General features: G+C 66.1%; 55 protein-coding genes and 1 pseudogene (1 of these 56 running past the window's edge). 30 read left to right on the top strand and 26 right to left on the bottom strand.

Annotated elements, in window-relative coordinates:
• Positions 1–228, bottom strand: partial view of a tripartite tricarboxylate transporter substrate binding protein gene (locus Q0105_RS15305; protein ID WP_298212995.1) — the beginning only. It extends 708 nt beyond the left edge of the window; 228 of the gene's 936 nt are visible here — the first part of the coding sequence; it begins with the start codon at positions 226–228; the stop codon falls past the left edge of the window.
• Between the two features lie 229 nt (positions 229–457).
• Between Q0105_RS15305 and Q0105_RS15300 the strand changes: the two genes are divergently transcribed.
• Complete coding sequence (locus Q0105_RS15300; protein ID WP_298212993.1) at positions 458–1,366, top strand: LysR family transcriptional regulator; 909 nt, start codon at positions 458–460, stop codon at positions 1,364–1,366.
• Between the two features lie 6 nt (positions 1,367–1,372).
• Here the strand turns inward: Q0105_RS15300 and Q0105_RS15295 are convergent, their stop codons facing one another.
• The 7 genes from Q0105_RS15295 to trpE form a co-directional block, all read right to left on the bottom strand.
• Positions 1,373–2,095: a uracil-DNA glycosylase gene (locus Q0105_RS15295; protein ID WP_298212992.1), complete on the bottom strand. Its 723-nt coding sequence runs from the start codon at positions 2,093–2,095 to the stop codon at positions 1,373–1,375.
• Between the two features lie 69 nt (positions 2,096–2,164).
• Entirely contained in the window at positions 2,165–2,965 is an 801-nt protein-coding gene (gene trpC, locus Q0105_RS15290) for an indole-3-glycerol phosphate synthase TrpC (RefSeq protein WP_298212991.1), read from the bottom strand.
• A gap of 697 nt (positions 2,966–3,662) precedes the next feature.
• A complete protein-coding gene (gene trpD, locus Q0105_RS15285; protein ID WP_298212990.1) occupies positions 3,663–4,694 on the bottom strand; it encodes an anthranilate phosphoribosyltransferase in 1,032 nt (343 codons plus the stop codon).
• Positions 4,695–4,713: 19 nt separating this feature from the next.
• The gene (locus Q0105_RS15280) at positions 4,714–5,385 is read right to left on the bottom strand and encodes a LysE family translocator (protein ID WP_298212989.1); all 672 of its coding nucleotides are present in this window, start codon (positions 5,383–5,385) and stop codon (positions 4,714–4,716) included.
• A complete protein-coding gene (locus tag Q0105_RS15275) occupies positions 5,382–5,969 on the bottom strand; it encodes an aminodeoxychorismate/anthranilate synthase component II (protein WP_298212988.1) in 588 nt (195 codons plus the stop codon). Before Q0105_RS15275 ends, Q0105_RS15280 begins: the two co-directional genes overlap by 4 nt.
• Positions 5,966–6,352 carry a chorismate mutase gene (locus tag Q0105_RS15270; RefSeq protein WP_298212987.1) on the bottom strand — a complete coding sequence of 129 codons (387 nt, stop codon included), beginning with the start codon at positions 6,350–6,352 and terminating at the stop codon, positions 5,966–5,968. Before Q0105_RS15270 ends, Q0105_RS15275 begins: the two co-directional genes overlap by 4 nt.
• Entirely contained in the window at positions 6,349–7,848 is a 1,500-nt protein-coding gene (gene trpE / locus Q0105_RS15265; RefSeq protein WP_298212986.1) for an anthranilate synthase component I, read from the bottom strand. Before trpE ends, Q0105_RS15270 begins: the two co-directional genes overlap by 4 nt.
• Positions 7,849–8,215: 367 nt before the next feature.
• Here trpE and Q0105_RS15260 point away from each other — a divergent pair, with 367 nt between their 5' ends.
• The 3 genes from Q0105_RS15260 (at position 8,216) to Q0105_RS15250 (ending at position 11,708) form a co-directional block, all read left to right on the top strand.
• Complete coding sequence (locus tag Q0105_RS15260; protein ID WP_298212985.1) at positions 8,216–8,803, top strand: chalcone isomerase family protein; 588 nt, start codon at positions 8,216–8,218, stop codon at positions 8,801–8,803.
• Positions 8,804–9,091: 288 nt separating this feature from the next.
• Positions 9,092–10,720 carry a methyl-accepting chemotaxis protein gene (locus Q0105_RS15255; protein WP_298212984.1) on the top strand — a complete coding sequence of 543 codons (1,629 nt, stop codon included), beginning with the start codon at positions 9,092–9,094 and terminating at the stop codon, positions 10,718–10,720.
• 424 nt (positions 10,721–11,144) lie between these two features.
• The gene (locus Q0105_RS15250; protein ID WP_298212983.1) at positions 11,145–11,708 is read left to right on the top strand and encodes a chalcone isomerase family protein; all 564 of its coding nucleotides are present in this window, start codon (positions 11,145–11,147) and stop codon (positions 11,706–11,708) included.
• On the opposite strand, the gene gph is transcribed toward Q0105_RS15250, so the two are convergent.
• The 3 genes from gph to Q0105_RS15235 form a co-directional block, all read right to left on the bottom strand.
• Positions 11,650–12,429 carry a phosphoglycolate phosphatase gene (gene gph, locus Q0105_RS15245; RefSeq protein ID WP_298212982.1) on the bottom strand — a complete coding sequence of 260 codons (780 nt, stop codon included), beginning with the start codon at positions 12,427–12,429 and terminating at the stop codon, positions 11,650–11,652. The genes Q0105_RS15250 and gph overlap by 59 nt on opposite strands.
• A gap of 82 nt (positions 12,430–12,511) precedes the next feature.
• Positions 12,512–14,032, bottom strand: coding sequence for a hypothetical protein (locus tag Q0105_RS15240; RefSeq protein ID WP_298212981.1), 1,521 nt, complete (start codon positions 14,030–14,032; stop codon positions 12,512–12,514).
• Between the two features lie 2 nt (positions 14,033–14,034).
• Positions 14,035–15,369, bottom strand: a complete 1,335-nt coding sequence (locus Q0105_RS15235; protein WP_298212980.1) for an SPFH domain-containing protein — start codon at positions 15,367–15,369, stop codon at positions 14,035–14,037.
• A 231-nt stretch (positions 15,370–15,600) separates the two neighbouring features.
• Here Q0105_RS15235 and Q0105_RS15230 point away from each other — a divergent pair, with 231 nt between their 5' ends.
• Positions 15,601–16,299 carry a response regulator gene (locus tag Q0105_RS15230; RefSeq protein WP_298212979.1) on the top strand — a complete coding sequence of 233 codons (699 nt, stop codon included), beginning with the start codon at positions 15,601–15,603 and terminating at the stop codon, positions 16,297–16,299.
• Positions 16,296–18,473: a HAMP domain-containing sensor histidine kinase gene (locus Q0105_RS15225; RefSeq protein ID WP_298212978.1), complete on the top strand. Its 2,178-nt coding sequence runs from the start codon at positions 16,296–16,298 to the stop codon at positions 18,471–18,473. Before Q0105_RS15230 ends, Q0105_RS15225 begins: the two co-directional genes overlap by 4 nt.
• A gap of 30 nt (positions 18,474–18,503) precedes the next feature.
• On the opposite strand, the gene rpe is transcribed toward Q0105_RS15225, so the two are convergent.
• Positions 18,504–19,187, bottom strand: coding sequence for a ribulose-phosphate 3-epimerase (gene rpe / locus Q0105_RS15220; protein WP_298212977.1), 684 nt, complete (start codon positions 19,185–19,187; stop codon positions 18,504–18,506).
• Between the two features lie 88 nt (positions 19,188–19,275).
• On the opposite strand from rpe, the gene apaG reads away from it, so the two are divergent.
• The 4 genes from apaG (at position 19,276) to Q0105_RS15200 (ending at position 24,392) form a co-directional block, all read left to right on the top strand.
• Positions 19,276–19,683, top strand: coding sequence for a Co2+/Mg2+ efflux protein ApaG (apaG, locus tag Q0105_RS15215; RefSeq protein WP_298212976.1), 408 nt, complete (start codon positions 19,276–19,278; stop codon positions 19,681–19,683).
• Positions 19,684–19,824: 141 nt separating this feature from the next.
• Complete coding sequence (locus Q0105_RS15210; RefSeq protein WP_298212975.1) at positions 19,825–21,831, top strand: site-specific recombinase; 2,007 nt, start codon at positions 19,825–19,827, stop codon at positions 21,829–21,831.
• A 187-nt stretch (positions 21,832–22,018) separates the two neighbouring features.
• The gene (locus tag Q0105_RS15205; RefSeq protein ID WP_298212974.1) at positions 22,019–23,278 is read left to right on the top strand and encodes a cation:proton antiporter; all 1,260 of its coding nucleotides are present in this window, start codon (positions 22,019–22,021) and stop codon (positions 23,276–23,278) included.
• Positions 23,268–24,392 carry a YbdK family carboxylate-amine ligase gene (locus Q0105_RS15200; RefSeq protein ID WP_298212973.1) on the top strand — a complete coding sequence of 375 codons (1,125 nt, stop codon included), beginning with the start codon at positions 23,268–23,270 and terminating at the stop codon, positions 24,390–24,392. The genes Q0105_RS15205 and Q0105_RS15200 overlap by 11 nt, the downstream gene beginning before the upstream one ends.
• Positions 24,393–24,401: 9 nt before the next feature.
• Here the strand turns inward: Q0105_RS15200 and Q0105_RS15195 are convergent, their stop codons facing one another.
• Both Q0105_RS15195 and Q0105_RS15190 read right to left on the bottom strand, forming a co-directional pair.
• On the bottom strand, positions 24,402–24,815 hold the full coding sequence (locus Q0105_RS15195; RefSeq protein ID WP_298212972.1) for a tautomerase family protein: 414 nt from the start codon (positions 24,813–24,815) through the stop codon (positions 24,402–24,404).
• Positions 24,816–24,821: 6 nt separating this feature from the next.
• Positions 24,822–25,043, bottom strand: a complete 222-nt coding sequence (locus Q0105_RS15190) for a hypothetical protein (protein WP_298212971.1) — start codon at positions 25,041–25,043, stop codon at positions 24,822–24,824.
• A gap of 161 nt (positions 25,044–25,204) precedes the next feature.
• Here Q0105_RS15190 and Q0105_RS15185 point away from each other — a divergent pair, with 161 nt between their 5' ends.
• On the top strand, positions 25,205–26,101 hold the full coding sequence (locus Q0105_RS15185; protein ID WP_298212970.1) for a LysR family transcriptional regulator: 897 nt from the start codon (positions 25,205–25,207) through the stop codon (positions 26,099–26,101).
• 93 nt (positions 26,102–26,194) lie between these two features.
• Positions 26,195–27,169 carry a thiamine-phosphate kinase gene (gene thiL / locus Q0105_RS15180; RefSeq protein WP_298212969.1) on the top strand — a complete coding sequence of 325 codons (975 nt, stop codon included), beginning with the start codon at positions 26,195–26,197 and terminating at the stop codon, positions 27,167–27,169.
• Positions 27,170–27,351: 182 nt separating this feature from the next.
• On the opposite strand, the gene Q0105_RS15175 is transcribed toward thiL, so the two are convergent.
• Positions 27,352–28,392 (bottom strand): NAD-dependent epimerase/dehydratase family protein, encoded by a 1,041-nt coding sequence (locus Q0105_RS15175; protein ID WP_298212968.1) that lies wholly within the window; start codon positions 28,390–28,392, stop codon positions 27,352–27,354.
• 142 nt (positions 28,393–28,534) lie between these two features.
• Between Q0105_RS15175 and Q0105_RS15170 the strand changes: the two genes are divergently transcribed.
• The 4 genes from Q0105_RS15170 (at position 28,535) to Q0105_RS15155 (ending at position 32,336) form a co-directional block, all read left to right on the top strand.
• Positions 28,535–29,419: a LysR family transcriptional regulator gene (locus Q0105_RS15170; RefSeq protein WP_298212967.1), complete on the top strand. Its 885-nt coding sequence runs from the start codon at positions 28,535–28,537 to the stop codon at positions 29,417–29,419.
• 78 nt (positions 29,420–29,497) lie between these two features.
• Positions 29,498–31,198 carry a DUF4139 domain-containing protein gene (locus Q0105_RS15165; protein WP_298212966.1) on the top strand — a complete coding sequence of 567 codons (1,701 nt, stop codon included), beginning with the start codon at positions 29,498–29,500 and terminating at the stop codon, positions 31,196–31,198.
• Positions 31,199–31,293: 95 nt separating this feature from the next.
• Complete coding sequence (locus Q0105_RS15160; protein ID WP_298212965.1) at positions 31,294–31,812, top strand: phosphatidylglycerophosphatase A; 519 nt, start codon at positions 31,294–31,296, stop codon at positions 31,810–31,812.
• The gene (locus Q0105_RS15155; protein ID WP_298212964.1) at positions 31,809–32,336 is read left to right on the top strand and encodes a CinA family protein; all 528 of its coding nucleotides are present in this window, start codon (positions 31,809–31,811) and stop codon (positions 32,334–32,336) included. Before Q0105_RS15160 ends, Q0105_RS15155 begins: the two co-directional genes overlap by 4 nt.
• A 25-nt stretch (positions 32,337–32,361) precedes the next feature.
• On the opposite strand, the gene Q0105_RS15150 is transcribed toward Q0105_RS15155, so the two are convergent.
• The 3 genes from Q0105_RS15150 to Q0105_RS15140 form a co-directional block, all read right to left on the bottom strand.
• The gene (locus Q0105_RS15150) at positions 32,362–33,324 is read right to left on the bottom strand and encodes a D-2-hydroxyacid dehydrogenase (protein WP_298212963.1); all 963 of its coding nucleotides are present in this window, start codon (positions 33,322–33,324) and stop codon (positions 32,362–32,364) included.
• Between the two features lie 17 nt (positions 33,325–33,341).
• On the bottom strand, positions 33,342–35,330 hold the full coding sequence (gene tkt / locus Q0105_RS15145) for a transketolase (RefSeq protein ID WP_298212962.1): 1,989 nt from the start codon (positions 35,328–35,330) through the stop codon (positions 33,342–33,344).
• A 169-nt stretch (positions 35,331–35,499) separates the two neighbouring features.
• On the bottom strand, positions 35,500–36,387 hold the full coding sequence (locus Q0105_RS15140; protein WP_298212961.1) for a LysR substrate-binding domain-containing protein: 888 nt from the start codon (positions 36,385–36,387) through the stop codon (positions 35,500–35,502).
• A gap of 144 nt (positions 36,388–36,531) precedes the next feature.
• On the opposite strand from Q0105_RS15140, the gene Q0105_RS15135 reads away from it, so the two are divergent.
• From Q0105_RS15135 to Q0105_RS15095, 9 genes are all read left to right on the top strand, one after another.
• Positions 36,532–37,281: a glucose 1-dehydrogenase gene (locus tag Q0105_RS15135; RefSeq protein ID WP_298212960.1), complete on the top strand. Its 750-nt coding sequence runs from the start codon at positions 36,532–36,534 to the stop codon at positions 37,279–37,281.
• Positions 37,282–37,349: 68 nt separating this feature from the next.
• Positions 37,350–38,345, top strand: a complete 996-nt coding sequence (locus Q0105_RS15130; RefSeq protein ID WP_298212959.1) for a TRAP transporter substrate-binding protein — start codon at positions 37,350–37,352, stop codon at positions 38,343–38,345.
• A gap of 111 nt (positions 38,346–38,456) precedes the next feature.
• On the top strand, positions 38,457–38,996 hold the full coding sequence (locus Q0105_RS15125) for a TRAP transporter small permease subunit (RefSeq protein WP_298212958.1): 540 nt from the start codon (positions 38,457–38,459) through the stop codon (positions 38,994–38,996).
• Entirely contained in the window at positions 38,993–40,255 is a 1,263-nt protein-coding gene (locus tag Q0105_RS15120) for a TRAP transporter large permease (RefSeq protein WP_298212957.1), read from the top strand. Before Q0105_RS15125 ends, Q0105_RS15120 begins: the two co-directional genes overlap by 4 nt.
• A gap of 40 nt (positions 40,256–40,295) precedes the next feature.
• On the top strand, positions 40,296–41,189 hold the full coding sequence (locus tag Q0105_RS15115; protein ID WP_298212956.1) for an NAD(P)-dependent oxidoreductase: 894 nt from the start codon (positions 40,296–40,298) through the stop codon (positions 41,187–41,189).
• 177 nt (positions 41,190–41,366) lie between these two features.
• Positions 41,367–42,194, top strand: coding sequence for a transketolase (locus Q0105_RS15110; protein ID WP_298212955.1), 828 nt, complete (start codon positions 41,367–41,369; stop codon positions 42,192–42,194).
• 16 nt (positions 42,195–42,210) lie between these two features.
• Positions 42,211–43,218 carry a transketolase family protein gene (locus tag Q0105_RS15105; protein WP_298212954.1) on the top strand — a complete coding sequence of 336 codons (1,008 nt, stop codon included), beginning with the start codon at positions 42,211–42,213 and terminating at the stop codon, positions 43,216–43,218.
• 94 nt (positions 43,219–43,312) lie between these two features.
• The gene (locus Q0105_RS15100) at positions 43,313–43,801 is read left to right on the top strand and encodes a nuclear transport factor 2 family protein (protein ID WP_298212953.1); all 489 of its coding nucleotides are present in this window, start codon (positions 43,313–43,315) and stop codon (positions 43,799–43,801) included.
• A gap of 76 nt (positions 43,802–43,877) precedes the next feature.
• Complete coding sequence (locus Q0105_RS15095; protein ID WP_298212952.1) at positions 43,878–44,498, top strand: HAD-IA family hydrolase; 621 nt, start codon at positions 43,878–43,880, stop codon at positions 44,496–44,498.
• Between the two features lie 203 nt (positions 44,499–44,701).
• On the opposite strand, the gene Q0105_RS15090 is transcribed toward Q0105_RS15095, so the two are convergent.
• Complete coding sequence (locus tag Q0105_RS15090) at positions 44,702–45,565, bottom strand: UPF0149 family protein (RefSeq protein WP_298212951.1); 864 nt, start codon at positions 45,563–45,565, stop codon at positions 44,702–44,704.
• Positions 45,566–45,780: 215 nt separating this feature from the next.
• Between Q0105_RS15090 and Q0105_RS15085 the strand changes: the two genes are divergently transcribed.
• Genes Q0105_RS15085 through Q0105_RS15075 form a run of 3 tightly spaced genes read left to right on the top strand, consistent with a single transcriptional unit; the run spans position 45,781 to position 48,771 of the window.
• Positions 45,781–47,523 (top strand): FMN-binding glutamate synthase family protein, encoded by a 1,743-nt coding sequence (locus Q0105_RS15085; RefSeq protein WP_298212950.1) that lies wholly within the window; start codon positions 45,781–45,783, stop codon positions 47,521–47,523.
• The gene (locus tag Q0105_RS15080; protein ID WP_298212949.1) at positions 47,520–48,329 is read left to right on the top strand and encodes a hypothetical protein; all 810 of its coding nucleotides are present in this window, start codon (positions 47,520–47,522) and stop codon (positions 48,327–48,329) included. The genes Q0105_RS15085 and Q0105_RS15080 overlap by 4 nt, the downstream gene beginning before the upstream one ends.
• 13 nt (positions 48,330–48,342) lie before the next feature.
• On the top strand, positions 48,343–48,771 hold the full coding sequence (locus Q0105_RS15075; RefSeq protein WP_298212948.1) for a GNAT family N-acetyltransferase: 429 nt from the start codon (positions 48,343–48,345) through the stop codon (positions 48,769–48,771).
• Between the two features lie 33 nt (positions 48,772–48,804).
• On the opposite strand, the gene Q0105_RS15070 is transcribed toward Q0105_RS15075, so the two are convergent.
• From Q0105_RS15070 to Q0105_RS15050, 5 genes are read right to left on the bottom strand one after another with little or no spacing between them, the layout of a single operon-like run.
• Entirely contained in the window at positions 48,805–49,119 is a 315-nt protein-coding gene (locus Q0105_RS15070) for a CcdB family protein (RefSeq protein ID WP_298212947.1), read from the bottom strand.
• Between the two features lie 3 nt (positions 49,120–49,122).
• Positions 49,123–49,362 (bottom strand): type II toxin-antitoxin system CcdA family antitoxin, encoded by a 240-nt coding sequence (locus Q0105_RS15065; protein WP_298212946.1) that lies wholly within the window; start codon positions 49,360–49,362, stop codon positions 49,123–49,125.
• A gap of 33 nt (positions 49,363–49,395) precedes the next feature.
• Complete coding sequence (locus Q0105_RS15060; protein WP_298212945.1) at positions 49,396–49,875, bottom strand: putative toxin-antitoxin system toxin component, PIN family; 480 nt, start codon at positions 49,873–49,875, stop codon at positions 49,396–49,398.
• On the bottom strand, positions 49,865–51,157 hold the full coding sequence (locus Q0105_RS15055) for a THUMP domain-containing protein (protein WP_298212944.1): 1,293 nt from the start codon (positions 51,155–51,157) through the stop codon (positions 49,865–49,867). Before Q0105_RS15055 ends, Q0105_RS15060 begins: the two co-directional genes overlap by 11 nt.
• 27 nt (positions 51,158–51,184) lie before the next feature.
• Entirely contained in the window at positions 51,185–51,634 is a 450-nt protein-coding gene (locus tag Q0105_RS15050; RefSeq protein ID WP_298212943.1) for a thioesterase family protein, read from the bottom strand.
• A 187-nt stretch (positions 51,635–51,821) separates the two neighbouring features.
• On the opposite strand from Q0105_RS15050, the gene Q0105_RS15045 reads away from it, so the two are divergent.
• Positions 51,822–52,307 (top strand): glutaredoxin family protein, encoded by a 486-nt coding sequence (locus tag Q0105_RS15045; RefSeq protein ID WP_298212942.1) that lies wholly within the window; start codon positions 51,822–51,824, stop codon positions 52,305–52,307.
• A 17-nt stretch (positions 52,308–52,324) separates the two neighbouring features.
• Positions 52,325–52,870 (top strand): hypothetical protein, encoded by a 546-nt coding sequence (locus Q0105_RS15040; protein WP_298212941.1) that lies wholly within the window; start codon positions 52,325–52,327, stop codon positions 52,868–52,870.
• Positions 52,871–53,241: 371 nt separating this feature from the next.
• Here Q0105_RS15040 and Q0105_RS15035 read toward each other — a convergent pair whose 3' ends face one another.
• Together Q0105_RS15035 and Q0105_RS15030 are read right to left on the bottom strand one after the other, a co-directional pair.
• Positions 53,242–54,825, bottom strand: coding sequence for an RNA polymerase factor sigma-54 (locus tag Q0105_RS15035; protein WP_298212940.1), 1,584 nt, complete (start codon positions 54,823–54,825; stop codon positions 53,242–53,244).
• Positions 54,825–54,995: pseudogene (locus tag Q0105_RS15030) on the bottom strand (LPS export ABC transporter ATP-binding protein); the annotation flags it as partial. The gene Q0105_RS15035 and the pseudogene Q0105_RS15030, both read right to left, overlap by 1 nt.

Genomic DNA, 54,995 nt, shown 5'->3' with positions numbered 1-54,995 from the left:
CAGTGTGTAGCCGTCGGCAGGCGCCTTGGCGGCCTCGGCCGTGCCGATGGTGCCGCCCGCGCCGGGCTTGTTGTCCACGACCATCTGCTGGCCCAGATCAGCCGCCACGCGCTGCGTGACCACGCGGGCCACCAGATCGGTCGCGCCACTGGCCGGAAAGGGCACGATCACCCGCACGGGGCGGTCGGGCCAGGCGGCTTGCGCATGGGCGCCCGCCACCCCGGCCATCAGCAACACCAGGCCACACAGGCCACGACCCCAAGATGAACGACGCATAAAGGCACTCCCCAAAAGCGGTAGGACACAGGTGGCAGGAAGGCAGTGGCCCCGGCCGTGGCGAGCAACCATCTTAGGAACGCAGGCCGCGAATGACCAACACCGATTCGGCAAACAGCTTTGCCATTACAGCAAAGCACTTCATACTCATCACTTCAAACAGGCAAACCAGCCCCCCGCCATGCGCCCCCACCTGCTGCAAGACACCTCCCTGCGCTATTTTCTGGAAGTGGCCCAGAGCGGCTCGCTCACCGAAGCCTCGGCACGGCTGCATGTGGCCGCCTCGGCGCTGAGCCGCCAGATCGCGGGGCTGGAGGCGCAATTGGGCACGCCGCTGTTCGAGCGGCACCCGCGTGGCATGGTGCTGACGGCGGCGGGCGAAATTTTGGCCGTGCACGCCCGGCGCGCGGTGCTGGACGCCGAGCGCGCACTGGGCGAGATCGGCGCGCTACAAGGCCTGCGCGCGGGCCAGGTGCGGCTGGCCACGTCCGATGCCTTTGCCAACGAGCTGGTGCCGCGCCTGTGTGTGGAGTTCCAGCGCACGCACACCGGCATCCAGTTCAGCGTGATCTCGCTGCCCACGGCCCAGGTGCCCGAGGCGGTGCGTAGCGGCACAGCCGACATCGGCCTGTGCTTCAGCCGCTCACCGCACAAAGACATTGCGGTGGCCTACCGCCAAAGCGCACCAGTGCTGGCCCTGCTGCCGCCCGGCCACCCGTTGGCGGACGCGGGCAGCCTGACGCTGGCGCAGATGGCCGCGTACCCCCTGGCCCTACCGCCCGCCGAAACTGCGGTGCGCCAGATGATCGACATCGTGTGCAGCCGCCAGGGGCTGCAACTGGCACCGGTGCTCATCAGCAACCATGCCAGGACGGTGATTCACTTCGTGCAGCAGGGCGGCGGGCTGTCGGTGGCCAGCGAGATCGCGGTGCGCCACCTGGTGGCCCAGCGCGCCATCGTGGCCCTGCCCATCAGCGACCCCGGCATGGACTTGCGCGACATCGAGATCCAGACCCTGGCCGGGCGCAGCCTGCCGGTGGCCGTGCAGGCATTTATGGAGCTGCTCAGGGAGCGCTTGCCAGCGGCGTGACGAAACTCAGCCCTGGCTTTCTTGCTGCTGGCGAAAAGCCCGCGCCTTGCCAAAATGCCCGTTGCCGATGAACGGCACGGGCGGGCGCAGTGCCGACAGCGGCGAGGGGTGGTTGGAGGTGAGCACCAGATGCCCCCGGTTGGCCGGAATCCAGGCGCGCTTGGATTGGGCGTGCGAGCCCCAGAGCATGAACACCACGGGGCGCGGGCCCTCGGCCACATGGCGGATGACGGCGTCGGTCAGCTCCTCCCAGCCCTTGCCTGCGTGGCTGGCGGCCTGGCCCTCTTCCACCGTGAGGCCGGTGTTGAGCAACAGCACGCCGTTTTTTGCCCACTTCACCAGGCTGCCGCCGGGCTCGGGCATCGCCGGGAAAGGCGTACCCAAATCGCGCTGCATCTCCTTGAAGATGTTGCGCAGCGAGGGGGGCAACGGCACGCCCGGTGCCACCGAAAACGCCAGCCCCTCGGCCTGGCCCCGGCCGTGGTACGGGTCCTGCCCCAAAATGACCACGCGCACCTCTTCGGGCGGCGTGAGGTCCAGCGCCCGCAGCGGCGCTGGCGGAAAAATCGCCGCGCCCGCCTGCAGCCGTGTCTGCAAAAAGGTGAGCAGCGCCTGTCCACGTGCACCGGCAAAAAAGGCATCCACCAGGGGTTGCCAGCCAGGGGCAACCGGCCAGTCGGCTGGGTTGGCGCTCTGGAGCTGGGTGGGGTGCTGGGTGGATGGATTCATGGTCAAAATGGCCTCTAGCGCTTTATAAATAAGCGCAAACAGCTATTAAAATAATAGCATTCGCAGCACTCAGGCAAAAAGCTGGGCCAGGGCCAGGCCTGGGTCGTCCGCCCGCATGAAGGCCTCGCCCACCAGGAAGGCATGCACGCCCGCGTCGCGCATCGTCTTCACATCGGCGGGTTTGAGGATGCCGGACTCGGTGACCAGCAAGCGGTCAGCAGGCACATCCTTGAGCATGCCCAGGGTGGTGTCGAGCGTGACGTCAAAGGTGCGCAGGTTGCGGTTGTTGATGCCCACCAGCGGGGTCTTGAGCTTGAGCGCCCGCTCCAGCTCGGGCCGGTCATGCACCTCCACCAACACGGCCATGTCCAGGCTGCGGGCGATGGCCTCGAAGTCGGCCATCTGCGTGTCATCCAGGCAGGCGGCGATCAGCAAAATGGCGTCGGCACCCATGGCGCGCGACTCGTAGATCTGATACGCATCCACCATGAAATCCTTGCGCAGCACGGGAAGCAAGGTGCTGGCACGGGCTTGTTTCAGGTAGTCGGGTTGGCCCTGAAAGAACTGCCGATCGGTCAGCACAGACAGGCAGGCAGCGCTGACCTTGCCATCACCTTCCATATAGCTTTGCGCAATGTCGGCTGGCTCGAAGTCGGCACGCAGCACGCCCTTGCTGGGGCTGGCCTTCTTGACCTCGGCAATCACCGCCGCCTGGCCCTTGGCGATCTTGGCGCGCAGCGCGCCTTCAAAGTCGCGCGTGAGCACGCGGCTCTCGGCGTCGGCGCGGATCACGTCGAAGGGCAGGCGCTTTTTGGCGGCGGCCACTTCTTCGTGCTTGACGGCCACGATTTTGTTGAGGATGTCGGACATGATGCAATCAGTGAAAAATTGAGGGTTGAGTGTCAGGGCGCCGACCGGCGACGGCTCGCATCCACCAAGGGTTCGCCTGAGCGTCGAATTCGAAGCCTCTGGGCCAACAAGTCAACGCAAAGGTCGAGCTGCTGGCGCTCGTTCTCTAAGCGTTGCCCGAACCCTGTTAAAGGTACGGAGGACAACTGGGCCACCGGGCCACGCCGCACATGGCGCAACTCCAGCGCATAGGACGGCGGACCGCTGGAGCCACCAGCCAAATAGCACCCCAGGCTGTGTTCGTTGGGATCAATCACTATGGGTTCCCTATCGCTTCGGCCTACAGGCAATATACGGCCCTGCGCAAAATCGACGAGCCAGTACTCCCTGCTGAAACTCTGGCGATCCTTCCACCAGATGGCGACGCCAGCCAACAAGCCAGTTATCCCGATCACAGCCCATTTGGCGGGTGGGGCCTGAAATCCAGGGACCTGCAGCAGTTGCCACCCAGCGATCAGAGCTACCAGACCCGTCGTGCCAGCGGTCACCCATGGGCCCGCTGGCTTGCTGAGTTCGTCCGGAAGAAGCACGCGCTGCACTCGCGGCAAAGTCAGGGCCAGATCCGCAACGCTGTGCAAAGGCCGATGGTCAACCTTAGGCGATCTCGACGGCTGGTAAGGCATGGGCAATGGCAGAGAAAAGACCGTGCGCTGACCAACTAAGCCGCCAGCGCATGCGTGCGCATGGCCAGTTGCTCCAGCTTGGCCAGCGCCGCACCCGAAGCGACCGCGGCGCGCGCCTTGGCCAGCCCGGCGGGCACCGAATCCACCACGTTGGCGGCGTACAGCGCCACTCCAGCATTCAGGCACACGATGTCCAGCGCGGCGCCGGGTTCGCCCTTGAGCACGCCGAGCAGCATCTCGCGCGACTGCTCGGGCGTTTCGACCTTGAGCGCGCGGTTGCTGGACATGCTGAGGCCGAAGTCTTCGGGGTGGATTTCATATTCGGTGATCTGGCCGTTCTTGAGCTCGCCCACCAGCGTGGCGGCGCCCAGGCTCACTTCATCCATGCCATCACGGCCATAGACCACCATTGCATGCTCGGTGCCCAGGCGCTGCAGGGCGCGCACCTGGATGCCGACGAGGTCGGGGTGGAACACGCCCATCAGAATGTTGGGCGCCCCCGCCGGGTTGGTCAGCGGGCCCAGGATGTTGAAGATGGTGCGCACGCCCAACTCCTTGCGCACGGGGGCCACGTTCTTCATGGCCGGGTGGTGGTTGGGCGCGAACATGAAGCCGATGCCCACATCGGCGATGCATTGGGCGATCTGCTCGGGCTTGAGGTTGATGTGGACGCCCAGGGCCTCCATCACATCGGCGCTGCCGCTTTTGCTCGACACGCTGCGCCCGCCGTGTTTGCTGACCTTGGCGCCCGCCGCCGCCGCCACGAACATGGAGCAGGTGGAGATGTTGAAGGTGTGCGCGCCGTCGCCGCCCGTGCCCACGATGTCCACCATGTGGGTCGGGTCCTTGACGTGGACCTTGGTGCTGAACTCGCGCATTACCTGCGCGGCGGCGGTGATCTCGCCGATGGTTTCCTTTTTCACGCGCAGGCCGGTCAGGATGGCGGACGTCATGACGGGCGAGAGCTCGCCGTTCATGATGAGGCGCATCAGGTGCAGCATCTCATCGTGGAAAATTTCGCGGTGTTCGATGGTGCGCTGCAGCGCTTCCTGGGGGGAAATAGGCATGGTGTGTGTCTCCTGATTTTTACGCTGCAGGTTGATCGGTGAAGGCCAGCTTGAGTCCAAAGCCAATAAACATGGCGCCCGCCACACGGTCCAGCCAGTGCATGCCGCGCTGGATAGCCCCGGCACGCCGCGCCATCCACGATGCCGCCAGCGCCCAGCCCGTGTTGACAGGGATGGCGTTGACGTTGAACAGCACACCCAGCAGCACAAAGGCCAGCGCCTTGTTGTCGGTGCCCGGTGCAATGAACTGCGGCACAAAGGCCAGGAAAAAGATGGCGACCTTGGGGTTGAGCACATTGGTCCAGAAGCCACCCAGGAACACCTTGCGAAGCGGTGTGCTTTGTGCGGGGGCCGCCTGCGCAGCCGCCAGGGCCGCGCTGCTGCCGCCATCGGCCGCCTTTTTTGCAAACAGCATGCGCACGCCCATCCACATCAGGTAGGCCGCGCCCACCCACTTGAGCACGGTGAACGCCGTGGCCGAGGTGGCCAGCAATGCGCCCACACCCACGGCCGCCGCGAAGATGTGCACAAAACACCCGGCCGTGATGCCCAGCCCCGCCACGATGCCCGCGCGCGTGCCAGACTTGAGCGCATTGGTGACGATGTAGAGCACATCGGGCCCCGGCGTGAGGTTAAGCAGCCAGCCCGCAGCGATGAACATCACGAGTTGGTGGGTGTCGATGATCGTCATGCCCGCTGCTCCAGAAGAAAGTTCTTGAGCATGGCGTGGCCGTGTTCGGTGAGGATGCTCTCTGGGTGGAACTGCACGCCTTCAATCGCCAGCTCTTTGTGGCGCACGCCCATGATCTCGCCGTCATCGGTCCAAGCCGTCACCTCCAGCACGTCGGGGCAGGTGGCGCGCTCGATGGACAGCGAGTGGTAGCGGTTGACGGTGAACTTTTCGGGCAGCCCGGCGAACACGCCTTTTTGTGTGGTGGTGATGACGCTGGTCTTGCCGTGCATCAATTCCTGGGCACGAATGATGCGGCCGCCAAAGGCCGCGCCAATGGCCTGGTGGCCCAGGCACACGCCCAAAATGGGCAGCTTGCCCGCAAAGTGCGTGATGGCGGCCACCGAGATACCCGCCTCGGCCGGTGAGCAAGGCCCAGGCGAGATCACCAGGCGGTCAAGCTGCCCGGCATTCAGGCGCGCCTCGATCTCGGCCACGGTGATCTCGTCGTTGCGGAACACCTCCACGTCGGCGCCCAGCTCGCCAAAGTACTGGACGATGTTGTAGGTAAAACTGTCGTAGTTATCGACCATCAAAAGTTTCATGCTGCGCTCCCTGCGGCCTGGGCCGCTGGCGTGTTCTGGGCGGCGGCTTCTGCACTCTGCCCTGCGCGCTGGCGCGCGAACTCGCGGTGTTCATAAGCGATGGAATGCTCCATCAGGCTGCGGTAGATGGCTTCGAGCACATCGGGCGGGCCGCCGTGGAGGGCGGCGCTGGCGCGCACCCGGCCCACGATGGCCTCGATACGATCCTCGTCGCGCACCAAGGTCGCGCTGGGCTTGATGCGCGCGGCCTGTGTCATGTAGCCGGTGCGCTGCACCAGCAGTGGCACCAGGATGTCGTCCAGGGCGTCGATGTGGCGGCGCACATCGGCCATGGTGGTGCAGGGCTGCACCAGGTCGATGGCTTGGGGTGTGGCTTTCATCATTCCAGCCCCTCCTCGACCAGCTCGGCGGCGCGCAGCAAGGCGCGGGCCTTGTGTTCGGTTTCTTTCCATTCCAGTTCGGGCACCGAGTCGGCCACTACGCCGGCTGCGGCCTGCACATACAGCGTGCCATTCTTGATGATGCCGGTGCGGATGGCGATGGCCACGTCCATGTCGCCCGCGTAGCTCAGGTAGCCGCAGGCGCCGCCATACAGGCCGCGTTTGGTGGGTTCGAGCTGGTCGATGATTTCCATGGCGTGCACCTTGGGTGCGCCGGTCAGCGTGCCCGCGGGGAAGGTGGCCTTGAGCACGTCCATGCTGGTCATGCCGTCGTTCAAGATGCCTTCCACATTGCTCACGATGTGCATCACATGGCTGTAGCGCTCCACGGCAAAGGCCTCGGTCACCTTCACGGTGCCCGTTTTGACGATGCGGCCGATGTCGTTGCGTGCCAAGTCGATCAGCATCACATGCTCGGCGCGCTCCTTGGGGTCGTTGATGAGTTCGACCTCGGTGGCCTTGTCCTTCTCGGGCGTGGCGCCGCGCGGACGGGTTCCCGCCAGAGGACGGATGGTGACCTTGGTGCCTTCTTCGGTCTTTTCCTGGCGCACCAGGATCTCGGGGCTGGCGCCCACCACGTGGAAGTCGCCAAAGTCGTAGAAATACATGTACGGCGACGGGTTGAGCGAGCGCAGCGCGCGGTACAGCGACAGCGGCGATTCGGTGTAGCGCTTGTGGATGCGCTGGCCCACCTGCACCTGCATGAAATCGCCCGCGGCGATCAGCTCCTTGGCACGGTTCACGGCGGCCAGGTAGTCAGCCTTGGCGAAGTCGCGCTGGGCGGGGTGGCTTTCGGTGGCCTTGACCACGGGCGCGCTCACCGAATACTTGAGTTGCTCTTTAAGGTCGCGCAGGCGCTTCTTGGCGCGGGTGTAGGCCTCGGGCTGGGCCGGGTCGGCATAAACGATGAGGTAGAGTTTGCCCGAGAGGTTGTCAATGACGGCCAGCTCTTCGCACTGCAGCAGCAGGATGTCGGGGCAGTCCAGGGTGTCGGGCGGGCAGGTGTTTTCGAGCTTCTTCTCGATATAGCGCACCGCGTCGTAGCCAAAGTAGCCCGCCAGGCCGCCACAAAAGCGCGGCAAGCCGGGGCGCAGGGCCACCTTGAAGCGGTTTTGGTAGTCGGCAATGAAGTCGAGCGGGTTGCCGGTGGCAGTCTCGACCACCTGGCCGTCGGTCACCACCTCGGTGCGCGCTGCGGCGCCAAAGCCGCTGGCCCGCAGCAGCGTGCGCGCGGGCAGGCCGATGAAGCTGTAGCGCCCGAAGCGCTCGCCGCCCACCACGGATTCGAGCAGAAAGCTGTGCTTGCCGCCGTCCTTGGTGTGCGCCAGCTTCAGGTAAAGCGAGAGCGGGGTTTCCAGGTCCGCAAAGGCCTCGACCATGAGCGGAATGCGGTTGTAGCCTTCGCTGGCCAGGCTTTTGAATTCAAGTTCTGTGATCACGGGGAGGGCTCCCAGCTATCGCAGCGCGTGTCCCTGTGCAATGAATAAAAAGGGGCGCTGCGGTCCATTCGATCGGCCCCACCGCATCACAGGGGGAGGCCACGGGTGCACGCTGGGGCGCAGGCCCTGCGTGCCATCAGGCGTTCAAAGAGGCAGGCTGACGCCAGGGCCAGGCTCCCCGGTCGCTGCAACCTGTGATGAACACGTGGTGAATGAACATGGACCAAAGTGTAGCAAAGCTTTTTTGGCGTCCGGATCTGACCCGCATCAAGACGAGATCACACAACCCATCGAAAACCCTGTTGCGGGCCACCCAGAGCGCTGCAACAATTAGAAACGAACGATCGTTCTTTTTTAGGAGTTGTGCATGAACTTCCTCCAGCGAGGCGCCCTGGTGTTGGGAGCTTGTCTGTTGGCCGCGACCGCTGTCGCCCAGCCCATGACCGTGGCCGGTGTCAAATACGAAGAGACGGCAGATCTGCATGGCAGCACGCTGCAGCTCAACGGTGCAGGGGTCCGCTACAAGGCCGTGTTCAAGGTCTACACGGCGGGCCTGTACCTTGAAAAGAAGGCCGGGACGACCCCGGACATCAACGCCCTCAAGGGCCCCAAGCGCATGAGCATCACCATGCTGCGCGAGATCGATTCCACCGAGCTGGGCAAGCTGTTCTCGCGCGGCATGGAGGACAACATGGACCGCGCGGCGTTCTCCAAGCTGATTCCAGGCGTGCTGCGCATGAGCCAGATCTTCTCGGACCACAAAAAGCTGGCAGCGGGCGACCAGTTCATGATCGACTGGATTCCGGGCACCGGCACGGTCATTACCGTCAAAGGCAAGCCCCAGGGCGAACCGTTCAAGGAACCCGAGTTCTTCAACGCATTGCTGGGCATCTGGCTGGGCAACACGCCTGCCGACTGGAAGCTCAAGGACGCCTTGCTGGGCAAACCAGCCTAAACACCAGCTGACGTTCTCAGTTGCAAAAATGCCCCATACCGCCCCTCGGCTGTCGCAAGCTGGACAGCTCTGGATCACGCCAGGGGCCTAACCTGTGATTCCGGACACCCCGTGCCCACCGGCACCCCCCAGCATCAGGCTGCACGCCACCCGCGCACCCGCAGCCCCGATGCCCCGGCGTCTTGCACGCCACCCGCGCCAGCCCACCCAACCAGGCGGCCGTATGCAGTTTCCGTCGTTCGCACAGCCTCCTTTTTCGGCCCGGCCTCTTTCGCGCCTGACACCATCATGAAACTCAGCAACCTCACCGTCGGCCTGCGCCTGGGCGCATCCTTTGGCGCCATCCTGCTCATCACTGCCCTCATCGCGGCAGTGGGCATGTGGCGTATCGGCAACCTCCAAAGCGCCAGCGAGCGGGTGGCCACCCAGGAGATCGAGCAGCGAATCCTGGTGGAAGACTGGACCTCGGACATCCGCCTCAACTGGACGCGCACCGAAGCCTTTCTCAAGGCCATCGACCGTGACTACATGGAGAAACTGACGGCCGATACGCAGGCCACGACCAAAGGCATTGAGGCCAAGGTGCAGCGCATCGAGGCTTTGGTGGACAGTGCGCAAGGCCGCAGCCTGCTGGTCGCCATTGCGGCGGCGCGCAAGGCCTACAACGAGAAGCTGGGCGAAATCCGCGAGCTGCACCGGGGTGGCGAGCCCAACGTGCCCTCCATGGTGGACAAAGACCTGCGTCCGCTGGCAGACAAGTACCTGAAGTCGCTCGACGACCTGCGCCAGGCCATGGCCACCCAGTTGGCCGAGAGCCAGGCCGACGCGTCAACCCTCGCCAAGGCCAGCCAGGTGCTGCTGGGCGCGGGCACGTTGGTGGCCGTGGTGCTGGGCGCACTGCTGGCACTGGTGGTGACGCGCTCCATCGTGCACCCCGTCCAGCTCGGCAAGCGGGCTGCCGAAAGCATTGCCGATGGCGACCTGACCCACCCCATCGAGGCCCATGGCAGCGACGAAACCGGGCAATTGCTGCAGGCGCTGTCCACCATGCAGTCCCGCCTGGCCACCATCGTGGGCAACGTGCGCCACAACGCAGAGGGCGTGGCCACCGCCAGCACCGAAATCGCATCGGGCAACAACGACCTGTCAGCCCGCACCGAGCAGCAAGCGAGCGCACTGCAAGAGACCGCCGCATCGATGGAAGAACTGGGCTCCACCGTGCGCCAAAACGCCGACAACGCCCGCCAAGCCAACCAACTGGCGATGAGTGCATCCACCGTGGCGCAGCAGGGTGGCGACGTGGTGGCCGAGGTGGTGGACACCATGCGGGGCATCAACGACAGCAGCAAGAAGATTGCCGACATCATCAGCGTGATCGATGGCATCGCCTTCCAAACCAACATCCTGGCGCTGAACGCAGCGGTGGAAGCAGCGCGCGCCGGTGAACAAGGCCGGGGCTTTGCCGTGGTGGCCAGCGAGGTGCGCAACCTGGCACAGCGCTCGGCATCGGCCGCCAAGGAGATCAAGGGCCTGATCGGCACGAGTGTGGAGCGCGTGGAACGCGGCACCGCCCTGGTCGACAAGGCCGGCGCCACGATGAGCGAGGTGGTTGCCTCGATCCGCCGCGTGACCGACATCATGGGAGAGATCAGCGCTGCCAGCGGCGAACAAAGCTCGGGCGTTTCGCAGGTCGGCGAGGCCATCACGCAGATGGACCACGCCACGCAGCAGAACGCAGCCCTGGTGGAACAAAGCGCCGCAGCGGCCGACAGCCTCAAGACCCAGGCCGGACAGCTCGTGGATGCGGTGGCGGTCTTTCGCCTATCGGCCAACGCCACCCAAATCAGCCATGCCGCTCCCGCCAATGCAGCCCGGCTGGACTACCACGGCAGCGCGCCACGCCAGTTGCCCGCCTGAGAACAGCCCGCCATCCACGCGGGCGGGCCTTGGCCCCCGGACGGCGGTGTGGGCCTCAGGCCCAGGTATGGGCGGCAGGCCAAATGCTCCTATTTTGATAGCCTATTGCGCAATACCATAGCGCGCCACAGCATGTTTCTTCACAAAAAGAAGATGCCTGCATTCCCACTCATTGGATGATGGACGCCGATGGCCGACGAGGCCATCGGCGGGCCCGCCGCAAAAATCAACAATTGCAAACGCCCTTCCCGCACAGGTCAAACCCTGATCCACTCCGTCCCCACGTGTTCTTAATTGCTAACCAATTGCCTGGGGATGATTCATGGATATCGGATGTCTTGGTCTTGGCGCATGCCAGGTGGTCAGCCGCGACAAGGTGCGACGGGTTTCTAGAGCCTGGTTGTGCGCAGCGGCGGCCTGGGGGTTGAGCGTGCCCGCTCAGGCCTTGACGGTAGCCGATGTGAAGTACGACGATGCCACACAATTGGCAGGTCGGGCGCTGCAGCTCAATGGTGCGGGCATACGCTACAAGGCGATGTTCAAGGTCTATACGGCGGGCCTGTATCTGGAGAAAAAGGTCCACACCGCACAAGAAGTATTGACGCTGGCGGGCCCCAAGCGCATGAGCATCACCATGCTGCGTGAGATCGATTCAGCCGAACTGGGCAAATTGTTCACGCGCGGCGTGGAAGCCAACATGGAAAGGGCCATGTACATCAAGCTGCTGACCAGCGTGCTGCGCATGAGCCAGGTCTTCTCCGACCACAAGCGGCTGTTGCCGGGTGAGAAGTTCACCATCGACTGGATCCCCGGCACGGGCACCATCATTAGCGTCAAAGGCAAGCCTCAAGGCGAGCCGTTCAAGGAGCCCGAGTTCTTCCACGCCATGATGAACATCTGGCTCGGCCCTACGCCCGCCGACTGGAAGCTCAAGGATGTACTGCTCGACCAGCCGCAGCAGTCGCAGCCTCAGCAGCAACAGCAGTAGTAGAGGCAAGCCCCGCCACATCGGCCAGCGAATCCACGAAACCATCTGCGTCCACAGCCCGCACCGGCTGGCCGTGGTTGTAGCCGTAGGTGACCAGCACCACGGGGCAACCCGCCGCCCGCGCCGCCTGTGCGTCGTTGCTGGAGTCGCCCACCATCAGCGTGCGCGCCGGGACAGTGCCCAAGGCTTCGCAGGTTTTGAGGAGGGGCAGCGGGTCGGGCTTCTTGCGTTCGAACGCGTCGCCGCCAAACACCTTGTCGAAGTAGCCATCGAGCCCCTTCGATTGCAAGAGCGGCAACGCAAAGTCCGTGGGCTTATTCGTCAGGCAGGCCAGGCGCAACCCCACCGCGCGCAAAGCCGCCAGCCCCTCTGGCACCCCCGCATAAACCGTGGCGTACTGGCCGTTGATGGCCAGGTAGTGCCGCTGGTAGCTGGCCCATACCTCGGGGTACAGAGATTCAATTTTGATAGCGCGTTGCGCTTGATCCATGGGCTCCAGAACGTGATTGAGCACGGAATGGAGCAAATGTTCGGAGCCTTTGCCCACCATGTGCTCGATGTGCCCGGCGCAAATAGCCGGCAGGGCCAGCTCGGCGAGCATGCGCTTGATCGCCTCGTTAAAGTCGCCCATGGTGTCCACCATGGTGCCGTCCAGGTCCACGATGACGGCATCCACGCGGGAAAGGAGGGGAGACGGGGCAGCGGTGGCGTGGTCGGACATGGGACGGGCTCAAAAAGTAGGAAAAAGAAAGAACGCCAAGTTTAAGGAGGCAGGGGCCGCCACCCACGCCGCCCCGCATTCCTCAACGCAAACTCAGGGTCTGCCGCTTCCAGGCCGGGTCCTGCCAGCGCTGGAACAGGGGCAGGGCCGTGATGTCACCCGTGACGCGCTCGGTGCTCAGGCCTTCCAGCCGCACCACCTCAAAGCTCTTGCGGTAGCGGCCCTGGCCTCGGGCTTCGCGCGACACCAGCATCTGCTGGCCGCCGGGCACCCAGCCCGCCCATTCGGCCACACCAGTCTCGGGTGTGGTGGCGGCAGGCGGCAGCACATCGGCCAGCCAGCCGCCCTCGGTCTTGCGCAGCACCCACAACTCGCGCCAGCCTTCCATCGGCTGCACGGCCAGTGCCACGGCCGTGCCCTCGCGGTTGGTGCTGGCCGATGCCGCCCACACCACGCCGTAGGTGCAGCGGCGCAGCAGCGGGGCCTTGGCGCTGTGCTGGGCATCCACCAGCAGCACGCAGGTTTCGCCGAGGGCACCGGGTTCGGTCAGCAGTGTGGGGCGGGTGCTGGCAACAGCCGCGGGCACAGCAGCGGGCACTAGCGCCCAACGCACGGCACTCACGCGCATGGCGGCGTCGTTGTAGGCGCTCTGGTCCTCGTCGGGCAGGTCGGCCTTGCTCACTCCGGCGAATTCCGTCAGGGCACGTGCAGCCGCAGCGGCCACGGCCGGGTCGGCCACGTTTTTGCGTGCCTGCTGGAAGGCCGTGGCGCCCCACACGCTGGCGCGGCGCATTTGCACACGGTTGCGCAAGTAGCCCGGCAGGCCCGCCACGTCCACGCGCTCCAGCACATCGGCCTGCCAGGTGGTGAGCTTGGCGCGCTCGTGCGCGGGCAGGTCGGGGTTCATGCATTCGGGGCGGGTCAACGCCAGGGCGGCGCGGGCGCGCTGCTCGGCATCGGCCACGGGCATGGCCAGCAGACGGCGAAAGGCTTCGCCCTCATAACAAACCTGCATGCGCCCTTCAACCTCGTAGGTAGCAAAACGCACGCCGTAGCCGTTGGCCACATCCAGGTGCGCCGACAGCGTGGCGCCCGAGGCCTTGCCCGGCACGGCGGCCGACGCGCGGCGCGCCAGCCGGTCGGCAAAGGTGCCCAGTGCATCGAAGGCCTGCGCACCCTCTACACCCGCCAGGGCCTTGGCGGACGCGGCTTGCAGGTAGGCGGCAGTGAGGCCGATGCCCAGCGCCTCGGCGCCCGGCGTGTCCTGCACAAAACGCATCACGGCCAGCAGCGCGGGGCCTTCGGACTCGGTCAGCGCCACGCGGCGCACATCGCTGGCGCGGATGAAACCACCGCGTTCGCGCTTGTGGTCCCACACCTGCAGGTAATCGAGGCGCTCGCCGCGCACCTCCAGCACCTCGCCCTGCCACAGGCTGGCCTGCTGCTGGGCACCGTCGCGCGGGGCGGCGCGCAGGCTGGCCTGGTCTTGCACCACGATGGCGCTGCCCTGGGCGCCAGGTGACGGCTGGGGGGCGGCCTCGGCCGCCACGGTGACCGCAGCGCTGACCACGGCCGCCAACAGGGTTGCGAGGGTGGCGTTCATGCTTATTGCTCCGTGGCTTGGGTCATGGCGGCGTCATCCGCCACAGCAGCGGCGTGGGCGTTGCGGTTGCCGCCCAGCAGCGCGGCGCCGATGAAGTCGCCATTGGTGGGCGGGGGCGCGATGATGACCTGGATCTTGTCCGAGAGCTTGTCGGCCAGCGTCTTCTGGATGAGCAGCGGGTGTTTGGTCACCAGCGCGCCTTCGCGCGCCATTTGCTCGGCGTTCACCTTGCCAATGCGGTCCATCCGGTAGGCCTCGGCTTCGGCCAGTTTCTGGCGGGCATCTGCCTCGCCATTGGCTTCGATGCGGCGGGCCTGGGCGCTGCCCTCGGCGGCTTTGATGCGCGAGACCTTCTCGGCCTCTGCTTCGAGCTGGCGCTGCTCGATTTGGCGCTGCTTGAAGGGCAACACATGCTTCATGGCCTCTTCTTGCGCCTTGGCCGCGATGATCTGCTCACGCGCGGCGGCCTCGGCGGCCACTTCGCGGCGTACCTTGTCGGCGCTGGCATCCAGCTCGGTCTCCTTCACGCGCTTGTCTTTCAACTCCAGCGTGTAGCGCATTTTTTCGGACGCCAGTTCTTCGGCCAGCAAGCTGTCCATGCCCCGGCGGTACTCGGCGGGCAGGTCCACCTTGCCGATCTGGAGGCTGCGCAGCGTGACGCCATCGGCGGCCAGGCGGGCACGCAGCTCGGTTTCGATGATTTGCGCAATCTCGGCGCGCTTGGACGAGAAGATTTCACGCACTGTGTAGCGGGCAAACACCTTGTAGACCAGGCCCTGTACGGCGGGCTCGACGATGTCGGCGCCGACGTCGTCGGGCAGGTTGCCGGCCTTGACAGCGGGTGAGGCCGGGTCCAGCGCATAGCGCACGCTCAGGTCCAGCCCCAGCGAGAGCCCTTCCACCGACTGCAGCGGCGCGCTGCCCGTGGCCTGGCGCATGGCTTCAGGGCGGTAGCTCTGGTCACGCAAGGAAAAAACACGCACCGTGTGCAGGCCGGGTACCACCCATACGCTGCCATCGCGCCACAGGCTCACGGCGCCGTTGAACTGGTTCAGGCGCACGCCCAAGTCACCTTGCGCCAGGTGTTGCACCGGCGGGTTGCGGTACACCATCAGGCCCGCTGCGGCCACCACAGCGCCAGCGGTCAGCCAGCGCACGGTGCGGGCCGTGGGCAGCAGGTAGGCCCAGTTCAGGCGTGGGGCATCTTCACCTCCTACATCGGCTGCCACAGGGCTTTGCGATTCAGCGTCCAGCGCAGGTTCCGTGCCCGTTTCGGGCAACGAGGTGGAGGGGCGTCCCTTCAGGGTCTGCACGATGCGGTTCCAGGTGGCTTTCATGGTGTTTCTCTCTCGGGTTGGGTCAGTGTTGTTGTCGGTGTCTGAGCCACCGCAGCGGGTTGCTCATTGAGGACCGATTGTTCGGATCCACCCCGGAAGCAACAATGCGGCGCAGCCCCCAATGCGCTCACACCGCCCGCACGAACCTTCCGGCCCCGGAAGAAAAACTCACACCGTCCTCGACGAGGGGCCGGGATAATCCGCACACCCCTCCACTGCCCCGCCCTGCCCATGACCCGCATTGCCGTGATCGAAGACGATCTGCCCACCAGCAACCAGTTGGCCGGATGGATACGCAGTGCGAAGAGCGGTATCGTGATCGACCAGTGGTTCACCCGCGACGAGGCCGAAGCCGCGCTGGCCCGCGAGCACTACGACGCCGTGGTGCTCGACATCGAATTGGGCCGTGAGCGCCATGCGGGCGTGGCCCTCATCAACGCCATCAACAAGCTGCGCCAGGGCACGCCGGTGCTGGTGGTGTCGGCCATGCCGGCGGCCATTTACCGCAGCATCATGAAGGCGCTGGATGCGTGGGACTACCTGCAGAAAACCACGTTTGAAGAGGCTGACTTCATCGACACCTTCCTCGACATCCTGCGCACCACGCAGGCACAGACCCCGGCCAGCGCCGCACCCGCCCCGGTGGGCGATGCACTGGTGCTGGACCCGCTATGGCAGCGCACCCCCACCTGGCGCGGCGAACGCATCAACCTGCCGCTCACGGCCCAGCGCATTCTGGCCACACTGCACCAACGCAGTGGCGAGGTGGTGTCTTACGACGAGCTTTTCGAGGTGGTGAAAAGCGGCCGCAACCGCGACAACGTGCGCAAGCATGTCAGCACCATCCGTGAAGCGCTGCGCGAGGTGGACCCGGGCTTTGAAGGCATTGAGAACGTGCCCATGCGCGGGTTTCGCTGGGTAGGCAAATGAAGCGCCTGCTGCGCCGCCCCGCACTCGAAATCCCCCGGCTCGGGCTGCCCGCGTTCCGCCTGCGCATCCTCGTGCGCGGGGTGTTCGTACTGCTGGCCATGGCCACGGTGGCGCTGAGCGTGGTCGTGCTCAAGGACGAAAAAGAGCGCGCCTGGCAGGCCTACCAACACGGTTTTGTGCGCAGCCAGGCCGAGGTCATGGCGCGGCTGCGCCACCCCTCGGGCCAGTTGGCGCTGCTCAATGCCAGCCACCTGGGCCAGGGCGTGACGCCGCTGGCGCCGCTGCTGCTGCCCTATGCCGCCATCGACTTTGACGATCCCCAAAAATCGCAGCAGGCCGTGGAGATGGCGGGCTGCTCCGTGCAATACCCCGACGGGGCCTCGGTGTGCGCGGCGATTGGCAACAACCCCTATGCAGGCGGCTTCATTTACCTGGTGGGCAGCTTTTACGCGGGCGAGCTGACGCCCCGGGAGCGCGGCGCGCTGGTGCCTGCCGAGGCCCACCGTGCGCGCATCAGCCTGGACATGCGCGGCACCACCTACCGCTGGGTGGCGCCCTACGAGGCCATGCCCCCACAGGGCAGCGCGGCCGTGCGCGGGCGCCTGACGGGGTTTGTGGACAACGGCGCGCCACAACTCGACGCCCGCGCGCGGCCCGTGCGCGACTTTCGGGGCTGGCTGTGGCAAAACGGCCAGTGCCGTGACCTGCCGCCGCCATCGGCCAATCAGCCTTCTGGCGAGGCCACCGCAGCCTCCAACTGCCTGCGCCGCACCCACTACTCGATCCGCCTGCCGGTCGAGCTGTTCCGCGAAGCGCTGTTTCGCAAGGACGAACGCCTCGTCTGGCCTCCCGAAGACTTGGGGCAGATACGCGTACGGGTGGAAATGCTGGCCCCTGGCGAAGGCAGCAAACCGCTGTTTGACAGCAACGCCTCTGGCGCCCAGCTGGCCGCATCGCTGAACGACCTCTCGCGCAGCCTGCTGCCGGGCGAGCGCGTGCAAATCCGCAAGCTGGGCAACAACGAGGCCAGTGCCCTCACCCTCAAGGGCTTGGACGTGCAGGCCGAGCCGTCAGCGCCCTGGTTACTGCGTCTGATCCGCTGGCTGCCGCTGGAGGCCGCAGGCGTGGGCCCGGCAGCCACACCACCAGCCGCCCCCACGGCGCAAGACATTCTGGACACGCCCACCGGCAACTACGTGGTGAGCTTCACCGGTCACCTGCGCGGCGTGGAGCAGGGCCTGGCCGCCGTGGCCACGCGCCTGTCGTGGTACCTGGGCGCCATGCTGGGCGCCATTGCGCTGGCCTGGCTGGTGATAGAGGTGGGTCTGATCCGCCGCGTGACGGCCCTCACCCGCCGCGCCGCCGCCGTGTCGTACAACGTGCAGCCCGGCCACACCGGGCCCCGGCTGGGCGACCTGGATGTGTCGGACCTGCGCGGCTCTGACGAGCTGGGCATTCTGGCTGGGGGCCTGGCCGACCTGCTGCAGCGTGTGAAGGACGACCTGCAGCGCGAGCAACTGCGCGCCCAGCAAGAGCGCGACATGTGGCACGCCGTGGGGCACGAGATCATGTCGCCCCTGCAATCGCTGATGGCACTGAACGGCCCGCAAGACCCCGGCCACCGCTATGTGCTACGCATGCAGCAGGCCATCCATGTGCTGTATGGCACGGCATCGCCCGCCGAGGCGCTGCAAGCCGCCGATGTGCCCGAGGGGCGGCTGGACCTGGATGCCTTCTTGCGCAACGTGGCCGACAACGCGCACTTTGCGGGCATTCTGGATGTGGCGTACGCCCCAGGCCCAGGCCACCCTGGCCCGGTCATCGTGCGGGCCGACGAGTTTGCGCTTGAAGACGTGGTGACCCACATCCTGCGCAACGCCGACCGCTACCGCCCCACGGGCAGCCCCATCACGCTGACGCTCACGGCATCGGAATCCACGGCCAGCGCCACGCTGCACAACCAGGGCTCGACCATTGCCGAAGACCTGCTGGAGCGGATATTTGAACTGGGCGTTTCAGACCCTGCCAGCCCTACCCCGCTGGGCGAGGGCGAGCACCGGGGCCAGGGCCTGTTTGTGGCCAAGACCTACATGGCCAAGATGGGGGGCACCGTCAATGCTCGCAACACCGAGCATGGTGTGGCGTTCGTGCTGACGTTTCAGCGGCTGGGGTAGGCCACCCGGCGGGCGCCCCCCTGCCCGCCATCAAGCAGCCAGTTGCACGCGCATGGCGTCGATCACGCCTTTGTAGTCGGGTTTGCCAAAAATCGCGCTGCCCGCCACGAAGGTATCGGCGCCCGCATCGGCCACGCGGCGGATGTTGTCGGCCTTGATGCCGCCGTCCACCTCCAGGCGGATGTCCTTGCCCGAGGCGTCGATGCGCTTGCGCACGGCCTCGATCTTGCGCAGGGCCGAGTCGATGAAGCTCTGGCCGCCAAAGCCGGGGTTCACGCTCATGATGAGGATGAGGTCGATGTCGTCGATCACCCAGTCCAGCACGTCCAGCGGCTCGGCCGGGTTGAACACCAATCCGGGCTTGACGCCCTTGGCGCGGATGGCCTGGATGCTGCGGTGCACGTGGCCCGAGGCGTCGGGGTGAAAGCTGATGTAGTCTGCGCCCGCATCGGCAAACGCGGCCGCCAGGGCGTCCACAGGCTCGATCATCAGGTGCACGTCGATCGGCACGGCCACGCCAGCGGGCGTTTTGGCGTGTGGCTTCAAGGCCTGGCACACCATGGGGCCGAAGGTGAGGTTGGGCACGTAATGGTTGTCCATCACGTCAAAGTGGATCCAGTCCGCGCCAGCGGCGATGACGTTGCGCACTTCTTCGCCCAGGCGGGCAAAGTCGGCAGAAAGGATGGAGGGGGCGATTTGGAATGTGCGGCTCATCCCCCGATTGTCTCAAAGCGCAAAGAACCTGGGGGTTTGCGGGGCGACGGAGCCCACAGCGCGGGGCGGCACGGTTACCATTCGCCCCATGCCAAAGTACCAGTTTGACGTGGAAGTTCTGCCCGAATACCTTCCCGAGCAGTCTGCGCCGGACACCGGTGTGTTCAGCTTCGCCTACACCATCACCATTACCAACGCCGGAGGGGCGCCCGCCCAGTTGATCTCCCGGCACTGGATCATCAGCGACGCGCGCGGCCACACCGAAGAGGTCAAAGGCCTGGGCGTGGTGGGGCAGCAGCCCTTGCTCAAGCCCGGCGAGTCGTTCCAATACACCAGCGGCTGCCGCCTGCGCACGGCCAGCGGCACCATGCATGGCACCTTCCACTGCGTGGCCGAAGACGGTGAGCCCTTCAACACGCCCGTGCCGCTGTTCGTGCTGGAAGCGCTCGGCCACGGCCCTTCGGGCGACCCGTTGAGCGGGCGGGTGCTGCATTGAAGCGCGATTACCCCCACGCTCCCCAGGGGGCCGCTTTTCATCTTGGGGCGGCCCGGCGATGAGGAATTACCCCCACGCTCCCCACTTCGTGTGGTCGCTGCCCCCCAAGGGGGCCGTTTTTCATCTTGGGGCGGCCCGGCGATGAAAAATCACCCCCCCCCGACGACCGATCTGGACAGCCTCCTTGCGACGCTGGACCCTTCGGCCCATCTGGCCCACCGCCATCTGTGGCTGATCAACCTGCTCGACTGGGTGCGCGGCAAGGGCAATTCCGTGCCCGCCTCCGTGGAGCGGGTGCAGCTTTTTCTGGACACCGCAGAGGGTCGGCCAGACACCCAGCGCCAGTTGCAGGCCTGGTGGTCCACCCTGGTGGACCATGTGGACATCACCACCTTGCTGGCCGATTTCGGCTTTGCACCCCGCACCGCGCTGGTCAGCGAGGTGGCCGAGCGCCTGCGCATGAAGGTGATGCCGGGCAGCCCCGAGACCATCGATGCGTCTGAACTCTTCATGCTGGCGCTGCCCAGTGCCTTCGATGCCCAGTGGCTGGCTGCGCTGGGGGAAGATCAGCTCAACCGGCTGGTGAACCTGCTGGCACCCAGCGACCCCGATGGCCGCACCGGGGGCGCCACGCGCTGGCACAAGGCTTTGCTCGACGCCATCACTTACTGCGCGGGGCAGATCCTCTCGACCGGCTTCGCGCCCGAGCTGCGGCTGCGCATGAGCGAATCCACGCGCGAGGCCCAGCCGTTTCACGCGCTCATTCGCGAGGTGGAGAGCCTGCGCGTGGAGGTGCTGCACGCGCTGCGCACCCCCGATCGGCTCAACGAGAGCGCCCAGCGCCTGCGCGAGCGCCTGGAGGCCTGCCGCGCGGCGGCGGCCACCGTGTACACACATTTCGAGGACAACGGCATTTCGGTCGGGCTGGTGTTTCGCCTGCGGCAGCTGCGCGCGCGCATTCTGCGTGTGCGCGAGCTGCTCGACTGCCTGCTCTCGCCCAAGCCCGCCGTCACTGCTGCGCGCCTCATGGCGCACCTGGTGATGGTGGGGCAGGAGCGGCGCAGCCTGCGCGCGCTGCTGGCCGCCAACTCGTCCTTGCTGGCCGCCAAGGTGGCCGAGCGCAGCGCCGAAACCGGCGAGCACTACATCACCCGCACGGGCGCCGAATACGGCGCCATGCTGCGCAAGGCGGCGGGGGGCGGCGCCGTGATGGCCTTCACCACGCTGATCAAGTTCGGCATCTATGCGCTGGCGCTCTCCGCGTTCTGGGGGGGCTTCATGGCTGGCATCAACTACGCGGTCAGCTTCGTGCTGATCCAGTTGCTGCACTTCACCGTGGCCACCAAGCAGCCCGCCATGACGGCACCCGCCATGGCGGCCAAGCTCAAGGAGCTGGGCTCAGGCGATGCCATTGCGGAGTTCGTCGATGAGATCACGCACCTGGTGCGCTCGCAGGTGGCGTCCGTGCTGGGCAATGTGCTGGTGGTGTTCCCCGCCGTGCTGGGGCTGTCCATGCTGATCACCTGGGCCATCGGTGGCCCGGTCATCAGCCAGCACCAGGCCGAGCATGTGCTCGACTCGTTGCACTTGCTCGGGCCGTCGCTGCTCTTCGCCGCCTTCACCGGGGTCCTGCTGTTCGCGTCGAGCATCATCGCGGGGTGGACGGAGAACTGGTTCGTGCTCTACCGCCTGGACTCGGCCATGCACTACAACCCGCGCATCACACAGCTGCTGGGCGCTGAGCGCGCTGCGCGCTGGGCACGTTTCCTGCGCGAGAACCTCTCGGGCTTTGCGGCCAACATCTCGCTCGGGTTCATGCTGGGCCTGGTTCCCGCGTTCGCTTCGTTCTTCGGGCTGGGGCTGGATGTGCGCCACGTCACGCTGTCCACGGGGCAGATGGGTGCGGCCAGCGCGGCGCTGGGCATGGAGGTGATCCACATGCCCGCCTTCTGGTGGGCCATGGCCTCGCTGCCGTTTCTGGGCGCCTTGAACGTGTCGGTGAGCTTCTACCTGGCCTTCAGCCTGGCCCTGCGCGCGCAGAACGTGAGTGGCGTGGACCGCTCGCGCATTTATGCGGCCATTCGCGCGCGCATGCGCACGGCACCGCTGAGTTTTTTCATCCCCACACGCCGCACGGCGACCCCTTAGTTTTCTTCCGGAATCGCCAGCAGCGGCCCCAAAAACCGCCGCCCCCGTCCTACACGGGGAATGTGTTTCTGCCTGTAAATTAAGGGGGTTCAGTACCCAAACACTCCCTCTCTCTTCTGCGGAGGGCCTGGTACGCCTATCCTTCACAACATCGGGCAATGCCCATCCGACGCAGAGGTCCCATGACATGAATGAAATCCTGAGCTTTTGGGCGCAGTGGCTGCGCCCCTCGGCGGGACTGCCCACCGTGCAATGGTCGCTGCTGCTGGCCGTGGCCGCCATGGTGGGCTATCTCACGCAACGCCACACCGGGCTGCCCAAGGTAGTGGGCTATTCGCTGGTCGGCACCGTCGCAGGCCTCGCGGGCTTTGGTGGCGCCGTCTGGCCGCTGCAGGGCATTGGCCTGTTCTTGCTGGAACTGGGCATTGCCATCGTGCTGTTTGAATGCGGCGGGCGCATCCCGCTGCGCTGGTTCCGCCACAACCCGATGGTGCTGGTGCAGAGCATCGCCGAATCGGCACTGACCTACTTTGCCGTGTACTGGGTGCTGGTGTGGCTGCAATTGCCCGAGCAGGCCGCAGGCCCGCTGGCGCTGGTGGCCATGGCCGCTTCTCCTGCCGTGCTCACGCGCGTGGTGGCCGACACGCGGGCGGCCGGGCCGGTGACGGAACGCGCCATCGTGCTCACCACGCTGTCCACGCTGTATGCGCTGACCCTGGGCAGCGCCAAGGCCGAACTCATCAACCGCCAGAGCCTCACCGTGCTGGAGGCCGTGTACCCCGTGGTGGTGGTGCTGGGCGTGTCCATCGTGGTAGCAGCCGTGCTGGCCCTGGTCCTGCGCATGGCCCTGCGCCTCATGAGCCCCACGAGCGAGAACACCTCCATGCTGTTTCTCGCGCTGGTGGCGGCGGGCACGGCCGTGGCCGCGCACATGGGCGGGTCGGCCCCCCTGGCAGCGCTGCTGGGCGGCATGCTGCTCAAGCAACTCAACCCGCGCCCCTGGGCCTGGCCGCGCCAGTTGGGCAATGCATCGTCGCTGCTCACCATGCTGATGTTCGTGCTGGTCTCCACCGTGGCAGCGCAGGCCGACTGGAGCGCTCCCGTGGCCGGTGTGGTGCTGGCCCTGATTGCCGTGCGCCTGGTGGCCAAGGCCACCGGCGTGGCGCTGGGCAACGTGGGCAGCGGCGCCAGCTGGAAACAGGCCCTGTGGGTGGGCTGCGCGATGACGCCGATGTCGTCCATCGCCCTGCTGCTCGCCTCGCAGTTCGTGCTGGCATCGCCCTCCACCGGCCATGTGATCGCAGGGGTGGCGCTACCCGCCATCCTGCTCATGGAGGTGCTGGGTGCCGTGATCGCCACCGTGGCCATCTACCGTGCGGGCGAAAGCTCCAAACCCTGGGCCCCGCTGACCCGTGGCAACAATGGAGACAACAACCGTGAGTCTTGAAGCCTTCAACCATTCCGAACCACTGACGCTGGGCGTTGAGCTGGAGCTGCAGCTCGTCAACACCAACGACTACGACCTCGCGCCCTATGCCGAGGACATGCTGCGCCTCATGAAAAAAACCCCGCTGCCCGGCAGCGTGGTGCCCGAAATGACGAACAGCATGATCGAAATCTCTACCGGCATCTGCCACTCGGCCAGCGAGGTGCTGGGCCAGCTCACGCCCATCCGCGATGCGTTGGTCAAGAGTGCCGACAAGCTCAACATCGCCGTGGTGGGTGGGGGCACGCACCCGTTCCAGCAGTGGCATGAGCGCCGCATCTACGACAAGCCGCGCTTTCAGGAACTTTCGCAGCTCTACGGCTACCTCTCCAAACAATTCACCATCTTCGGCCAGCACGTGCACATCGGCTGTCCGGACGCCGATGCCGCGCTGCTCATGCTGCACCGCATGAGCCGCTACATCCCGCACTTCATTGCGCTCTCAGCCTCCAGCCCCTATGTGCAGGGGCACGACACGGCCTTTGATTCGGCCCGCCTCAATTCGGTGTTTGCCTTCCCGCTGTCGGGCCGTGCGCCCAGCGTGCTGACCTGGACGGACTTCGGCAAATACTTCGACAAGATGACGCGCACCGGCGTGGTGAAGAGCATGAAGGACTTCTACTGGGACATCCGCCCCAAGCCCGAGTTCGGCACCATCGAGATCCGGGTGTTCGACACGCCGCTCACCATCGAACGCGCCGCCGCGCTCGCGGGCTACGTGCAGTCGCTGGGCGCCTGGTTCCTGGCCGACCAGCCCTTCATGCCCGAAGAGGACGACTACCTCGTCTATACCTACAACCGCTTCCAGGCCTGCCGCTTCGGCATGGACGCCGTGTATGTGGACCCGGCCACGGGCGACCACATGCCGCTGCGTGAGCACATCCTGAAAACCATGGACAAAATCGCGGGCCATGCCGCCGTGCAGGGCGCGTCGAGCGCCATGCACATGCTGCGCACCGAGGTCGAGGCGGGCCAAAACGACGCCCGCTGGCTGCGCGAGCGCCAGCGTGAAGAGCAACTGCTGGCCGAGCTCTGCCGCCAGGCCGCGCAGCGCTTTCGCGGCGCGCCGGTCTAACCGGGGCCGTCACGCGGGTTGCGGCTGCTGCGCCAGCGCCAGCTTGCGCGCCTGCTGCGTGCGCCCGCCATAGCCCCAGTCGGTAGCGGGCAGCTCCCGCACCACCACGTAGCTGGCAACGGCCAACGCGCCATCTGTGGCCAATTGGCGTCGCAGTTCAGCATAGGCGGCCTCGATGAAGGCTGCCTTTTCCGCTGGCGTATTGGTGCCTTGGGTGATGCTGATCTCCAGCAGCGCCGTGGGCTGCTCGGCGGGCGTGTCGCCGATGTGCCAGCGTGCGGCAGGCAGGTCGTCGATGACCACCGCCGTCACCTCACGGCGCTTGCCCAGAAGGCTTACCGTGAGCTCGGTCAGCGCGTGCGCCAGCGACCGGTAGCGCTCGGGGTTTTGCAAGGGGGCGAGTTTCAGAACCAGGGTAGGCATGGCGCATCAGCTCCGGGCAGGGGCGCAAGGGGCGTGGTGCAGGGCATGGCCCCCCGCCAGGCGGCTGAGCCAGCGGGCGGCGCCGCGCAGCACCGAGCGCACAGCGTGGCCGGGGATGTCGCGCAGGGCCTCCTGGCGCAGTTGCAGCGCGCGCTGCTTGGCGGCTTCGCGCAAGCGGTGGTAGTCGTGCTGTGACAGCTCGTGGTGCAGGTGGTGATTGCTGTGCATTGCCATTCCTTTCGGTGTGTCTTGAAGCCTGTTCAGCGCTTCGTGGAGGGGTGAAGCGACTGTAGGTAAAGGCGCCCGCCACCGAAACCATGTGGGCTGCAACAGGGTTTTGCGTCTGCTGCAAAACCCCTGCCCGCGGGCTGCGCCATTACCATTGCCTGATGCGCGACATCCGCTTTGAAGACATGCACCTGTTCGCCCGCGTCGCTGACCTGGGTTCGCTGTCGGCGGCCGCGCGCGAGCGCAACGTACCGGTGAGCCAGGTCTCGCGCACCCTGGCGCGCATCGAAAAATCCACCGGCACGCGGCTCATCCACCGCAGCACCCACGGCCTCACGCCCACGGCCGAGGGGCAGACTTTTCTGGACTACTGCCGGCGCATCACCAGCACCCTGGACGAGCTGGAAGGCGAGTTCGCCAGCCAAAGCGGCCAGCCCAGCGGCTGGGTGCGCGTGGCCTGCAGCTCGGTGGTGGCCGAATATCTGCTGATACCCAGCTTCGAGAGCCTGCAGCAAAAGCACCCGCTGCTGCGCGTCGATCTGCTGGTGGACGACCGCATGGCCGACATGGCGCGCGACGGCATCGACATCGCCATCCGCACCGGGCCGCCGCTCACCGACACCGTGGTGGCCCGCCCGCTGGGCAACCTGGCGCGCGGCCTGTATGCCACGCCGGGCTACCTGCAGGCGCACGGCACGCCCCAGCAACCCGACGACCTGCGCCAGCACCGGCTCATCGCCAACAGCGCGGTGGCCTTTCTGAACCAATGGACGTTCCGCATGGATGGCGAGCCATACGTCCTGACGGTGGAGGGACACTGGCGCTCGGACAGCACCGCCACCACGGCGCGCATGGTGCTGCAGGGCCTGGGCATCGGGCGCCTGGCCACCATGGTGGGCGAGCCTCTGGTGCGCCAGGGCCTGCTTGCGCCCGTGCTGGCCCCGTTCACAGACCTGCAACCCAGCCCCATCCACGCCATCACCCTCACCCGCAGGCACCGGCTGCCCAAGATCCAGGCCTGCATCGACCACTGGGCGCAGTGGTTTGCGCAGCACTAGCGCGCCACCATTCCGCCCCGCCTTTTTCACCCATGTTTTCTGCTTTTTCACCGTCATCCCCAAACACCGGCGCCACGCCCGCAAGGCCGTGCCATGGGTGAGTTCGACCTGATCGCCCGCTACTTCACCCGTCCCGTGCGCAAGGCCGCCCTGGGCGTGGGCGATGACTGCGCGCTGCTGGCGCCCACGCCCGGCATGCAACTGGCTATCTCGAGCGACATGCTGGTGGAAGGCCGCCACTTTTTCGCCGACGTGGACCCCGAGGCGCTGGGCCACAAGGCGCTGGCCGTGAACCTGTCGGACCTGGCAGCTTGCGGCGCCCGCCCGCTGGCCTTCACCTTGGCCTTGTCGCTGCCGCGCGTCGATGAACACTGGCTCGCAGGCTTCTCGCGCGGGCTGCTGGCGCTGGCCGATGCGCATGGCTGCGAGCTGGTGGGGGGCGACACCACCCAGGGCCCGCTCAACCTCTGCATCACCGTGTTTGGCGAGGTGCCCACGGGCCAAGCCCTGCTGCGCAGCGGCGCAAAGCCCGGTGACGACATCTACGTGAGCGGCACGCTGGGCGACGCCCGCCTGGCGCTGGAGGCCCTGCTCGGCCACATTGCACTGCCCACAGACACACTGGCCCGCACCCGCCAGCGGCTTGAGCGCCCCACCCCGCGCGTAGCGCTGGGCCAGGCCCTGCGCGGCGTGGCCAGCAGCGCCATGGACCTCTCCGACGGGCTGCTGGGCGACCTGTCGCACATCCTCAAGGCCTCGGGCGTGGGGGCACGCATCGACACCCAGGTTACTACTAATTTGATAGCTGCTAGCGCTTATCCAATAAGCGGCAGCACCCCTTTTGACATTGAACTGATTCGCCAGTGCACGCTGGCCGGGGGCGACGACTACGAGCTGGCGTTCACCGCCCCACCTGCACGCCGGGATGACGTGGCCGCCGTCGCACAGGCCAGCGGCACACAAGTCACCCGCATCGGCTCCGTGCTGGCTGAACCTGGCCTGCGGCTGGTGGATGGACAGGGGCAGGCGGTGGAGAACCGCTATGCCTCGTTCGACCATTTCGGGTGAACGAAACAAAGGCCCCCATCAGCGCATCTGGAACAGCTCCTGGGGCGGCACGGCCAGCACCATGAGCAGCGACATCAGCCCCCAGGCCGCCAGGCCCGTGAGCAAAATCAATTGGTCGCGCCACCACAAGACGCGGCCCCATGCGAGCGGCGCGGGGTTTGATTCAGATCAGGGATCGGCGGTCACGCCAATGCCACGCGACGCCCCGGCGCAGCCAACATCCCCAAGTCAGCCAGCGCCAGGCGCACGGCTTGGTCGAACGGGGTGTGTGGTTCGTCACCGATGAGGGCATGCAGGCGGGTGTTGTCCAGCCGGTGCGGGGTGGCCCACAGGTAGCGCATGGCGGCCAGCGCCCCCAGCGTGGGGGCCATCACACCAGCAATGCGCAGCAGCGGCCAGGGCAAGCGGGCCACGCGCAATGCGCCCGCATCCGGCAGCCAGTCCCGCTCCATCGCAATCGCCGTGAAGCTGTGCAGCCATTGCTGCGCGGTGACATGGTGCCCCGCGAAGTGCAGGCACTCAAAGGCGGCCAGGCGGTCGCGCTGATGCGCCACGCGCACAAAGGTACGCGCCAGGTCGGGCAGGTAGGCCCAGGGCGTGGCCACATCCAGCGGGCCCGGCCAGGTGACGCGGCCTTTGTGCAGGTCTTTGGCAATGGCTTGGTCGAGCCAGCTGCCGGTGCCGCTGCCAAAAAAATCCCCGGCACGCAGCACCACGGCGCGCAAGCCGCCCTCCTGTGCGGCCGCCTGCAGGCGCTGCTCCAGTTGCACGCGCAAGCGGCCCTTGAAGCCGATGGCGGCCTGGGGCGTGTCCTCGCGCAGCACGGCGGGCATGTGCTCGCCAAAGTTATAGACATTGCCGGGCAACATCAACGTGGCCTGCAACGCACGGGCAATGGCGATGGCCGCGTCCATCAGCGCGGGGGCCTGCTCGCGCCAGGCCTTGTGCGTGTAGGGCGGGCTGAGCGCGTGCACCACCACCTGCGCGCCCTGCGCCTGGGCGGCCAGGGCCGGGGTGTCGTCCACGGCCACGGGCATCCACCACACGCCCTGTATCGCGGGCAATACCGCCGTCTGGGCCTTGGGCCGCACCTGGGCCAGCACCTGCCAGCCCGCCTGGGCAAACGCACGCACGGCGGCCATGCCCAGGCGGCCACGGGCGCCCAGAACCAGCACGGTCGAAGGGCTGTCTGCAGGCGGGCGTTGGGCGGGGTGGGGGGTCATGGCAAGGCTCCATTCGGAAGAGATGGTGTGATTGTGAAAACGCAGGCATCACTACACAATTGCCTAACCATTCATACCAGCAATGCAATTTTGAATACCTCATTGCGCCCTTTTTGCCCCTGGCTGCTGGCACGCTATCCCCATGAAACACCACTTTGACTGGAGCCTGGTGCAGTCCTTTTTGGCCGCGCTCGACCAGGGCAGCCTGCTGGGCGCGGCGCGGGTGCTGGGTGCCAGCCAGCCCACCATCGGCCGCCACATCGCCGAGCTGGAATCGCAACTGGGCACGGTGCTGTTCGAGCGCACGGGGCGCGGCCTGCTGCCCACGGCCACGGCGCTGCGGCTGGCAGAGTCGGCGCGCGCCATGGAGGCCGGGGCGCACCAGCTCGCGCGCAGCGTATCAAGCGCCGAGGCGGGGGTGAGCGGCACGGTGCGCATCACCGCCAGCCAGCCCGTGGCCTGCGCGCTGCTGCTGCCGGTGCTGGCGCGCATGCGCGAGGTGCTGCCCGAGGTGCAGGTGGAGTTGGTGGTCAGCAACGAAGTCACCAACCTGCTGCGCCGCGAGGCCGACATTGCCCTGCGCATGGTGCGCCCCGACCAGGCCAGCCTGGTGGCCAAACGCATCGGCGCGGTGGCGCTGAGCGCCTGCGCCCACCGCAGCTACCTGCGCCGCAAAGGCGCCCCCCAGCAGCCGCCCGACCTGCTGCAGCATGAGCTGATCGGCAGCGACCGGAACGAGGCCATCGCGCAGGGCTTTGCGGCCATGGGCTACCCGGTGAGTCGCCAGCACTTCGCCTTGCGCACCGACGACCTCATCGCCCACTGGGAGGCCGTGCGCGCGGGCCTGGGCATTGGTTTTGTGGCCCGCTATCTGCTGCGCCAAGACCCCGAGGTGGTGCCCGTGCTGCCCATGCTGCCCCTGCCCGAGCTGCCCATCTGGCTGACCGTGCACCGCGAAATCCGCACCAGCCGCAGGATTCGCGCGGTGTACGACTTTCTGGCACAGGAAGTGCCGCTGGGGTTGTAAGAACCTGTTTTCGATCTCCCCAAAGCCCCACGGCTGCTAGCATCCCATTCCCTTCGTCCATCGCGCCCGAGGAGCCCCGTGACCATCCGCATCCGCACCCCCATCGCCTCGCCGTCCATCCGCCGCCCACGGCCCTCCTTGAACGCCGCAGGGCTGGCCAGCCTGGCCCTGCTGTGCAGCGCGGCCCTGCCCGTGCTGGCCCAGGACAGCTCCCGCATCGCCCGCGTCACCGTCTATCCCGGCAGCGCCACCGTGGAGCGCGTGGCCAAGGTGCCCGCAGGCGCGCGCAGCCTCACGCTGGCGTGCCTGCCCGCGTCGCTGGATGCGCAAAGCCTGCAGATCAACGCCGACCCCGCCGTGCGCGTGGGCGAGTTCAACGTGCTCACCGAAGACCGCGATGTGGTGAGCGCCTGCGCCAGCCCGCTTGATGGCCGCATCCGCGAGCTAGAGGACCAGATCGCTGGCGTCAAGGCCGAAGCCTCGGCCCTGCAACTGGTGGATGGCTACCTGCGCAGCGTGGCCCACACGGGCGCCGCCCCCAGCGATGCAGCAGCAGGCCGCACTGGCAGCGCCGCCAGCCCGAGCCCCACGCCCAGCCAGATCACCGCCACGGCCGAGGTGCTGCGCAAGTCCGGGCAGGACAGCTTTGCGCGCGCGCACCAGCTCCAACGCAAGCAGGAATCGCTGGAGCTCACGCTCAAGCCCCTGGTGGCCGAGCGCGACCGCGTGGCCAGCCAGCGCGCACGGGTGGTCTCCGTCACCATCAACCTCGCTACCGAGCGCGAGGCCGAGCTGCGCCTGTCCTACCAGGTGCGCGGCCCCGGCTGGCAGCCCACCTACCGCGCCACGCTGGATGCCGCCAAATCCACGGTGTTGATCGAACGGCAGGCGCTGGTGGCGCAGAACAGCGGCGAAGACTGGGCGGGCGTGCAGCTCACGCTGTCCACCGGCCAACCCGGCCGCGCCACGCAGGGCCGCCTGCCACGCAACTGGACGCTGGATGTGGCCCCACCACCGCAGGCCATGCCCGCACCAGTCATGGCCATGGCGCCTCCACCGGCACCCATTGCCCGGTCGCGTAACGCCGGGGCTACCGTCGAGCAGGATGCAATGCCCAGCTTCGACGTAAGCGCCTTCGACAAGGGCTTTGCCACCGAGTTCGCCGTGCCCCAGCGCATCACCGTGCCATCGAGCGGCCAGCGCGTGACGCTGGCGCTGGGCAACCACACAGCGCCCGCCACGCTGATCACCCGCGTGGCGCCTGCCGTGGAGGAGGCAGCCTACCTGGTGGCCCACATCGCCCAGCCGCCCGGCGTGTGGCCTGCGGGCACGGCGGGCCTGTACCGCGACGGCGCCTTCGTGGGCAACGGCCGCATCGACTTTGGCACGCCCAGCGCGGGCGCTCCGGCAGGCGGCACCAGCCTGTCGTTTGGCCGCGATGAACTGGTCACCGTGCAGGCCGAGCCCGTGCAGGACCTGACGGGCAGCGCAGGCTTCACCGGCTCGCGCACCGAGCGCAAGACGCGCCGCGCCTACAGCGTGGAAAACCGCCACAAGGCCGCCATCACGCTGCAGGTGCTGCATGCGGCGCCGGTGTCGCGCAACGAAAAGATCGAGGTCGAATCGCGCTACCAGCCCCAGCCCACCGAGTTGACCTGGAACCGCACGCCCGGCACCGTGGCCTGGCAGCAGCCGCTGGCTGCGGGCGCCTCGGCGCAGTTCAGTGCCGAGCACACCATCCGCTATCCCAAAGACATTGAGCTACAGGAACGTCAATGACATGAAGCACCACTCCCTGAGTCGCTTCGCGCCTTGGCCTGGGCTGCGCCCGTTTTACGCGCTGTGGGTTAAGCAAAGCGCCATTGATCGTTGATATGACTCCCCTTTCCACCTCTGCACCCCGCCGCCCCACCGTGGGGTTCATGCTGGGCCACCCGGCCCATTTCATCGCCCTGGGTTTTGGCGCGGGGCTGTCGCGCGTGGCGCCCGGCACCGTGGGCACGCTGTGGGCCTGGCTGGCCTTTCTGGTGCTGCAGCAGTGGCTGTCGCCCCTGCACATGGGCGGGCTGATTGCAGCCGGCACGGTGGTGGGCTGGTGGGCCTGCACCACCACCGCGCGCAACCTGGGCGTGGCCGACCCCGGCAGCATCGTGTGGGACGAGGTGGTGGCTTTCTGGCTCGTGCTGTGGCTGGCCATGCCCATGGGCTTTTGGGGCCAGTTCATCGCGTTCGCGCTGTTCCGCTTTTTTGACGCCGCCAAGCCTGGCCCCGTGGGCTGGGCCGACAGCCTGTTCAAGGGCTTTGGCTGGCGCGGCGGCTGGGGTATCTTGTGGGACGACTTTGTGGCAGCCTTCTGCACCTTGCTGGTCATTGCGCTGTGGAGGTTCCTATGACAACCACCTCACTATCAAAAAATGAGCTGCTTGCGCTTGATACATCAGCGCTAGAGGCCAATTTGACTCAAATTTCCCTGCGCCTGCTGCAGCACGGCCACCTGCTGGCCACGGCCGAAAGCTGCTCGGGCGGCATGATTGCTGCGGCCTGCACCGACCTGTCCGGCTCCAGCCGGTGGTTCGAGCGCGGCTTCGTCACCTACTCCAACGAAGCCAAGACCGAAATGCTGGGCGTGCCCGCCGCCCTCATCGAACAAGAAGGCGCGGTGAGCGAGGCCGTGGCCCGCGCCATGGCCGACGGGGCACTGGCCCACTCGCGCGCCCACGCCAGCCTGGCCGTGACCGGCGTGGCCGGCCCCACGGGTGGCAGCGAAGCCAAGCCCGTGGGCACGGTGTGGTTTGCCTGGTGCGTGAACGGCGAAACCCATAGCGAGATGCAGCACTTTGCGGGCGACCGCGCCGCCGTGCGCGCAGCCACGGTGCGGTATGCGCTGCAGCGGCTGCTGGGTTTTCTGCCTGCCTGAATCGCCCTTTGAGCCGCCTACCCGCTTACCCGCGCGGCAGCACCACGTTCACCGCCGAGCCCGCCACAAAGGCTTCGATGTTGCCGATGAGCTGATCGGCCAGGGCCTGGATGGCCTCGGCGCTGGCCCAGGCCACGTGCGGGGTGAGCACGAAGTCCGGCCGATCCAGCAGCGCCATGAAGGGGTGGCCGGGCGGCGGCGGCTCCACGCTGGCCACATCAAAGCCCGCGCCGCTGATCTGGCCCGCTTGCAGCGCCGGGCCCACGGCCCGTTCATCGACCAGGCCGCCCCGGGCGGTGTTGATGAGCAGCGGGCGCCGCTGCATCTGCGCGAACTCGGGCGCGCCGATCATGTGGCGGGTAGACGCATTCAGCGGGCAGTGCAGCGTCAGCACGTCGGACTCGCGCAGGGTCTGCTCAAACGGCGTGTACATCCGGCCCTGGCCGCTGCGCCCCTTGTGGCCCGACACCAGCACCCGCATGCCCAGCGCCCGGCCCGTGGCGGCCACGGCCTGGCCCAGGGCGCCGTCACCGATCACGCCGAGCGTCGAGCCCGCCAGGTCGCGGATCGGGTAATCAAAAAAGCAGAACTGTCCCGCCTGCTGCCAGCGGCCTGCGCGCACTGCGTCGCGATAGGCGCAGATGCTGCGGCGCAGGGCAAAGATCAGCGCAAAAGTGTGCTCGGGCACCGTGTGCGTGGCGTAGTTGCGCACGTTGCTCACCGTCACGCCCTGGGCTTGGCAGGCCACCAAGTCCACGTTGTCGGTGCCGGTGGCGGCCACGGCCACCATGCGCAGGCGCGGCGCCTGCGCCAAGGCCTCTGCCGTGATGCGCACCTTGTTGGTGATCACGATGTCGGCATCGCGGATGCGCTCGGCCACCGCGTCAGCAGCAGTGGCGCCGTGCTCGGTCCAGATGTGGGCGAAAGCCGGGCGGCGCAACTGGGTGGCAGGCGAGAGGGTGTCGCGGTCGAGAAAAACGATGTGCATGGAGAAAAATCCGGGAGTCAAAGGGCCAGCAAACGGCGGGCTTCGGCGGCGACGGCCTCGGCCGTGATGCCAAAGAGCTGGTAGAGCGCAGGCGCCGGGCCAGAGGCGCCAAACCCGCGCATGCCCACAAAACCGCCGCGCGCGCCCAGGTACGCATCCCAGCCCATGCGGCAGGCGGCCTCCACGCCCACGCGTACGCCCGTGCTCGTGCCCAGCACGGCGCTGCGATAGGCTTCGTCCTGCGCATCAAACAGCTCCCAGCACGGCAGCGACACCACGGCGGTGCCTACGCCCTCGCTCTCCAGCATCTGCCGCGCGGCCACGGCCAGCGCCACCTCTGAGCCAGTGGCCAGCAGCGTCACCTGACGCGGTCCACACGAGGCCTCGTGCAGCACATAGCCGCCACGGGCACTGAGGTTGTCGGCGTCGGGGCGGGTGCGCACCAGCGGCAGCGTCTGGCGCGCGAACACCAGGCTCACCGGCCCGCTGGGGTGGCCCATGGCGGTCTCCCAGCACTCGGCGGCTTCCACCGCGTCGGCCGGGCGCATCACCCACATGTTGGGCATGGCGCGCAGCGACGCGAGGATTTCCACCGGCTGGTGCGTGGGCCCGTTCTTGCCGATGCCGATCGAGTCGTGGCTGAACACGAACTTCACCGGCAGGCCCATGAGCGCGGCCATGCGCATGGCAGGGCGCTCGTAATCGGAGAACGCGAGATAGGTCACGCTCAGCGGCACGATGCCGCCGTGTGCGGCCATGCCGTTGGCCATGGCGCCCATCACATGCTCGCGCACGCCGCAGTGCACGTAGGCGCCGCCGGGGTCGGTGGCGGTGAACGCGCGCAGGCTGCGCTTGTGGCTGGTGGGGGCCTCCAGGTCGGCGCAGCCCACCATGCGCTCGGGGACCACGGGGGCCAGCAGGTCGTTGATCTCGGCCGACACCAGGATGCCGCCCTGGCCCTCAGGCTGGGTTTGTGCGCGGGCCTTGTAGTCATGCAGCACCTGCTGCCAGCCTGCGGGCAGGCGGCCTTCCATCACGCGGCAGAACTCCTCGCGCTCGGCGGCTGGCAGGGCCTGCACGCGCCCCCGCCAGGCGGCATGCTCTGCCGCGCTGCGCCGACCGGCGGCGCGCCAGCCCTGCAGCACCTCGGGCGGCACCACAAACGGCGCATGGGGCCAGCCCAGCAGCGCGCGGGCCTCGTCGGCATCCTGCTCATACAGCCGCGCGCTGTGGCCGCCGCGCTGGCCCTGCACGCGGGGCAGGCCCTTGCCGATGATGGTGCGGCAGGCGATGAGGGAGGGGCGCCGGTCCTTGCGCGCCAACGCCAGGGCGGCCGACACGGCGTCGATGTCATGGCCGTCCACCTCTTCCACATGCCAGCCCGCTACACGGAAGCGCTCGGCCACGTTTTCGCTGATCGACAGCGAAGTGGCGCCATCGTCGGTGATCAGGTTGTCATCCCACAGCAAAACCAGGCGACCCAGTTGCAGGTGCCCGGCCAGCGAGATCATTTCCTGCCCCACGCCTTCCTGCAGGCAGCCGTCGCCCACGAAGGCATAGGTGTGGTGGTCCACCAGGCCGCTGCCAAAACGCGCACGCAGGTAGGCCTCGGCCACCGCCATGCCAAAAGCGCTGGCAATGCCCTGGCCCAGCGGGCCGGTCGTGAGCTCGATGCCGTGCTCAGGGTGGCGCTCGGGGTGCCCTTCACAGATCGCCCCCAGCTCGCGGAACGCGCGGATCTGGTCGAGCGTGATGGCCTCGTAGCCGGTCAGGTGCAGCAGTGCATACAGCAGCATCGAGCCATGGCCGTTGGACAGCACCACACGGTCGCGGTCCCACCAGGTGGGGTGGGCCGGGTCGAACTTCAGGTGCTGGGTGTAGAGCGCGGTCGCGATCTCGGCCATGCCCAGAGGCACCCCTTGGTGGCCTTCGGTGGCGCGGACGATGGCGTCGATGGAAAGAAAGCGGATGGCATGCGCCAGGGGCTGCAGGGGATGGGCACTCATGGTGTGCGCAGCGCGCCGCAAGGGGGCGCCGCTTGTCTCCGGGTTGTGGATGTCAAGGGAACGAGCCCGAATTCTTGGGCGCGCGCTGCATGACGACAAGCGACGAATATTCAGGGATGAATGAAATCCGTTCACACATGGGCCAAAATGGCCCCCACAGCACCGGCCCTCAGCGCCTCGTAGCGAGAAGCGCCTCCTCGCGCATCCAGTCGAGAAAACGCTTCACCTCGGGCCGGGCCGCGTGGCGCCCCGGATACACGAGGAAGTGGGCCTGCACCTCCAGCTCCACCTCGGGGCCGAACACCGGCTGCAGGCGGCCGGTGGCGATCAGCGCCTGGCCCAGGGTGGTGCTCTCCAGGGCCACACCCAGGGACCGCGCCGCCGCATCCAGGCTCATCATCGCGCGGTCGAAGCGCAGCGCCATGCGCTCGGGGCGCTCGCCCGGCAGAAAACGTGCGAACCAGTCGGGCCACTGCGCGACGTTGACCATCGATTGGACCAGCGGCACGCGCAGCAGATCCTGCGCGGTGTGTATGGCGTGGGTGCGAATGAACTCGGGGCTGGCCAGTGGCATGACCTTTTCGGCAAACACGGGCTCGACCTCCAGGTTGGGCCAGTTCGGCAGTCCGTAGCGGATGTCGATGTCCACCAGGCCGAGCTGAAAGTCCGAGTGCGCGTGCGAGGCCGACAGCGAGAGCGCGATGTCGGGGTGCCGCCGCGTGAAGCGCGAGATGCGCGGCATGAGCCACAGGCTGGCAAAGCTGGGGCTGCAGTGCAGGTGCAAGGTGTCCTGCATGCCGTGGCGCAGGCTTTCAGTGGCGGCGTTGATGGCGCCGAGGGCATTGGCCACGCGCTGCAGGTAGCTCTGCCCCGCGGGGGTGAGCTCAACGCCACGCGCCGAGCGCTCGAACAGCCGCACGCCCAGCAGGCCTTCGAGCTTGGCCAGCTGGTGGCTCACGGCCGAGGGCGTGAGGTGCAACTCGCCCGCCGCGAGCGAGAAGCTCTTGCGGCGCGCAATGGCTTCAAACGCTTGCAAAGCACTGAGTGGAGGAATCATGGTGAGTGACGATTGTTCATCTATTGCACCGCAACATGAACAAAATTAAATCTTGGGTGAGTTTATATCGTTTGTTTTCAAAGACCACGGCTTCCAGAATCCGCCCTCAAAGCAACGCAGTACATCAACGCAAAGGAGACACACATGCTGCTCAAGGACAAGGTCGCCGTCATCACGGGCGGCGCAGGGCTCAACGGTTTGGGGTTCGCCACGGCACGCATGATGGCCGCGCAGGGCGCCAAGGTGGTGATCCTCGATCTGGAGGGCACCAACCCGCAGGCCGCCGCCGCGCAGATCGGCAGCGAGCACCTGGGCCTGGTGGCCAATGTGATCGACAAGGCGTCATGCGAAGCGGCCGCGACCGCCATCCTGGCCAAATACGGCCGCATCGACATCCTCGTGAACAACGCAGGCGTCACCCAGCCCGCCAAGTTCCTGGATATCACGGGCGCCGACTACGACCGTGTGCTCGACGTGAGCCTGCGCGGCATGTTGTACGCATCGCAGGCCGTGCTGCCCGCCATGCTGGCGCAAAAGAGCGGCTCCATCGTGTGCCTCTCGTCGGTGTCGGCGCAGCGCGGCGGCGGCATCCTGGGCGGGCCGCACTACTCGGCCGCCAAGGCGGGCGTGCTGGGCCTGGCCCGCGCCATGGCGCGCGAATACGGCGGCAGCAACATTCGCGTGAACTGCGTCACGCCAGGCCTGATCGCCACCGACATCAACAAGGGAAAAATCCCCGACGACAAGCGCCAGGGCATCCTGGACGGCATTCCGCTGGCACGCATCGGCGAGCCCAATGACGTGGCGGGCTGCATCGTGTTCCTGGCCAGCGACCTGGCCAAGTACTGCACCGGCGTCACGCTCGACGTGAACGGCGGGATGCTGATCCATTGAGCCTGTTTTTCCGGCTTTCATCCGCCAGCAGCGCGGTATCGCTGCGTTCACAACAACGAGGAGACATCATGACCCGCTTCAACCTTTTCCGTCGCACCGCCCTGCTGGCCGCGCTGGCCTGCGCCAGCGCCGCCACCTTTGCCCAGGCCCCCATCAAACTGACCCTGGGACACAACGCCGCCCCCGGCAACCCCAAGGCGCTGGGTGCCATCTACTTTGCAGAACAAATGGCTGCACGCAGCAGTGGCCGCATCACCGTGCAAGTCGCAGGGGCCGCGCAGCTTGGTGACGACCAGACCATGCTCACCGCCATGCGCACCGGCACGCTGGACATGAGCGTGAACTCGCAGGGCCCGGTCTCTGCCGTGGTGCCTGAGGCCGCCGCTTTGGGCCTGCCTTTCCTGTTCTCGTCGCTGCCCCAGGCCTGGAAGCTGCTGGACGGCCCGATTGGCAAAGAGCTGGCGCACAAATTTGAAGCCAAGAATCTGGTGGTGCTGGCCTGGTGGGACAACGGCATTCGCCAGACCACCAACAACAAGCGCCCCGTCACCAAGCCCGACGATCTGAAGGGCATGAAGATCCGCACGCCCGCAGACCCTGCCACGGTCGATTTGTTCGAGGCCATGGGCGCCAGCACGCAGCAGATCAACTTCTCCGAGCTGTATGTGGCCATCCAGCAAGGCGTGGTGGACGGACAGGAAAACCCGCTCGCCAACATCCATTCCAGCAAGCTGTACGAGGTGCAGAAGTACCTCTCGTTGACCCGCCACAAGTACGAGTCCATGCCGTTCCTGATGAGCGGCATCAGCTGGAAAAAACTGTCTGAGGCCGACCGCAAGCTGGTCAGCGACGTGGCCGCAGAAGCCGCCACCTACGAGCGCAAGCTGATGCTGGAATCCGACGAAAAGCTGATCGGTGAATTCCGCAAGATGCCCACCGTGACCGTCAACGAGCCCGACCTGGCTCCCTTCAAGGCAGCCACCGCCAAGGTGTGGGACAAGTGGGAAGCCGCGCCCGTCGGCGACTTCGTCAAGAAGCTGCGCGCGGAAGCCGCCAAGCTGTAAATCAGCGGCGAGGCAGGCGCAGCCCTGCCCTCGCCCAGAGGCGCCACCGGGTCAGGAGGCGTCTCGTTTCAAACCGATGCCGCACACCGTGCGGCACATCAGGAGAAGCGCATGACGCCTCAAACTTCGCTGGGTAGTGCTGTCCAAAAAATGGAGGCAGGCATAGAGATGGTCTGCAAAGCCGTGTTGTTGTTGAGCGGGTTTGGCCTGCTGGCCGTGCTGGTGGTCAACGTGTTTGTCCGCTACGTGCTGGAGGGCAGCGTGAAAGCGGCCTCGGAACTGCCCACGCTGCTGTTCCCCTGGTTTGTGATGGGGGGCGTTGTGCTGGCTGCCGTGCGTGGCAACCATGTGGCCATGCAACTGACCATGCATACCCTGCCACCGCCCGGCAGGCGCGTTTTGTCGCTGCTGATCCATGGCCTGTCGGCCGTGGTGTTTGCCGTGTTGGGATGGCACGCCATTGAAAACACCGTCATTGCACACGACGAACTCAGCACCATTCTCCACGTGCCCGGCAGTGTGGGCTATGCCGCGCTGACCGCCACGTTTTTCATGCTGGCCTTGTGCGCGGCCACCGCCTTCGTGCGCTTTGGCGTGCTGGGCCAGCCCGTGGTAGCAGACTTGGCATCGGCTGAAGGAACCATCGTATGAGCGCCGTGATGATGCTGGTCTTCCTGGTCCTGTTGATCCTGTCGTTTCCGGTGGGATACGCATTGACGCTGGGGGCCTCGATCGCTCTGTTTTTCAATAGCGACATCCCCATGCTGGCCGTGGTGCAGCAGATGTTTTCTCCCACCCAGTCGTTTCCGATGATTGCCATTCCGTTCTTTGTGATGTCGGGCGACATCATGATGTCGGGCAAGCTGGGGCAGTCGTTGATCCACTTTGCCACCGACCTGGTGGCGCGCTTTCGTGGCGGCCATGCGCAGGTCAGCGTGTTGGGCTCTACCCTGTTTGGCGGCGTGTCCGGCTCGGCCGTGGCCGATGCCACAGCGCTCGGTTCGGTGCTGGTGCCATGGCAAAAGAAGGTTGGCTACCCCCCGGCATTTTGTGGCGCCACCATTGCGGCGGCATCCACCATCGACATCCTGATTCCGCCATCCATCCCGCTGATCCTGTACTCGCTGGTGTCGAATGCGTCGATCGGCGCGCTCTTTCTTGCCGGCATCCTGCCGGGCATCGCGCTGGCTGTGGGCTTCCTGGCAGTCTGCAACATCAGCGCACGCCTGCGCGGCTTTCCCTACGAGAAAAAGCCCGTTGCCTGGGGCGCCATGGGCCGCCGCGCCGTGTATGCAACGCCTGCGCTGATGATGCCGGTATTCGTGCTCGTGGGGCTGCGCTTCGGCGTGGCCACGCCCACCGAGATCAGCACCCTGGCCGTGGCCTATGCGCTGCTGGCCGCAACCTTCATCTACCGCGACCTGAGCTTTAAGCGCGTGATGCGCGCCATGATCACGGCCGGTGTGGCCACCGGTGTGGTGATGATGCTGATCATGTCGTCCTCCGTGGTGGGCTGGATGCTCACGCTCGATCAGGTGCCCGAGCTGATCGTCAACTGGTCCAAGCAATTCGTTCACAGCCAGACTGCCATGCTGATGCTTATCAACGGCGTGCTGCTGCTGGCAGGCATGTTTCTGGACCTGCCCGCGGCCATTTTGCTGCTTGGCCCGCTGCTGATTCCCCTGGCCCAGAGCTACGGGATCGACCTGGTGCAACTGGGCATCATCGTGGTGATCAACCTGGCCATCGGGCTGTACACACCGCCCGTAGGGACCACGCTGTTCATCGGGGCCACGCTGGCCAAAGTCAAGATAGGCGAGACCGTCAAGGAGCTGGTGCCCTTCTACTTTGTGGCGCTGACCGTGCTGCTTCTGTTCACCTACGTCCCGTCACTCACCTGGCGCGGCTAGTGCCCTCCCTTCGTCCTTTCTTCTTCTCTCTTCTACAACCATGACGACATTGACTTTGGGTTTTGTGGGCCTGGGCGCCATGGGCCAGAATGCGGCCCGCCGCTTGCTTGAAGCCGGGCACCGGGTGCAGGGCTTTGACCTGCGCCCCGAGAGCCTGCAGGCGTTTTCGGCCAACGGTGGCACGGTGGTCAGCAGCTTGCCTCAGGTGTGCGACCAGGCCCTGGGCACCGTGCTGTTCGTCGTCAACGCGGCGCAAGCGGAAGCCGTGTTGTTCGGCCCCAATGGCCTGGCGGCTGCGGCTGCACCGGGGCACCTGGTGATCTCGTGCGTCACCATGTCGGCGGCCGATGCCCGCAGGCTGGCGCAGCGCTGCCAGGAGCACCAGCTGGTGTTTGTGGATTCGCCAGTGAGCGGTGGCGTGGCCGGGGCGCAGGCTGGCAGCTTGAGCATCATGGCATCGGCACCTGCCGCAGCACTGCAGGCCTGCGCCCCGGTGTTTGCCGCCATGGGCAGCCGGGTGCTGCATGTGGGCCAAGAGGCGGGTCAGGGCTCCACCTTCAAGACCATCAACCAGCTGCTGTGTGGCGTGCACCTGGCCGCAGCCGGTGAGGCCATGGCCATGGCCGCACGGGCTGGCCTGGACACCCAGCAGGTGTTTGACCTGGTGAGCCAGAGTTCTGCTGCATCCTGGATGTTGGGTGACCGCGGCCCCGCCATGGTGCAGCGCAGCTACACCCCCACCCGCAGCGCGGTCGACGTCTTCGTCAAGGACCTCGGGGTGGTGGTGGATCTGGCCCGTGATCTGCGCTTTCCGGCGACCGTGAGCGCTGCCGCACTGCAAAGTTTTCTAGGGGCCAGCGGTGCTGGCCTGGGCCAACAAGACGACGCTGCCGTGACCGAGTTTTACCGCCTGGGAACACTGCCCCATGACTGACCGCGTGGGTGCGCTGAATACAGGTGCTACCTCCTGCTGCCTGGTTTTGCCATCCACCCCTGCCTGAATCACGAATCGAAAGACCATCATGAAACTTGCCATTGGCTGCGATGAAGCCGCCTACCGCCCCCAGCAGATACTGAAACAACCCATGATCGATGTGGGAGGGCGTTCACTATGAGCAGCATCGCCGCACTACAAAACTGCGCCTACCGCATCCGCCGCTACGCCGTGCGCATGGGCGAGGTACAAGGCCAAGGCTACGTGGGCCAGGCCCTGGGCTATGCCGATGTGCTGGCCGCAGCCTACGGCCACGCGCTGAACCTGCGCCCCGAAGACCCCCACTGGGATGGCCGCGACCGCTTTTTACTATCACACGGCCACTACGCCATCGCCTTCTACGCGGCGCTGATCGAGGCCGGCATCATCCCCGAATCCGAGCTGGAGACCTACGGCAGCGACGACAGCCGCCTGCCCATGTCCGGCATGGCCACGTACACACCGGGCATGGAGATGTCGGGCGGCTCGCTGGGCCAGGGCTTGCCGATTGCCGTGGGCATGGCGCTGGGCCTGCGCCACAAAGGCAACCCGGCGTTTGTCTACAACTCCATGTCGGACGGCGAACTGGACGAGGGCTCCACCTGGGAGGCCGCCATGTCCGCCAGCCACCATGGCCTGGGCAACCTCATCTGCCTCATCGACATCAACAACCAGCAGGCCGACGGGCCTTCGAGCAAGGTGCTGGGCTTTGAGCCGCTGACCGACAAGTGGGCCGCGTTCGGCTGGCATGTGCAGCGCGTGGACGGCAACCATTTGCCCGCCGTGGTGCGCGCCTTCGACACCGCACGCCAACTGCCCGAGCCCCGGCCCCGGGTGATCCTGTGCGACACGCTCATGGGCAAGGGCGTGCCCTTTCTGGAGCAGCGCGACAAGAACCATTTCATCCGCGTCGATCCCCCCGAGTGGCAGCAGGCCCTCGACTGGCTCGATGCCCACCGTCCTTGATACCGGGGGAGACACCATGAACACCACAGCAACCGACAAGAAACCCCGGCTGACCACCTCGGCCATGATCGCCTCCATCGCCGCCGAAGGGCAGCGCGTAAAGGCCGCCCCCTTCGGCAAGGCCCTGGTGGAATACGCGGCCACGCACCCCGAGGTGGTGGGCCTGACCGCCGACCTGGCCAAATACACCGACCTGCACCTGTTCGCGCAGGCCTACCCCGACCGCTTCTTCCAGATGGGCATGGCCGAACAACTGCTCATGGGCGCGGCGGGCGGCATGGCCAAGGTCGGACTCATTCCGTTCGCCACCACCTACGCAGTTTTCGGCACGCGGCGGGCCTACGACTTCATCCACCAGGTCATTGCCGAGGAGAACCTGCCCGTCAAGATCTGCTGCGCCCTGCCCGGCCTGACCACCGGCTACGGCCCCAGCCACCAGGCCACGGACGACCTGGCCCTGATGCGCGCCATCCCCGGCCTGACGGTGGTGGACCCCTGCGACGCCCTCGACATCGAGCAGGCCGTGCCGCAGATCGCGCAGCACCCCGGCCCCGTGTACATGCGGCTGCTGCGCGGCAACGTGCCGCTGGTGCTGGACGAATACGACTACCGGTTTGAATTGGGCAAGGCCAAGCTGCTGCGCGATGGCGCCGAGGTGCTGGTGATCAGCAGCGGCTTCATGACCATGCGCACCCTGGAAGCCGCCCAGCAACTAGCGGCAGACAACATCGGCGTGGCCGTGCTGCACTGCCCCACCATCAAACCACTGGACGAAGCCACCATCCTGGCCGAGGCACGCAAACCCGGCCGGGTGGTGGTGGTGGCCGAGAACCACTCCACCGTGGGCGGACTGGGCGAAGCCGTGGCAGGCCTGCTGCTGCGCGAAGGCATAAGGCCCGCGCGCTTTCGCATGCTGGCGCTGCCCGACGCGTTCCTGGACGCAGGCGCGCTGCCCACGCTGCACGACCGCTACGGCATCTCGGTAGAAAAGATCGCCGCCACGTTCAAGCAATGGCTGGATTGATGCCAACTGCGGGTGCGAGGTCCACGGCGCTGGCCCTGGAGTCGCGCTGGCAGCGGTGCGCGGTGTAGCATGGGCGCCCTTCCGGAGGACTCCCATGCACCCCAACGCCCAGACCCTGCAACGCTTCTACACCGCGTTTGCGCAGCTTGACCACGCCACCATGGCCGCCTGCTACGCGCCCGACGCCACGTTTGACGACGAGGCCTTCTCGCTCAAAGGCAGAGACCAGGTGGGCGGCATGTGGCGCATGCTGTGCATCGCCACCAAAAAGCCCGGCGCGGCCGAGCACTGGAAGCTGGAGTTCAGCGGCATCGAGGCCAACGCTCAAGGCGGCAAGGCGCACTGGGAGGCGCACTACCGCTTCAGCGCCACCGGGCGCAAGGTGCACAACATCATCGATGGCACCTTCACTTTCACGCCCGATGGGCTGATCGCCACGCACCGCGACCGGTTCAACTTCTGGAGCTGGTCACGTCAGGCGCTAGGAGCCCCAGGGCTGCTGCTGGGCTGGTCGCCTTCGCTCAAGCGCAAGGTGCGCAGCACGGCGGCGGGGAATTTGAAGAGGTTTTTGGCGCAGGGGTGAGGCGGCGACGCAGAGGTCTCAGCGTATTTGGAACTACGGTTCTCGACCAGAATCTGACATAGCCAAGGAACTACAGATGCGGATCAGTTGCGTATTTTTCGACTACGACGGAGTACTGACCGCCGACCGCACCGGCTCGATGACTACTTGCAGATTTATCAGACAACGAACTGGCATCGATTTGGATCTCGTCTCGTCGGCATTCGCAAAACACAACGAGGCTTTGACGCTGGGCCTTACGTCACACGTAGAAGTGTGGCCGCACATCTGCGAAGACCTAAACGAAGATCTGCCCCTGAGTTTATTGGAGGAAGCGTTCGACAGTACGCCGGTCAATGCTCAGATGTTCGAGCTGGCTGCGCAGCTGCGTCACGAATGCCGGGTGGGAATCATCACAGACAACAAGGCGGACCGAATGCGCCGATTGAGGACTGTGCAAAAGCTTGATGCGCTCTTCGACCCCATTGTGGTCTCGGCGGATGTCGGAAAGTCGAAGTCGTCGCCTGCCTTATTCGAGCATGCCCTTTCTAGAATCGGCTTGCTTGCAAAGCAATCTGTTTTCATTGATAACAACTCTGACAACGTGGCAGTGGCAGCCTCAACAGGAATGAACGCAGTTTACTTCGACGACGCGCTGAATGACGTGAGTGGGTTAGCGGACAGGCTGTATCGGGACTACGGTTTTCACCTACGCTGATCGCCCCCCGTGCTTGACGACATTGATGTCTGCTCTGGACCCAAAGCGCCTCATCACGGCGCTGAATGCGCGGTAGGCAGCCCCACTCCATGAACATCGCGTCCACCTTTGCACAGAACTGCAGCGCAAATTTCAAGTAAATATGACCTCTAGCGCTTACCCAACAAGCGCTAGCAGCTATCAAAGTAGTAGTAATTACAACATTAGGCCCCGTGGCACTTCTTGTACTTCTTGCCACTACCGCAAGGGCAAGGGTCGTTGCGACCAGGCTCGGGGGCCTTGCGCACCGTCTCCACGCGCGGGCCCATGCTTTTCCATAGCTGGCGCAGGTCATACACAGCCCAGATGGCTTCACCAAAAGCCTCCACGCGCGCCTGGCTGGTGCTCGCTGGGCCGTCTTCGCTGAACATGCAGACCTCGGGCTTGCCGGTGTCGTCTTCGGTCAGGGCGACGATGCTGTCCAGGGCGTCGTCCAGCCACTTGGCGGCTTCTTTGTCGCGCGGGGTCGCCCAGTCTTCGGGCCAGTTTTCTACCGCGAACATGAAGCCCAGCGCCCACACCTGGCCGAAGGACGGTATCTCCTGGTCGTCGCCCATTTCGGCGCGCTGCTCGTCGGTCAGGCTAGCCACGGCGCCGCGCATGTCCATGGCTTCAGGCTGGAAGGTGCGGTCGTCGTCCAGCGTCTTCACGTCGGTGTCGAGCTGGGTCACGATCTCGTTCCAGCGGCGGTCCCACAGCTCTACAAAGCGCGCTTGCTGCGCCGCGTCGGCAAAGGCGGGCAGCAGGGGCAGCGGCTCGCCTTCGGCCACATCCAGCTCGGCGCCGTCGCCCAGCAGCATGGGCAGGTATTCGGCCGGGGGGATGGGGCGGCGGCTGCAGATCAGCGCCGTCATAAAACCATCGCAAAACTCCCACTGCGGGATCTCCTCGCCGCGCGCGCGCAGGTCATCCAGGATGTTGTCGATCTCTTCGAGCTCGTCCGGGCCCAGCGCGGCGGCCGGGGCGGCCGTGGGTTCAAGATCGTCGGTAGCGGGGACGGGTGTGGGCGATGTGGGTTCTGTAGTCATGGGAGGCTCCGGTCGTCAAGCGAGAAAGCGGGGGGCGTAAAGCAATGTTTTACTTTTATGATGCGCAGGCCTTGCGCCGTGGCGCTGCCGCAGCGCCAGCACGGCGGCCAGGGGTGGTGCCGGGCCGCAAAAAACCGCCGCGCGCAACATGGCAACCCGATAAAAAGGCGGTCAGTGTAGCCCTCTCTCGCACTGCCACCAGAACCAGGACCCCCATGATCCACCAACTCAACTCCCTGTACCCCGTGCGCTACACCGCCTTTGGGCTGTGCATTTTCGGGCTGCTGCTGTCGCTGTTCGCGCTGGTGGCCTTTGGCGTGGGGCTGCCCGTGGTGCTGGTGTTTGCGGCGCTGGTGGTGCTGGGGGTGTATGACCTGCAACAGTCGCGCCATGCCATCCTGCGCAACTACCCGGTCATCGGCCACATCCGCTTCATGCTTGAATATGTGCGGCCCGAGGTGCGCCAGTATTTCATCGAGAGCGACAGCGAAGCAGCGCCTTTCTCGCGCGCGCAGCGCTCGCTGGTCTACCAACGCGCCAAGGGCGACCCGGACAACCGCCCTTTTGGCACCCACCTGGACGTGGGCGCGCATGGCTACGAGTGGGTGAACCACTCGCTCGCGCCCACACAACTGCCGTCGCACGACTTTCGCGTATGGATTGGCGGCAGCCCCGATGCGCCATCACTATCCGCCTCGCCCTGCACCCAGCCCTACCACGCGAGCGTGTTCAATATTTCGGCCATGAGCTTTGGGGCGCTGTCGGCCAACGCCATCCTGGCGCTCAACCAGGGCGCGCACAAAGGCGGCTTTGCGCACGACACGGGCGAGGGCAGCATCAGCCAGCACCACCGCGTGCATGGCGGCGATTTGATCTGGGAGATCGGCTCGGGTTATTTCGGCTGCCGCAACCCCGACGGCACGTTCAACGAAGAGCGCTTTGCCGCCAACGCCACCGATCCGCAGGTCAAGATGATCGAGCTGAAACTCAGCCAGGGCGCCAAGCCCGGCCACGGCGGCGTGCTGCCCGGCGCCAAGGTGACGGCCGAGATCGCAGCGGCGCGGGGTGTGAAGCAAGGCGAATCCTGCATCTCCCCCGCCAGCCACAGCGCCTTTCACACGCCGGTGGAGATGATGTTGTTCATCGCCAAGCTGCGCGCGCTCTCGGGCGGCAAACCCACGGGCTTCAAGTTCTGCCTGGGCCACCCGTGGGAGTGGTTTGCCATCGTCAAGGCCATGCTGGTCACCGGCATCACGCCAGATTTCATCGTGGTCGATGGCGCCGAGGGTGGCACGGGCGCGGCGCCCGTCGAATTTACCGACCATGTGGGCGCGCCACTGCAAGAGGGCCTGCTCTTGGTGCACAACACGCTGGTGGGCGTGAACCTGCGCGACCGGGTTCGCATCGGCTGCGCGGGCAAGGTCATCAGCGCCTTCGACATCGCGCGCATGATGGCGCTGGGGGCCGACTGGTGCAACGCGGGGCGCGGCTTCATGATGGCACTGGGCTGCATCCAGGCGCAAAGCTGCCACACCGGCCACTGCCCCACGGGCGTGACCACACAAGACCCGCTGCGCCAGCAAGCCCTGGTGGTGCCCGACAAGGCCACGCGCGTGGCGCAGTTCCACCGCAGCACGCTGCACGCGCTGCAAGAGCTGGTGCAGGCCGCCGGGCTGCGCCACCCCAAGGACATCACGGCCCACCACATCGTGCGCCGCATCACCGACACCGAGGTGCGCCTGCTGTCCAACCTCATCACCCGCATGCAACCGGGCGCGCTGCTGGGCCCGCTGGAGGCACAGCACAACGTGTTCCGCCTGTACTGGCCGCTGGCCAACGCACACAGCTTTCAGGCCAGCGAACCAGCGCTGGAGCCCTCCATCCCCCACCACGTGGAACTGGTACACGCAGCCGCTGCCGGAACCGCTGCCACGGCAGCCGGAGACGCGGACGTATGACGATGACGGCGCCACCGGCCGCGGACTACAGCGCCTTTTTGCAGCAGCAACTGGCCACGCAGCCCCACAACGTGATGGCCCACCGGCTGGGCGACGAACAAATCTGGATCAAGCGCGCAGGCGCGCCCCACGGCATGGGCCGCTATCGCGCCATGGCCGTGCTGGCGGGCCTGCTGCGCCTGGATGTGCTGCGCCCCGTGCCCAACCCCGGCGGCACCACCGCTATTGCCACCGAAGTGCGGCGCCTGCAAGACTTGGCCGCACGCGGCATCCGCGTGCCCATGGTGCTGGCCGCCCAACAAGACGGTTTTGCCATGCGCCACCTGGGCCGCGCGGGCGAAGAAACCCATTCCCTCGGCAATGAGATCGACCACGCCGTGCAGGCAGGCGATACCGCCACCGTGCTGGCGCTGTGGCAACAAGGGCTGGACACCCTCGCCCAGGTGCACCGCCAGGGCACCTGCCTGAGCCAGGCCTTTGCACGCAACCTGGTGCGCTGCCCCGGCGGCGAGGTGGCCTGCATCGACTTTGAAGACGACCCCGCCGCCGTGCTGCCGCTGGCGGTGTGCCATGTGCGTGATGCCCTGTGTTACGCGCACTCCACCGCGATTTATCTGCACGCCAGCGGCACGCTGGCCGAGGGGCGCGAGCGCTGGGCAACGTGGGTAGCGCAGGGGAGCGCGGAGATGCGGGAGGTGCTGGCGACCAGTGTGCGGCGGATGGGTTGGATGCGGCGCTTGCCAACGAGCCGCAGGCTGGGGCGGGATTTGCAGCGGGTGCGGGCTGCATATGACCTGCTGGCCTGACAGAGTTTCCACAATGAGTGATTTTGAGATTTACACCCCCACGACAGAAGAAGTTCACTCTGGCGTCCTGGGTCGCAGGATGCGGCAATTCAACTACGGATTTGTCGGTGAGTACGGCCAGACCCAGCCTGTATGGGTCAGTGCGCGTGACACCAAGGGCGAACTGGTGGGTGGACTGCGCGGATTCGTGTTTTTGCAATGGCTGAATGTGGAGCTGCTGTTCGTTGACGAAGTGGCCCGGCACCAAGGAATAGGCCAAAACCTGCTGGCAACAGCGGAACAGAAAGCCCGCGACCTGGGCGCGCACAGCGCGACGCTGAACACCTTTGAATGGCAGGCACGGAGCTTCTACCTCAAACAGGGCTATGAGGAGTTTGGACACATCGACAACTACATCCAGGGATTTCAGCTGGTGTACATGAAGAAGGCCCTGACACCCTGACACAGTTGGCTGATGCGTTAACGGCGCCGCACCTCAGTACCCGCCAAACAACGCATCAAGGGCATTGGTGACCAAGTCGGCCTGTGCCCGCAGATTCGCCACCGGGGTTTTCAAAAAAGACAGCGGAACGGCGCCGATGGCCGCTGCATCAAGAATGACGGCGACGCCATCAACTTCCAATGCGGGATTGAGGTCGCGCAGCGGTATTGCCACACGCTGGGCGCTGCGCAAAGGCAACACGACCCGCGTCTGCAAGCCGCTGATGTACTCGTTTTGCACATCCAGCAAAAAGGGCGTGGTGGCACGCTGCGCGGCGTCGGGGTGCCGATAGACGTCAAAACGCGCCATCGGTCAGAAGCTCCTGTACTGTGCGAGCGGCAAGCCCTCGCTGTCGATGCGTGCGTTGTAGGCGGCGATGGCTTCCTGATTGGTGCTGTTCCAGCGCTCCCAGTAGCGGCGCTGGACTTCGGCGGCCAGCAGCTCGTCCACGGTCTGAGAGAGGTTCATGCCCATGTCCCGCGCGGCTTCCAGCACCTTGCTGTTGAGCGACAGATTGGTGGACTTCTTGGGGGCATTGTCAAAACGAAGCATGGTGGCACCTCCAACAGAGAGTATGCGCACATTTTATGCGCATACACCATCCACATCCAGCACCAACGCCGTTGCCACATGGGCATCCAGCGTGAGCAGCCGCTTGCGCATACAAATCACCGCCTTGTCCTTGCTCAACAAAATGGCGCGGTGCGCCGCCGCCAGGTCAATGAACTTCTGGTCGTCCGCGTCCTTGCACACATAAGCCACCTTGGGCGCAATCTCCACCAGCCGCGCCTGCGCATCAAACGCTGCCAGCACCTGCGCGGCATTCACCCGGTAGTAAGCCATGCGCTCCACGATGTGCGGATAGGCCAGCACACGCTCCAGCTCATCGCGCATGACTTGCGTGGCAATCCAGGTCAGGCGCCCTTGGGCCAGCAGCGTGCGCAGCGGGGTGGTGCGCGGGTCGCTGAAGATCAGCAGGTCGAGCGCGACGTTGGTGTCCACCACCACAGCTCGTGCGGGCTCGCCCGCCGGGGCCTCGGCGGGCAGGCGCAGCTCAACCTGCATTGCCCGGGCTGTTGTCGGGGGCTGCTTTTGCAGCCCGGTCACGCACGGCGCCCTTGATCATGTCGAAGCGGAACATGCGGCATTCGATGGGGCCGTTCCACATCGGCACGCGGCGCGATTCCTTCAGGCGCATCTTGCCGGGCAGCTTGAGGTCGGGCGTGAGCATCCAGGCCGTCCAGCCGCTGTAATTTTTCTTCCAGTGCGTGGCCAGTTGGCTGAAGAACTCGCCACCGTCTTCGGTCTGCGCCTCTTCGCGGCCCACGGCCATGCCCTGGGCGCGGTCGGCAGCGCGCTCGCTGGCGTTGCGGCCTGCGCTACCTGCGGCAGCAATACGTTCGCCGTAGGGCGGGTTCAGCAGCATCACGCCGGGCTGGTCACACGGCGGCATGCGCTGCAGGGCATCACCGCCGCGCAGTTGCACGGCATCGGCCACGCCTGCGCGCTCGGCGTTGCGCTGAGCGAAATCGACCATGCGGTGGGCCACGTCACTGCCAAATATGGGCACAGCGCTTGTTTGTATTGCGCTTTCAGCTTCGTTTTTGATAGCACTCCAAACATGGGCTTGGAACGGCAGCAGTTTCTCGAACGCAAAGCGGCGCAGCATGCCCGCCGGGATGCGGCAGGCGATCTGCGCGGCCTCCACAGCAATGGTGCCGCTGCCGCAGCAGGGGTCGTACAGGGGCTGGGGGTTGTCGCCATGCGGGTCCCAGCCGCTGGCGGCGATCATGGCGGCGGCCAGGGTTTCCTTGAGCGGGGCATCGCCCTTGTCCTCGCGCCAGCCGCGCTTGAACAGCGGCTCGCCCGAGGTGTCGATGTAGATGGTGGCCTCGTCGGTGGTCAGGTGCAGGTGGATGCGCACGTCAGGCCACTGCGTGTTCACGTCGGGGCGCACGCCGCTTTTGGCGCGGAAGCGGTCGGCCACGGCGTCCTTGACCTTGAGGCCCGCGAAATTCAGGCTCTGCAGCGGGCTGTGCTGGGCCGTCACCTCGACCTTGAAGGTCTGGCGCGTGGTGAACCAGATCTCCCAGGCCACGTCGCTGGCGGCGGCATACAAGTCGTTTTCAGAGCGGTAGGGGCGGTGGGCAAGCTGCACCAGCACGCGCTGGGCCAGGCGGCTATGCAAATTGAGCAGCAGCGCATGGCGCCACGAGGCGCGCAGCAGTACGCCGCCGCGGCCGACCAGCAGGTCTTGCCCGGTGAGGCCGGTGATGGCATGCACCTCGTCGGCCAGAAAACCCTCGACGCCAGCGGCGCAGGGGAGAAAAAGTTGGAGTTGGTTCATAAGAAAGACTGGCGAGAGGATACGCCTTCAGGCGGCGGCCATGCCCGGTGCGCGCTGGAGCAGCAGTTGCCGGATCGATTCGGGTATGGCGGCCACCTTGCGGTCGCTGCGGCCGATGAAGACGATGCCGATCTTGCCGCGCGCCACTTCACGGCCGGAGATCTTCTCCGTCATACGGAACACAAGGTCGAAGCCGTAGCGGTTGAAATCCGTGGACGCCATCTCCACCCGCATGGTTTCGCCATGAAAACCTTCGGATTTGTACTGCGCCACGATGTCGCCCACTACGATCGACAGGCCGCCCACATCGGCCTCGGGGTAGCCCAGCGACTGAAAAAAACGCACGCGCGCCTCGGACACCAAGCTCAGCAGCTGCGCGTTGTCCAGGTGCCCGCCCTGGTTGACGTGGCTAATGTATATCTGCATTTCGGTGGCAAAACCGAAATGCGCGGGAAGGTCGAAAACAATGCGGGCCATGGTGCAGGGAAACAGGAGATCGGAAAAAGGCAGCGACCGGGGGCAGGACGCCCTCCGAAAAAGCCCTCCATAGGGCATTAGGGGCTGCAAGGGTGCACCATACGGGTGAGGGCGTTGCCCCATCGTGCCGCGGGGCGCGGCAGAAGTCTCTTATGCTCCCGGGATACCGATTTTACCCGGAGCCCCCATGCCCCCTCTGCGCCACGGCCTGGTCCTCGCCCTGTCTGCCGCCGCACTGGTGGGTGCAGCGCATGCCCAGGCACTGTACAAATCCGTGGATGCGAGCGGCAAGGTCGTCTACAGCGACCAGCCACCCGCATCCGGTTCGGGGCAAAAGACCGTGAAGCTCGAGGCCCCGCCCATCAGCGTGGTCCCGGGCAGCCCACCGCCGACCGCCACGCCCGGCCAAACGGCCACCGCCCCAACCGCCGCCCAGCCCCGGGGCGAGGTGACGCTCTACATGGCCACCTGGTGCGGCTACTGCAAGGCGGCCAAGGCCTACCTGGGTGGCAAGGGCATTACCTACCGGGAATTCGACATAGACACCCCGACCGGCAAGGCCGCCTTTGCGCAGATCGGTGCGCGCGGCGTACCGGTGCTGCTCACCAATGGCCAGCGGGTGAACGGCTTCAGTGCCCCGTCCTACGATGCCGTCTTTGCCAAACGCCAGTGAACCCCTTCGCCCGCTCCATGCTCCGCTCCGCCCTCGCTTCGATTGCCTTTGCCTTGTGCCTGCCCGTTCTCGCCGAAGAACTGCGCGTTCCCCTGCCCGGCCGCGACGACCTGGTGATCAACCTGCCCGTGCAATGGCGCGCCCAGATCCGCCGCCCGCACGGGGAGTTGCCACCCTCGGTCGCCATCAGCGGCCCTGACGCCAAGGCGCTGCAAATGTTCATCACGCCCATCTGGCCTGTGGGCAGTGCGCCCAGCCCCACGGCCGACGAACTGCGGGGGCTGGTGCAGGCGGGTGCCACCCGGGTCCAGCCCAAGGCTGTCGAGAGCGAACTGCCCCTCAAGAACCTGGGCGCCCCGGGCAAGACGGGCTACTACTTCTCGGCCACCGACCGCGCCCCCGAACCCGATGGCTACCAGCACCTGACGCAGGGCGTGCTGGGCATGAACGAGCTGCGCGTGACCTTCACGGTGCTCGTCAACGGCGCTCCGCAGGAGCCTACGGCCCAGGCGCTGGAGCTGCTGCGCTCACTGCGGCGCGCACCGGCCTCGAAAGCGCCCTGATGGTTCCCCCCGTCCTCGGCACCATGATGGTCTATGCGCGCGATATGTAGCGCAGCGCGGCCCTCTACCGCAAACACTGCGGTTTCGAGACCATGGGCGAGGTGGTGGAAGGTTTGATCGGGCTGCGCCCCTAGGCGGCGGGACCGGCATCCTGGTCCATCAGGACCGCCAAAAGTATGAAGCAGGCCAGACAGGAGTGAAACTGTGTTTCCATGTGCCGGACTTGGAAGCCTTCAAGGCCCATGCACTACCTCAGGAGCTGGAGTGCAGCCCCAACGCATTAGACCAACGGCTACGCCTTCACGAATGCCAAGGACCCGGACGGCAATACCGTGAGCATCTCCAGCCGGACGTTCCGAAAAGTAGCGTGATCAGAGCGCCTTGCGCAAATTCGCCGGGGCGATCTTGAGCGCCTCGCGGTACTTGGCGACGGTGCGGCGCGCGCATTCGATGCCCTGCTCCTTGAGCATTTCGGCGATCTGGCTGTCGGACAGGGGCTTGGCGGTGTTTTCAGCGGCGACAAACTGCTTGATGAGGGCGCGCACCGCCGTGCTTGATGCGTTGCCACCGGTTTCGGTGCCCAGGCCCGAGCCGAAGAAATACTTCAGCTCGTAGGTGCCGATGGGCGTGGCCATGTATTTGGCGGTGGTCACGCGGCTGATGGTGGACTCGTGCAGGCCCAACTCGTCGGCGATGTCGCGCAGCACCAGCGGGCGCATGGCCAGCTCGCCGTGGGTGAAGAAGTTCTTTTGCCGCTCGACGATGGCGCGCGAGACGCGCAGGATGGTGTCGAAGCGCTGCTGGATGTTCTTGATGAACCAGCGCGCCTCCTGCAGGCGCTGCTGCATGCCCTGGTGGCCTTCGCCGCCTTTGTGGCCGCGCAGCGCGCCAGCGTAGATGTCGTGCACACGCAGGCGCGGCATCACGTCGGGGTTGAGCGCGACGATGAAATTGTGCTGCCCACTCGGTCCGTGGGCCCGACCGGCTTTGCGCACGATCACGTCGGGCACGATGATGTTGCGCTCCACGTCGGCAAAGCGGCGGCCGGGGCGCGGCTCTAGCCGGGCGATGAGGGCCATGGCGGCGCGTGTGCGCTCTTCGCCGTCGCCACACAACTGCGTCAGGCGGCGGATGTCGCGGCGCGCCAGCATCTCCAGCGGCTGCTGGCAGATGCGCAATGCGGTCTGCACGGTGGCGGGGTCGCCCTCTTCGTCGGCGTCCAGGGCCTTGAGCTGCAGCGTGAGGCACTCGGCCAGGTTGCGTGCGCCCACGCCCACGGGCTCCAGGCTCTGCAGCAGGCGCTGGGCCACGGTGAAGCGGTGCACCAGCTCCTCGATCTGCTCCAGGTCGTCCGGCCCGGCGAGGCTGGTGGCCAGTTCTTCGAGCGGTTCTTCGAGGTAGCCGTCGTCGTTGAGCGATTCGATGAGAAAACGCAGCGCGGCGCAGTCCACCTCGGACAGGCGCAGCGACAGGGCCTGGCGGTGCAAAAAGGCGGTCAGCGATTCCTGCGAGCGGGCCAGTTCGGTGGCGTCGGCCTCGTCGCCTTCGGTGTCGTTGCGGTTGCGGGCGGGGGCATCGCCGCCCCACTCGGCGTCGTTGGGCGCCATCTCTACCGTGCCGTCGCCGCTCCAGTCGGGTTCGTCGGCGCCAGCGCTTGGCGATTCAGCATCATTTTGGCCCTCAGCGCTTGTTGTACCAGCGCTAACAGCTCCTGAAAATATAGCATCGTCTGCGTTGTAATCATCGGCCTGCGCGGGGGTGTCGGCGGCTTCCAGGCCAAACTCTTCGCGCGGCGCCTCGTCGGCATTGCGTTCGAGAAACGGGTTTTCGTCGAGCATCTGCTCGACTTCTTGCGAAAGCTCGAGCGTGGACAACTGCAGCAGCCGGATGGACTGCTGGAGCTGCGGGGTCAGGGCAAGGTGCTGCGAGACGCGCAGCGACAATCCTGGTTTCATCACATCCTGAAATGCTCGCCGAGGTACACGCGGCGGACTTCGGGGTTATCGACAATCTCGGACGGTGTTCCCTGGGCCAGCACATGGCCGTCGCTGATGATGAATGCGTGGTCGCAGATGCCCAGCGTCTCGCGCACGTTGTGGTCGGTGATGAGCACGCCGATGCCGCG

This window comes from Acidovorax sp. (assembly GCF_027492855.1).
GTDB lineage: Bacteria > Pseudomonadota > Gammaproteobacteria > Burkholderiales > Burkholderiaceae_C > Acidovorax.
This window is presented reverse-complemented; position numbering and strand designations above follow the sequence as displayed.

Excerpts from the sequence above, each read along its gene's own strand:
- Q0105_RS15280 (WP_298212989.1), bottom strand. The coding sequence starts at position 5,385 with ATGACGATCATCGACACCCACCAACTCGTGATGTTCATCGCTGCGGGC.
- apaG (WP_298212976.1), top strand. The coding sequence starts at position 19,276 with ATGCCAAAGTACCAGTTTGACGTGGAAGTTCTGCCCGAATACCTTCCC.
- Q0105_RS15150 (WP_298212963.1), bottom strand. The coding sequence starts at position 33,324 with ATGCACATCGTTTTTCTCGACCGCGACACCCTCTCGCCTGCCACCCAG.
- Q0105_RS15230 (WP_298212979.1), top strand. The coding sequence starts at position 15,601 with ATGACCCGCATTGCCGTGATCGAAGACGATCTGCCCACCAGCAACCAG.
- Q0105_RS15050 (WP_298212943.1), bottom strand. The coding sequence starts at position 51,634 with ATGGCCCGCATTGTTTTCGACCTTCCCGCGCATTTCGGTTTTGCCACC.
- Q0105_RS15205 (WP_298212974.1), top strand. The coding sequence starts at position 22,019 with ATGAATGAAATCCTGAGCTTTTGGGCGCAGTGGCTGCGCCCCTCGGCG.
- Q0105_RS15210 (WP_298212975.1), top strand. The coding sequence starts at position 19,825 with ATGAAAAATCACCCCCCCCCGACGACCGATCTGGACAGCCTCCTTGCG.
- Q0105_RS15095 (WP_298212952.1), top strand. The coding sequence starts at position 43,878 with ATGCGGATCAGTTGCGTATTTTTCGACTACGACGGAGTACTGACCGCC.
- Q0105_RS15255 (WP_298212984.1), top strand. The coding sequence starts at position 9,092 with ATGAAACTCAGCAACCTCACCGTCGGCCTGCGCCTGGGCGCATCCTTT.
- Q0105_RS15295 (WP_298212992.1), bottom strand. The coding sequence starts at position 2,095 with ATGAATCCATCCACCCAGCACCCCACCCAGCTCCAGAGCGCCAACCCA.
- Q0105_RS15270 (WP_298212987.1), bottom strand. The coding sequence starts at position 6,352 with ATGATGAAAGCCACACCCCAAGCCATCGACCTGGTGCAGCCCTGCACC.
- Q0105_RS15170 (WP_298212967.1), top strand. The coding sequence starts at position 28,535 with ATGAAACACCACTTTGACTGGAGCCTGGTGCAGTCCTTTTTGGCCGCG.
- Q0105_RS15235 (WP_298212980.1), bottom strand. The coding sequence starts at position 15,369 with ATGAAAGCCACCTGGAACCGCATCGTGCAGACCCTGAAGGGACGCCCC.
- Q0105_RS15130 (WP_298212959.1), top strand. The coding sequence starts at position 37,350 with ATGACCCGCTTCAACCTTTTCCGTCGCACCGCCCTGCTGGCCGCGCTG.
- Q0105_RS15075 (WP_298212948.1), top strand. The coding sequence starts at position 48,343 with ATGAGTGATTTTGAGATTTACACCCCCACGACAGAAGAAGTTCACTCT.
- Q0105_RS15275 (WP_298212988.1), bottom strand. The coding sequence starts at position 5,969 with ATGAAACTTTTGATGGTCGATAACTACGACAGTTTTACCTACAACATC.
- tkt (WP_298212962.1), bottom strand. The coding sequence starts at position 35,330 with ATGAGTGCCCATCCCCTGCAGCCCCTGGCGCATGCCATCCGCTTTCTT.
- Q0105_RS15300 (WP_298212993.1), top strand. The coding sequence starts at position 458 with ATGCGCCCCCACCTGCTGCAAGACACCTCCCTGCGCTATTTTCTGGAA.
- trpC (WP_298212991.1), bottom strand. The coding sequence starts at position 2,965 with ATGTCCGACATCCTCAACAAAATCGTGGCCGTCAAGCACGAAGAAGTG.
- Q0105_RS15185 (WP_298212970.1), top strand. The coding sequence starts at position 25,205 with ATGCGCGACATCCGCTTTGAAGACATGCACCTGTTCGCCCGCGTCGCT.
- rpe (WP_298212977.1), bottom strand. The coding sequence starts at position 19,187 with ATGAGCCGCACATTCCAAATCGCCCCCTCCATCCTTTCTGCCGACTTT.
- Q0105_RS15135 (WP_298212960.1), top strand. The coding sequence starts at position 36,532 with ATGCTGCTCAAGGACAAGGTCGCCGTCATCACGGGCGGCGCAGGGCTC.
- Q0105_RS15240 (WP_298212981.1), bottom strand. The coding sequence starts at position 14,032 with ATGAACGCCACCCTCGCAACCCTGTTGGCGGCCGTGGTCAGCGCTGCG.
- Q0105_RS15085 (WP_298212950.1), top strand. The coding sequence starts at position 45,781 with ATGATCCACCAACTCAACTCCCTGTACCCCGTGCGCTACACCGCCTTT.
- Q0105_RS15070 (WP_298212947.1), bottom strand. The coding sequence starts at position 49,119 with ATGGCGCGTTTTGACGTCTATCGGCACCCCGACGCCGCGCAGCGTGCC.
- Q0105_RS15035 (WP_298212940.1), bottom strand. The coding sequence starts at position 54,825 with ATGAAACCAGGATTGTCGCTGCGCGTCTCGCAGCACCTTGCCCTGACC.
- Q0105_RS15055 (WP_298212944.1), bottom strand. The coding sequence starts at position 51,157 with ATGAACCAACTCCAACTTTTTCTCCCCTGCGCCGCTGGCGTCGAGGGT.
- Q0105_RS15060 (WP_298212945.1), bottom strand. The coding sequence starts at position 49,875 with ATGCAGGTTGAGCTGCGCCTGCCCGCCGAGGCCCCGGCGGGCGAGCCC.
- trpD (WP_298212990.1), bottom strand. The coding sequence starts at position 4,694 with ATGCCTATTTCCCCCCAGGAAGCGCTGCAGCGCACCATCGAACACCGC.
- Q0105_RS15040 (WP_298212941.1), top strand. The coding sequence starts at position 52,325 with ATGCTCCGCTCCGCCCTCGCTTCGATTGCCTTTGCCTTGTGCCTGCCC.
- Q0105_RS15190 (WP_298212971.1), bottom strand. The coding sequence starts at position 25,043 with ATGCACAGCAATCACCACCTGCACCACGAGCTGTCACAGCACGACTAC.
- Q0105_RS15160 (WP_298212965.1), top strand. The coding sequence starts at position 31,294 with ATGACTCCCCTTTCCACCTCTGCACCCCGCCGCCCCACCGTGGGGTTC.
- Q0105_RS15125 (WP_298212958.1), top strand. The coding sequence starts at position 38,457 with ATGACGCCTCAAACTTCGCTGGGTAGTGCTGTCCAAAAAATGGAGGCA.
- Q0105_RS15120 (WP_298212957.1), top strand. The coding sequence starts at position 38,993 with ATGAGCGCCGTGATGATGCTGGTCTTCCTGGTCCTGTTGATCCTGTCG.
- Q0105_RS15105 (WP_298212954.1), top strand. The coding sequence starts at position 42,211 with ATGAACACCACAGCAACCGACAAGAAACCCCGGCTGACCACCTCGGCC.
- Q0105_RS15045 (WP_298212942.1), top strand. The coding sequence starts at position 51,822 with ATGCCCCCTCTGCGCCACGGCCTGGTCCTCGCCCTGTCTGCCGCCGCA.
- Q0105_RS15090 (WP_298212951.1), bottom strand. The coding sequence starts at position 45,565 with ATGACTACAGAACCCACATCGCCCACACCCGTCCCCGCTACCGACGAT.
- thiL (WP_298212969.1), top strand. The coding sequence starts at position 26,195 with ATGGGTGAGTTCGACCTGATCGCCCGCTACTTCACCCGTCCCGTGCGC.
- Q0105_RS15195 (WP_298212972.1), bottom strand. The coding sequence starts at position 24,815 with ATGCCTACCCTGGTTCTGAAACTCGCCCCCTTGCAAAACCCCGAGCGC.
- Q0105_RS15225 (WP_298212978.1), top strand. The coding sequence starts at position 16,296 with ATGAAGCGCCTGCTGCGCCGCCCCGCACTCGAAATCCCCCGGCTCGGG.
- Q0105_RS15080 (WP_298212949.1), top strand. The coding sequence starts at position 47,520 with ATGACGATGACGGCGCCACCGGCCGCGGACTACAGCGCCTTTTTGCAG.
- Q0105_RS15140 (WP_298212961.1), bottom strand. The coding sequence starts at position 36,387 with ATGATTCCTCCACTCAGTGCTTTGCAAGCGTTTGAAGCCATTGCGCGC.
- Q0105_RS15110 (WP_298212955.1), top strand. The coding sequence starts at position 41,367 with ATGAGCAGCATCGCCGCACTACAAAACTGCGCCTACCGCATCCGCCGC.
- Q0105_RS15065 (WP_298212946.1), bottom strand. The coding sequence starts at position 49,362 with ATGCTTCGTTTTGACAATGCCCCCAAGAAGTCCACCAATCTGTCGCTC.
- Q0105_RS15100 (WP_298212953.1), top strand. The coding sequence starts at position 43,313 with ATGCACCCCAACGCCCAGACCCTGCAACGCTTCTACACCGCGTTTGCG.
- Q0105_RS15115 (WP_298212956.1), top strand. The coding sequence starts at position 40,296 with ATGACGACATTGACTTTGGGTTTTGTGGGCCTGGGCGCCATGGGCCAG.
- Q0105_RS15175 (WP_298212968.1), bottom strand. The coding sequence starts at position 28,392 with ATGACCCCCCACCCCGCCCAACGCCCGCCTGCAGACAGCCCTTCGACC.
- gph (WP_298212982.1), bottom strand. The coding sequence starts at position 12,429 with ATGTCCGACCACGCCACCGCTGCCCCGTCTCCCCTCCTTTCCCGCGTG.
- Q0105_RS15260 (WP_298212985.1), top strand. The coding sequence starts at position 8,216 with ATGAACTTCCTCCAGCGAGGCGCCCTGGTGTTGGGAGCTTGTCTGTTG.
- Q0105_RS15155 (WP_298212964.1), top strand. The coding sequence starts at position 31,809 with ATGACAACCACCTCACTATCAAAAAATGAGCTGCTTGCGCTTGATACA.